This window comes from Pseudoalteromonas sp. KS88 (genome assembly GCF_004766475.1).
In the GTDB taxonomy this organism is placed as follows: domain Bacteria; phylum Pseudomonadota; class Gammaproteobacteria; order Enterobacterales; family Alteromonadaceae; genus Pseudoalteromonas.
In genome coordinates, this window is record NZ_PYHV01000005.1 from 1 (window position 1) to 57,671 (window position 57,671).

Genomic DNA, 57,671 nt, shown 5'->3' on the forward strand with positions numbered 1-57,671 from the left:
CATATACAAAGCATGACCAAGAATAAAATCGATAGTGTTTTCTTTGCAAAAATCAGCGACCCAATACCAACAGTGCATGCACTCTACGCCAAGAAAATAAATAAGACACCCATCTTAAATTTTAGACTTTTTGTATCAATGCGTAGCTTTAATAAAATTAGAGTGGGTGTCTTTTTAATATTGAGTGGGTGTCTTTTTAATATTCACTACTTCGCGTGCACGAGATAAATCGCGTACAGCTTCATCTTCAGGCTCAGGAACATAAATAGGTGTTAAATCTTCAGATTTAAGTAATTTAGCGAGCTTAAGGGCATCACGTTTATCGGTTTTAACTTTCTCACCTGTTTTTAGGAATAAGAGAGGGTGCGACCACATAACAGCAATGGCCGAGGCTGGTAATTAATCTGTAAATCCACAATTTATAGGAAATAAATTTGAACCGCGAAGCAGCCCTGAAAGGTGAGTATCAGGACGATACGAATAATAACTAAAAGGGACGGCTTCTTAGACCAAGTGTAGCGTTGCGCCAAGGTATTTAGATTCAAACTGACTAATAAGCTTTTGAGCGGCCAATTTGGAAGAAGAAAATCGACCAAGATGAACTAGTTATGCAACTCTATGCTCTTCAATATAGGCGACTTCATTGAATGTTTTATGTGTATCAAGACCGATAAAAAGTATGTTATGTTTATTCAAGTTAGCCTCTGCTGTTTAGTTAATTGACAAACTAATTATGGCTTTGAATAAAACTAACCCACGAAAAGCGGAGGCCAACACCGTGTGGGACTCATTATGTTTAAGTAATTTCTGAATTAAGGAGCATTTGTGAAATTTGAAGATGCACAAAAAGATATGAACTTGTCATATTTTGGTGGAGGAACAGGTGTTTTAGTTTCTGGTTTAGTTTGGTGTATCGCAGGTTCTATTGCATTACTATACTCAAATCAATCGAGTATGCTGGCTCTTTTTTTTGGTGGTATGTTTATACACCCATTAGCCATGTTACTTTCAAAAGTTCTCAAACGCCCAGGAAGTCATGATCCAAAAAACCCTTTAGGCAAACTAGCATTAGAAAGCACCATTATTTTATTTGTTGGTTTATTTTTAGCTTTCTATGTAGCAAAGCTTCAAGTTGAATGGTTTTATCCAATAATGCTTATGATAATTGGCGTACGCTATTTGGTTTTTCATACTTTATATGGCATTAAAACTTATTGGGTTTTAGGTATTTTGCTTATGCTTTCTGGCATGTTGTGTATTTTATTAAATGCAAACTTTGTAATCGGTGCATTTATTGGTGGAGTAACAGAAGTCATATTTGCACTAGTAATTTTTAGTCAGACGAGAGGTTTGGTTGTAAAAACCACATAATAAGCAATTAACAGCACAAAAACAGTTGGCTGTTGGAGTTATTCTACAGCCTCGTTAGGTATTCGTGGACAGTTCAGGCATATTCTTAAATATTGCCAAAAGTATTCTAATTCTCGTTGTAGCTCTTTTCGTTATTTTTTGGTTCCCAAGTCCTGCTTTTGATGCCTGTTTTCTTAATAATACTTACGTATGTAGATAATGGACCAAGATATTTGCCGAGTGTGTTTATCTTAGTTTCTTACTTTTTAGGCCCTAAAAGTAAATATTACTATTTTTCTGTCTTCATGCTTTTTGCGAACATTGGTAGTGCAGAGTGCATCAGGTTTGGTGTGCAGCTATTAGATGTCCTATTTCAAATACCGTTCCAAACATTTTTTACAGCGGCATCATTGCTTTAGTGGTAATAATTGCGGTAAGGTTTATAAAGTGTAGCTGGGTTACAAAATGTAACTGGGTGCAAAATATCTCTAACAAGCTAATTAATAAGGACTTAAAACAGCTTGCTGTTTTCGTTTCTCAACATTTTAGCAAACTATTTGTAGCCCATTACTAGGGCGTGAGGCGAATAGTTGAATAATCTACTATAATTAAAATTTACTGAATAAAGGACTATAAAATGAAGAAAATGTCTGTTTTAATTTCAATGTGCTTTTTAGCTGCTTGTAGTAATACTAACGATGTATCAAGCAACAAAAGATATACCCTGACATACGATAATGGAGCTCCTGTTAGTGCTCACAAAAAAATAAATGACTGCAACGCTGCTGCTGTCGTTGCTAATATCAGAGAAGTTAATAACTGGAATAGTAAATACAGAAACTCAAAAACGGCTCCATTAAATAAATCATCAGCACCTAGAAAAGCCTCGTGTGAATAAGCCTATCTAGCCAATCAAGTGGGACTGCTAAAATATGGCTCAGTTCCGCTTCGTTTCACATTATACCTATACATTATCAGCCCATAATTAGGGCGCTATATTTTACGGAAAAAGAATTGAGTCTTGGAAGATGGGATGACGCAATACTCAAAAGCCTCCTATACGTGGGAATAGGTATTGCTGTCTGGGCTTTATTTGCTAATTTAGCACCATTATCAATAAGTGGCCTTTTTGGGTTGGTTGTTACACTTTTACTATATGCAGGTGTTTATCTGCTTGTTTCTATTGCTGGGTGGTTAATAATTGGGTTTCCACTTCATTTTTTAATAAGCAAATACACAAATCGCTCTTATTTATATTATGCAGCTTTACCAATGGCGTTTGTTCTACCTCCTCTGTATTATAAGGGATCATTATTGCTTGGTCTTGCCGCATTATTTCAAGCTCTAATATTTCGATTTTACGTATATAAAAAAGTATAACAAACGCATCAAAACTGACTCCGCAAACAGGCCTGTTTTTTGCGATACATACGGCACAAAAAGCGTCCAACTTGCTCGGCAGTTTAAGCGGGCGTTAACTGTTTAATTAATCTCACATGGAAGTATCATGTTTAAAGTATTATTACTCTCTATTTCATTGTTTTCTTTTGCTTCATTAGCGAAGGACAACATTCTAATAGAGAATGTCACTATCGTTTCATCTCACTTGCAAGCTCCAAAAACTCAAATGAATGTATTATTAAGTGATGGACGAATTAGTGAAATAACTCGCAAAAAGATTTCATCCTTCGATCTTAAAATAAATGGTTTAGGTAAATTTTTAACGCCAGGTCTTATGGATAGCCATGCGCATGTATCGTCAATCCCTGGTATGGGGTTTGGTGTCGAGCCAGTAGCTATTAAAAATCAGGTACTCGCACAGGCATACTTTGAGCAACAGCCAAGGAGCTTTTTATATTATGGGGTTACTCAAATACTTGATCCGAATCCGGGAGTAAGTTTTGATTATTTTACTTCAGCGCCTCAACACCCTGATTACTTTCGTTGTGAAGTCTTAACATCAAAAAACACTTTCCCATATGTAGAGAAAACAGACGATCTATCAAGATCAATGTTTACTTATTTAATTGATGAAAGTGCAGGCGCAACCACGGAAAACTCAGTAGAAAGATTAATTGGTAAAATTGCTGATTCAGGAGCTTCATGTATAAAGCTATATTTTGAAGACGGTTATGGTAATGCTAATCAGTGGGCGACACTTTCAACGAACACGTTAAAACGAATTAAACAAGCTGCTAAAAAGTCTAATTTACTGATAGTCGCTCATGCTAATGCTTTAGATATGCAGCAATTAGCACTTTTAGCAGGTGTTGATGTTATTGCCCATGGTATGTGGAACTGGGGGCAGTATAATCGCGAACAAAATATACCCAAAGAAATATCTAACACTTTGAATAAAATGATTAATGACGAAGTGGCTTATATGCCAACACAAAGAGTGATTGCTGGATTGGGTGAAGTAATGGACCCAACTATTGTTAATTCTCCTGAGTTTTCATCTGTCACACCTAAGCCACTTATTGATTGGTATAAAACGGCTGAAGCGCAATGGTTCAAAGAAGAGCTTAGAGTTGGCTTTGATGGAATGCCTGACCAATCAATTTCAGATGCATTTTTATATGGGCGAATAGGAAAAGGTAATAAAGTTATTCAATACCTAAAAAGTGCCGACCATCCTATTTTATTGGCATCGGATTTCCCAGGGAGCCCGAGTTTTGCCAATCAACCAGGACTGACAACCTACCAAGAAATGAAAGCTATGGTTACCGCAGGGCTATCGTTGAAAGAAGTGCTGGCGGCGGCCACCATTAATAATGCTAAACAATTCAAAATTGAAAATGATTACGGTACGGTAGAAGTTGGTAAAATTGCTAACCTTTTATTGCTTAAATCGAACCCTTTAGACTCTATAGAATCGTGGAATAGTATAGAAACGATTATCCTGCATGGAGAGCCTATAAAACGAGAAAGTTTAGCGGCCAAAAAATAGTGAACATTTTTAATAATAAAAAATACTACCTTTTTAGACAAAGGAAGTATTTACACGAAACCTAGTATTCTTATTTTTTAGTGCGTTTGTGCAAAGTCTGATAGGTAATATTCAGTTTAGATTTTTGATTATACAGATTTAACTAAAATAGATATGGTTGAGTGAATAAAACGTGATGTAAAAAAGTTGTGTGAATTAGAATATGTGCTGGATAGGTCATATAACATGATTACCTCTGGCAGGTATATACCGTTTGATTAGGAATACTCACCCATAGTCATGAAACTATTACCTGTAGCGTAAGATAATTGGGCAATATATCTAAAATATTTTCACTAACGAATGAGCATAAAAGCAGGTCGTGCTCATATATTGCTATTTGGTATTGTACGTCGTAATAGCGGCATTTTTTTAGCAAGGAGGTTGCTTTGAGATATTTAAGCATGTTGCTATTTGCACCTTTAATAATATTTCCGGCATTAGGCGTTGTATTTTTATTCGCTAGTATTTTCTCTATACAATTAGGTGTCACCCAAAGTGAACTCTGGAAAGCTTATAAGATGATCAGTTTTTTTGGTGTGGTAATGGCATATATGGGTAATACAGTAATTGGTATCCCTGTTATTTTCATTCTTGATAAACTTAAACGTTTAAATTATTTAAATGTCGTGATTTTTTTACTTTTTCTGGTTTTAGCCTTTTGTATAAAAGAAGGTCCTTTATATTCTTTTAATGTTCTTTCACTCGATAGTTTAAAATTCTTATTGTGGAAGTTCCTTTGCGCATTTTACTTTTCTATATGTGTTGCTACTACTGATTATCTTATATTTAAAAAGTGAACAGTGACGCAGGCAGGTTTTACCTCGCACGTAATAACTTTTTTTGATATGTAGGGTACTTTGCGAGTGAAAGTTTAGTTTTTAATGCACACATTTGTAGTTAGAAACTGTGTAGTGAAAGCTGGGAAGTCCAGTCATTAATTAATAAGGAAAGTTATGAATTATAAAAACGTTTACCTCCCAATTAAAGCATTAGCTTTATTATCTTTTATTTCTATTGCTTTGAAGTATTGGGGCCCTAGTGAGGTGGGCTTTTATTTGCTGCTATCGCCTTATGTCGTGTTGTTTTATTTGTCGAATGCTAACAATTATCGAAACACCAAGCTTTCAATTATAAGAGGTATTCCAGCAGGGCTAACGCTGCTGTTAGTTCCTGCTTTGTTGTTTGGAATCGAGCCAGATGCGCAAGCAGGTATAGGATTAATGTTTGGGCTGTTGTTGCAGCTTGCATCAATTAGTGCAGCGGAATTAATCATTCTATTTTTTCTCAATGACGAACAGAGAATTTAATCTGCTGTAAAAACACGTTTTTTAAACAATAACTACGTTATATGGCAATAACCATGTTATTAAAAGAGTGAGTGAAAGTCAGTTAATGTGTTATTTTCAATAACCGTGATTGCGCTCAATATAGCGTTTAAGGTAAAGGAGATACATTATGTTTGGTAAAAAGTCGACAATCCGAAAGTATAAATACAAACTCCGCCCGATATTAACTAAAAGGTATGGCGCAAGTGCAACATACACAAAAGGGCAAGTTGATAAAACGGTAGATGAAATGGGTTTTAATAGGCGTCATATTCATTACGCCTATTTAATGTATTGCGAACCGGCTACCTATAAGGCTAATACGCCTGAGAACGAATCAATCGATTCAATGAACAGCACAATTTCTTCAGTATCTGGAGTGGGTATTTTAGGGGCACTTTTGGGAGCCTCATATTACAGTGACGGAGGCGATGGCGGAGGAGGTTTTGGAGGGGGAGACGGCGGAGGTGGCGGTGGTGATTAATGAGCGCAGCAGTGATGATTTAAAAGATTCAATGCGTTTTTTGATAATTCATCCACCGTATAAAGCTTAAATAAATCATAAAAAAACAGTTTAACCTATAAAAACAAAAAACGAGTGAAGCAACGGGCTTGTTCAATACCGCTGTATTTTATGTAAAGTTGAGGATGATAATGAGAAAAGCTATTTTAATATTAATGACATTGACGTTGTATGCATGTTCTTCGACGCCTAAACTTGATGCAAATGAAGAGTTTGAGCGGCTTTACATTGCGCTTGGAATGGAAGAAATATTAAGCTCATTCGGCGGTGAAATAAACATCAGTCCCGAGCAATTATTTTCAGAAACGCTGAGAGACTTACCTGAAAGTCAAAAACGAGTTTTTATTGAATCTATTCCATCAAAAGTAATGACCGATCCTATTAATGTAAATGCAGCTAAGGTTGTTTTTAAAGTTAGGGTCTGTTGACCTTTACGGATTAAAATTTGTTCAAACTAGGAGCGATTTAATCGCGGCGCGAGGTTTGTAACCTAGTGGGCTAAGTAAAAACCGAGCAACAAAGAGTAAATTGCCCCTAGGCAGAACCCGAAGGGCAGCGCCTGTTTGGCATTGATGCTGCGTTATCACCTATTTATGGGGAACAACCACACCACATAGGTGCTGCCTTGCCTAAATACCAAACAGGCTGCTGCAAATTTAACCTTTAAAGGTCAGCAGACCCTCATTACTCTCACTATTAACAGCAGAAGAGTTAAAGGTTGCAGCAGATTTTTACTCTAGTGATTTAGGTTTAAAGGCCCATCGAGCTATTATTGATGCTGAGGTGGCTGTTTCAGAGTCTTTAGATTGATTTAATATCGTATAACCCATAGAAGGTTTCACTTTATCAATGTGGCGCTTTGGGTAAAAAGCGCCGTCATTATGGCGCTTTTGTTTGCGAGTATTTAAAATAATCAGTTTATTAGATCCAGCGCTTCTAGCCTTTCTTTTGCTAAAGTATAACGCGTGTGCACATCATTAATTTGCTGTTGCGTTAACTTTTTACCAAAAGTACGAAGCCCGCCGGTTACATCATTATGATGAATGCCAAACGCAAACTTAAGGTATTCCAACAGCAGCGGTTGTGCATCAAGGTAAGATAGAGAATTCATAGCCTGTGATATTTTATTTGCCTCGTCCCATTCGCCTTTGTTTACGTGTTCCTGCATAGTGACACTCGCTTTGGGGAATATACAGCCCACGCCAGTAATTCCACCGCATGCACCAGCAAGCCCTGCATGAACAGTAACAGTGTCGACTCCTGCTAGCACTTTTAACTCTTTGTTTTCTATCATCATTGTTTCAATAACTGATACATCAATTGTCGATATTTTAAGTGCCGTGACTTCAGGTAGAGCTGCAAGCCGAGTGAGAAGGTCAGTTGAAAGCGCATGATAGCCTGCTGCGTCAGGATTGTTATAAGGCATTATTGTAATACCTGCTTCTTTTGCAGCTGATGCACTAAGCGCGTAATACGCATACATTTGTTCATCAGAAGGGGTTTCTTTAGTTTTTGGCGGCATTACCATAACGGTATCTACACCAACCGTTGCGAGTTCTTTAACTATTATGGCAAGCTCTTCTTTGGTTTCTGCCGCCGCACCACTGATTAATGGCACGTTGTATTCTTTAGCCACACTTGAAAGGGCGTTTAGTAAAAAAAGGCGTTGCTCATTGCTTAGGTAGCTGTTCTCACCCAATGTACCAGAGCCGACAAGTCCACCCATGCGAGTGCCACCCTTTCCTTGCACTTTTAAAATATTTGCAGCGTATTTTTTTGTTACATCAAGGTCTATTTCAAGGGTACCGGACTCTGATTCTTTTAACCATGTAAATACAGCAGGCATTACGGTATATCGCCAATCTTTACTGTTCGTTTGCATTCTATTTCCTCTCATAAATACATATTGTATACATTATACAAAGTGATTGTATCAGTTAAAATACTTTCGGCAAGGCTGGATTGAAAATAAACTAGCCGTCATGATCAACGTTTATAAAAGCTAAAGCAGCTAAGCGAGAAGAAGGGCTTACTAATGGCCACAAACATTTCTTTCAAATTTAAGCATACTAAGGCGTGAAAAAGGGATGAATAAGTTGAACTTACGAGCTCACACTAAAGCGCATGTTTGGCATTTATACTGCGTTATCGCCTATTTATGGGGAACAACCACACTGCATAGGCGCTGCCTTGCCTAAATACCAAACATACTGCTGCAAAATTAATCACGAAAGGTCAACACGCCCTAGTACGTGTTCTGTCATTTTTATTGTAAACCGTTACATACGCTGCAATGCACTGAGTAAAATAACTCCGCACCACAAAAGCCCACTTAATCAGGAGTTAAAACAACATTAAAAGTAGAGTCATACTTTGCATAGCAAGACCTTAATTATTGAACCTAAATAGGAAGTCAGTTATGGTTTAATGTCAAAATCACTGAATTAAAACGCGCTGCATAATTGCTTTGTTATAAAGGAGAAGTGAGTGAATATTGAGGTTATTTTGGTTAACTCATTTACACTAAACGGACAAGGTGGCAATCCTGCGGGTGTGGTTTTAAATGCTGATAAACTGACGGATAAGCAAAAGTTAAAAATTGCACACGCTGTGGGCTACTCGGAAACGGCTTTTGTATCGAGTGATGACGAGGCTGATTTTGCAGTTTCTTTTTTTACAACGACCGATGAAGTTGATTTTTGCGGCCATGCAACGTTAGCCACTTTTTCTACCTTGTACCAAAAGGGCTTACTTGCTGCTGGCACTTATACTCAACGTACTAAAGTGGGTATATTACCTGTGACTATAGAACCTAGTGGTAAGGTAATCATGGCGCAGCAATTACCGCAAACACTAGCGTGTTTTTCATACCATGAAATCGCACCGGTTATTGGTATCGAAAGCAGCATATTGCAAAGCACTCAGTTACCAATTGAGGTCATTTCAACAGGTCTCCCCGATGTGATCATCCCTGTGCCTTATGGGTATTTAGATCTTATAAATCCAAATGACGAGCTTATCGCTGCATTTTGTAAAAAATATGAAGTGGTTGGTTTTCATGTTTTTGAGCTTTGCAGTGCTGGCGCTAAACTAACGGCGAGTTGTCGTAATTTTGCACCGTTATTTGGCATTTCTGAAGAGTCAGCTACGGGTAGCTCAAGTGGGGCACTAGCATGTTATTTGACAGAACATTTAGCTTTGGGTAGTGAATATGTATTTGAGCAAGGTAGAGCAATGGGGTGTACGTCAATAATCACAGCATCTATAGAATCAGATAATGCCTCTGTAACCCGCGTTCAAGTAGGTGGCTTTGCAAGTATCATTGATTCCCTCATGCTTCCTTTAATGTAAGGTGTCAATTTGTATGAATATAGTCTTTTTACTGTTGTCTTTATTGACCTTTATTGCAATGGGGGCGAATGCCAATTTACTTGTGATATGGAATATTTTACCCATTGCATTTATTGCGGTTGCTTATAATAAAACGGATTTTAAAGGTGTTCTAAAATCGAGTGTTTTTCATATGATTTTGGGCACGACCTTATTGCATGTTTTTTTTCACACTGTGATGTACTTTGATATTGGTAAAGCAGCTACAGGGTCTTCAACAGCGGCTTTAGGCTATATTTTCTTTCCTATTCATTCAATGCTGTTTGGTGGCCTAATTTACTTACTTTCTAAAGCCATAAAGTTGATTTGGGCAAAACTAATACGGCGTGCATGATGTGATCAAGCAGATGATTCACACTATCTCTACTAATTTAATGCTGCTGGTGTAAATCTTACGCCTTGTTCAACGTGTGCTTCGCTATTAAACAGACTTTAGCATTTTTTTCCCTTATTTTATTGCCTAAATAATAACGGCATTCATTTGACCTTACGCTCCCTGCTTTAATTTTCTAGACCTACTCACTGATAATTATAGATAATTTTAATTTCACTCAATTTGAATACTGTTAAATAAGCTAGCAATTTCATTACAAAAGGCTAGGTGATTTTTAAATGGATGTGAAATAAATGTATATTTAATATTGTATACAATATGTAATGGGTGTATATTTTTTGCGTCGAGGTTAGCTGGACGATAAAAAATCAACAGGATCTAAGGAACATTCAATGTTTACATATAATAAAAAACAGACACGGGGACTTGGCGTTAAAACGCTATTGGCATCAGCCGTTACTGCTGCATTAATGATGGCACCAGCCGCGCAGGCGGTTGACGGTAGCAGTGTGGTAAAAGGGCACGTTGTTGCTCAATCTGGCACTGATTTAATCGGCGCAACCATAACACTCAAGCATAAAAGCAAAGGGTTGGTTTATACCATTACCAGTAATGCTGATGGTGACTATTTGTTACGTAATGTACCTGTTGGTACCTACGACGTTACTATCGTAAAAGATGGTTACCAAACAATGGTTGAAGAAAATGTAGCGGTAACAATTGGTCAATCAATTATTCTTGATGTTCAGCTTTATAAAGCTGGCGCAGACATGGAGCGTATTGCTGTTACTGGCGCTGCAATTCGTCGTGTTGATATGGCGTCATCTACATCAGGGTTAACTTTTAGTGATGCAGAGCTTAAAGCAATGCCTGTAAACACTGGGTTTGAAAGTATCGCATTACTTGCTCCGGGTACGGCAGCACCGGGTGGTTCAAGCTTTAAAGGCGCTTCGAGCTTTGGTGGTTCTTCTGCGGCTGAAAATGGCTATTATTTTAATGGGTTGAACGTAACCAGTATTCGTACAGGCCTTGGTTCTATTCGCCTTCCATGGGAAGCGATTTCTCAAACTCAAGTTAAAACCGGTGGTGTGAGCCCTGAATTTGGTGGTGCACTGGGTGGTATTGTCAATGCTGTGTCTAAATCAGGTGATAATGATTTTAGATTTGGCGCAGAAGTGCGCTGGGATCCTGATAGTTTACGTAGCCAGCATGATTCTATTTTTCAAGAAAATGGCACTATTAGCACTAATACACAGCAAAGTAGCTACGATTTTAAAGAGTTACAATTATGGGCCAGTGGGGCGCTGATTGAAGATACGTTATTTTTCTATGGTTTATTTGCGCCGCGTCGTGAAGAATCAACAGGCGCAGGTCAAACCACGCATTCAGATTTTTCTCGTGATGAAGACCGTTGGTTCACTAAAGTAGATTGGTTTATCAACGAAGATCACTCGGTTGGTTTTTCAGCAATGAACAATAAGCGCACATGGACTGACAAAACGTACGCATACAGCTGGCAAGATAATGTTATAGGTGCACAGCAAGGTGTTGATGCGCCGGGCGAAGATGGCGGCAATGTATTTAGCATTAACTATAACGGTTATTTGACTGATACATTCTCAGTGTCTGCGGTAGTTGGTCGTGTAACAGAAAATGTAGAAAACGTTGTCGCATCGCCTAATCCAGGTGTGTGGGATGAGCGTGACGGTTTTACTACATTGAGCCAACATACTAATTCATCCGTCAGTGAAGAGGAATATACCCGTGACCAAGCGCGTATTGATTTTAGCTGGGATCTAGATATGCACTCTATTCAATTTGGTGTTGATTACACTAATGTTGAGGTGGCATTTCATTCAGGTCAAAACGGTTTAGGGGATGCAGAAGGTTGGTGGACAGCTAAAACAGCTGGCGAAAACGATATTTCTGGGGCAGCACTGGGCACGGACTTTATTGAGCGACGCATTCGTACTCGCGATGTTAACTCTGACGTTTCATCGTTAGCTTTTTACATCAATGATTCGTGGCAAGCAACTGATAACCTAGTACTTAACATGGGCCTGCGTTACAGTGAATTTGAAAACACAGTGACAGATGGTCGCGCGTTTGTTGATATTGATAATCAAATTGCGCCACGTTTACAAGCAATTTACGATATCAGTGGTGATGGTAGTGCGAAGGTGTTTGCAACCTACGGCCGTTATTTTCAGCCTGTATCGGCCAACATGAATATCACACAAGGTTCTGCCTCGGTTGAGTGGTTTGAGTACTTTGAGTTAGACCAATTGGATAGCAATGGCGCACCAAGTTTACTTGCTGATGGATCACCGAGCCGTGGTGATATGTTGCGTGATAGACGCTGGCGTCAACGTGGTATTACAGAGCCGGGTCTCATTGCATCATCATCACTTAAACCTATGTACAGCGATGAGTTTACCCTTGGTTATCAACAAGAAGTTTTCGATACGATGTCAGCGGGTGTACGAGCAATTTACCGTGATTTAGGCCGCAGTGTTGAAGATACCGATGTAGGCCCTGTTTTAGCTAAAAAGTTAGCAGAGATGGGTATTACTGACAACGTAGGGCAAGGCTCTTACTATGTATTGAATAACCCGGGCGAAGCGATTCAAATGTCGTACGACTTTGATGGCGATGGTCAAGTAGACAATGTGAATTTAAGTGCAGCTGAGCTTGCTTTACCCGAAGCTAAACGTAAGTATCTTGCGCTTGAATTTACTCTTGATGGCAACGTGACTGATGATTTACGCATTAATAGCTCATACACATGGTCACACAGTTACGGCAATACAGAAGGTTTGGTTAAAACAGATAATGACCAAGCAGATCCGGGTTGGACTACTTCTTATGATTACGGCGACTTAATGGATCATGGTTACGGAAACCTGCCAAATGATCACCGCCATGCGATTAAATTTAGTGGCGCATACAACATCACTGATTCACTAACACTAGGCTTAGTTGCGCGAACAACATCAGGTCGTCCGAAGAGTTATTTTTCTGTTCACCCAGAAGGGGTTGATAGTTGCCAAGCGGGCAGCCCATGGGATGCATGTATTAGTAAATACTACGGCCAAGCATCGCACTATGATGAAAATGGTGATCCTGCACCACGCGGTAGCAAAGGAAACTTACCTTGGTTGACCAATATTGATATGTCGTTGACGTATTACACTGACTTTTTTGGCGCTGATATGACATTAAAAGGCACTGTTTATAATTTGCTTGATGGCGATAGTGCACTTTCAATTAACGAAGAACGTGCTCAGTACGGTGATAATGGCTTAGAGCTTAATCCTGATTATGGATTAGTAACAAGTCGCCAAGGCGCACGCTATGTTTCGTTGACAGCGCGTATAGAGTTTTAATTTTCCCTGGTAAAACGCTGTAAGAACTCAGCGTTAGCATCTCATTACCGTGTAGGCGAGTGCTAAAGTTGAGTTAATGTTTAAGCACATTCTCATTAAGAGCAACACAGCCTTGATGCCGGGCAGGTAACTGTTCGGCATTTTTTGTAGTGAGTTATTGGCATTTGTCCTACAAAAATAAAGGTACATTGCATACAAAAATAACAAAGGACAATTATGACCCCAACTTTGTTTTCTTATTGGCAGCAGCCGCACTCAGATTGGTTATCTATCCACACCCTTGATATGCATACGGGGGGTGAGCCATTGCGCATTATTTTAGATGGCTTTGAACAGTTAAAGGGGCACACCATGTTAGAAAAACGCGCTGATTGTTTGGCGCGTTTTGATGACTTACGAAAAGCCTTAATGTTTGAACCCAGAGGTCATGCAGATATGTATGGCGCCGTTATTACTTCTGCCGAGCGATCGACGAGTCACTTTGGCGTACTGTTTTTACACAATGAAGGCTACAGTACCATGTGTGGGCATGCCATTATTGCATTGGCAACAGCCGCTAAAGACTGCGCTGATTTTGATTTTAAGCAAGGCATAAACGAACTCAGAATAGACACCCCAGCAGGACTTATTAAAGCCTATGTAGCGTTAAATGGTGAGCAATTAGAACAGGTGTATTTTGATAACGTAGCCAGCTACGTTGAAAAATTAGGCTTATCAATTGAGTTACCCATGTTCGGCGCTTTAGAGTGTGATATCGCATTTGGTGGCGCTTATTATGCATTTGTAGATGCAGACACCATCGGCTTAAATTTAACCCCCAGTAATCATGAACAAATTATTAGTTTTGGCAAAGCAATAAAGCAGCAAGTTAATAGCTATTATCAACCTAATCATCCAGTTGATAGTGAACTGAGTTTTTTATACGGAGTTATTTTTTACTCCAACTCGCAAACTACGCAGGGTGTATTTAGTCGGCATGTGTGTATTTTTGCACAAGGTGAACTAGACCGCAGCCCAACGGGCACTGGCGTAAGTGCTCGTGCTGCGCTTGAGCATACAAAAGGACGTTTATCGGTGCATCAGCGCATTGGCATTGAGAGTATTTTAGGTTCTGTATTTACGGTTGAAGTAAGTCAATTATGCCAGTTTGAGTCCATTCCCGCGGTTATTCCGCGCGTTAGTGGCAGCGCGCATGTGACCGGTAAACATACATTTTTAATTGATCCCCGCGATCCCTTAAAGCAAGGATTTATATTTCGATGAACGATCACTTTTTACAACGTCAGCAATTAATTAAACAAAAAATGGCGCGACAGGACCTGAATGCTTTTTTGGTATTAGGGCACGAAAACATTCGTTATTTAACAGGGTTTAGTGGTAACGCGGCCTACGCTTTAATTACACAGGATTCGCAAGTTTTAATAACTGACTATCGCTACTTTGAGCGTGCTCAAAATGAGTGCCAAGGCTTTGAGGTGATCAGCAGAGATCGTGATAACGAAAGCTTAGGCCAGTGCATTGCACGGTTTTTAACTGTTAATAGCCAGCTTGGCTTTGATGCCGCTTTTATTAATGTGGCGCTTTGGCAGCAAGTCGCGGCAGATTTACATACGCATACACTTTTGCCGATTCAAGGACTTGTTGAGTCGCTCAGAATGATTAAAAACGACTGGGAGGTTGGCCAAATAAAAGCAGCGGCGGCCATTGCAGATGAGGCATTGGCTCAGACGCTGCCTTATTTTAAAGAAGGTGTGACTGAGCGTGATTTAGCTCTCGAGCTTGAGTTTAGAATGCAGCGACTCGGTTCAGAAGGTATGTCGTTTGCGACTATTTTAATGTTTGCAGAGCGCACATCGCTTCCGCATGGCAGCCCAAGTAGTCGCGCACTCAAAATTGGTGACGCAATTACGTTGGATTTTGGTGCTGTGATTAATGGTTATCGTTCTGATATGACCAGAAGTTATGTATTAGGCGAGGCATCAACTAAACAACGCACACTATACAATACGGTGCTCAATGCACAGCAAGCTGCGATTGACTTACTTAAACCGGGTGTTCATTGCATTGAATTACAACACGCTGCACAACAGGTACTAGACGACTCCGGTTATGGGGCGTTTTCAGGTCAGGGTCTAGGCCATGGGTTAGGCCTGTTTTTGCATGAGCAGCCATTCATTAATAGCCATTGTGCCCATGTACTTGAGCCGGGCAACGTAATCACTATTGAACCGGGTATTTACATTCCAGACTTTGGCGGTGTGCGTTTAGAAGAAGATATTTTAATAACAGCTAACGGGTTTGAAGTGTTAACTCATGCGCCAAAACCCTTTGAGTTGGCACCTTAATATGCACATTATCGATAAAACACAAATAGATAATGCACTCAATTTCGAGACGCTATTAAGTGCGATGCAAACTGGGTTTGCACACGATTTTGGTATGCCAAAGCGTAACGTGTACCCGTTAGATGAGAGTAATGATAACCACGATGCGTTTGCGGTTTTACCAGCCTGGAATGAGCAAGTAATTGGGGTAAAAGCGTTTACGTATTTTCCGAATAATGCTCAATCAGGGTATGAATCTTTGTACTCTAAAATTATGCTGTTTTCACGTCAGCATGGAGAGCCGTTAGCATTAGTTGATGGCACGCGTATAACGTTATGGCGAACCGCGGCTGTATCAGCTTTGGCGAGTCGCTATCTTTCGCGAGAAGACAGTGGCCATTTAGTGTTTTACGGTAGCGGTAATTTAGCTGAGTATATGATACGCGCTCACCTTACGGTTAGAAGTATTAAGCGTGTAACTTTAATTGCGCGTAACCTGCAAAAAGTGACGGCTTTGCAAGCACGTCTACAAAACATATTTGAAGATGTTGAGTTTGTTATTGGTCAAAGCAATGAGGCAACAATTTACAGTGCCGACATCATAAGTTGTGCAACGGGCGCATCAGCGCCTTTGTTTGATGGAAATTGGCTAAGGGAAGGAACGCATGTTGATTTAATTGGCAATCACAACTGTGACGCTCGCGAATGCGATAGCTTAACGATAAGTCGCAGTAAAGTGTATGTCGACAGCCTCGCTAATGTGCTAGCTGAAGCCGGAGAGCTTTTAATTCCGATTAAAGAAGGGGTGTTTAGCGAACAAGAAGTGTGTGCTGAGCTTGCTCAGCTAGCACAAGAAAACAACTATGCACGCGTTAACGAAATGGATATCACGTTATTTAAATCAGTAGGCACAGCGTTGAGTGATTTAATAGCCGCTAACCATGTATATCAATCTCTACAAGGTTAGAAAAGAATGAGCAGTGTGTTATTAATTTTAGGTATATGTTTTATGTGTGCCGGCCTTTTACCCTTGTTACGTTGGTTCAAGAGCAAAGTGAGTAAGCATCATTGGCGAGTATGTGAGATTGATAATATCACTGTCGCGGTTAATAACCGCATTGCGTCATTAGAGCTGGCACAGCAACAAACCATGATGGTGAGTTTTTGGTTTGAAGGTCATATTTATAGCGTGATGGTGGATTACAGTGAATCGCTTTTCTTACGATTTAAGCAAGAAAAACCGTGCACCATATTAGTCGATACCAATAACCCACTCAATGTGTATAGCAATATCTATATGTGGCATGGTTTTGCTCTATCATGGTTGTTAGCGGGTTGTGTGTTAATTTTAGCTAGTTACTTAATCTAAAAGGGGGGCTGGAATACATCTCCAGACACCCCGCTAGGGAAGCTTGAGTTACTCGTTTACTGGCTTTTTAGCGTATGGCAAACGCATTAAATGACGGGTTTTGTGGTAACTATCTAGTCCACTTATTGCAACTGTATTGATGGTTTCAAGGTCTAGAAAACCATCATCCATCACAGCAACGTCGTCAACGTGTATATCCATAATTTCACCGATCACTAATTCGGTACCATTTACTTTCAGGTGCTGGTTTTCTACAAATTTAACTGCGTATTTTAGTCGACTTTGCTCTACAAATGGCGCCTTAAAATCAGCCAAATACTGGGGAGTAAGCCCAGTCGCGATAAACTCAGATTCATCTTTGTCATACCGTGCTGATGTTTGATGGGCTTGCTCTACAATATTGCTGTTTACTTGATTGATAGTAAACACACCCGTTTCAAGTATATTTTCAAACGTATGGCGAGGGACACTGTGCGGGCGCATGATCATACCTACCAGTGGAGGGTGTGCACCTAAGTGGATCACTGAGCTTACAATGGCAAGATTAGTGTTGCCATTACTATCTTGTGTACCAATAAGGTTAGCGCTTTTGTAACCCGATAAAGAATTAATCAAATGAGTGCGGTAATGTTTTTCAAAGTTATTAATCTCGGCTTTAGTTATATGCATAGTGGATCCTTACCAGTTAATAGGTTGACCTTGCCAGTCAATGTAAGCAGGTTTGCCAATCTCGGTGAGTGTTTCAGGGTGCTGTAATAGCATAAAGAGTTGAGAAGCAACAAACTCTGGTGTAAATAGCTTTCCTTCAGGAACGTTTCTTTGAAATGGTTTTGATAAATGTGTATCTGTTGTACCAGGATGAAACAAAATTAAACGTGTTTGTTTCGCCCGGCGTTTAAGTTCTATAGCAGCAGTGCTAAATAACATATTTAAGGCCGCTTTAGAGGCTCGGTAGCTATACCAACCACCCAGTCCGTTGTCAGAAATACTGCCTACTCTTGCGCTTAATGCGGTAATTGTACACGGCGTTTTGTGAGTTAGTAAGGGCGCAATGGCCTGCAGGCAAAGTATGGGTGTTAATGTGTTGGAATCAATAAGTGAATTGAAATACGACGCGTCTAGTTCCTCTAGTTTTTTTTCAGGCATGACATCGCCATAATGCAATTGGCCGTTAAAAATAACCACTTGATGAGGCGCCATTCCTCTGCTTTTAAGACTATTTGTTAATTCGGATAAGCTTTGTTTTGAGTAGTCCGTGATAAAATGTTCTGTCTTTTGGCTATCGTCACTTTTAATTGAGCTTCGGCTAACGCAAATGATCTTTGCATCTGGATTGCTGCGATAAATTTCGCTGATGTACGCCTTAGCAATACTACTACTTGAGCCAAATAATATATACACTGGGTTCATTATTTTATCCTGCAACTTGTTCTACACACTAAAGACGATATTTGTACCCGGTACTTTGCAAATACCCAGTAACCGGCATCAGCGAAAGAGCGAATAACGGGTAGCTGTAATATTTTTAACCAAGAATGTTTTCCGACAGCCTGCCAAGCTGCGAACGTCACATCTAAACCATAAATCATTTCACCGTTTTCACGTTGACCATGAAGATAACCCATTGCATCTGAGCGTTTTATATTTGCAAAGCGTTGTTCAAAATCATCTTTATTAATATCTTCGAGCGTAATTTTATTCTCTTTATCAGCGCGTTTGAGTGATTGCATCTCTTTGGCGCATAAAGGGCAATTGCCATCGTAAAATATGATCATAAGCAACAAAAAAATTGACGGTACGTTATTTTATGTTACGAAATAGAATATGCTTTGGATCTATTCAATTGCTCGTTTGAATGATATTAATAGAGGCACAGAATAAAAATATAAGCTTATACCGACTTTTGTTTCTACTCTCACTCCACGGTTTAAAGTCCGGTTAAGTTTATAATTAGTACCCTCAGGGTCGAATCATCAACAATGGAGTATTTGGAATGAGTGAACAATATGCCGCCTTGCGTGGGAACGTCAACTTACTAGGTCAGTTACTGGGCCAAACAATTAAAGACACCCAAGGACAAGCGATTTTAGACAAGGTAGAAGAAATTCGTGCTTTGGCTAAATCATCACGCACAGGTAACGAGCAAGATCGCCAAGCCTTAATTGATGTATTGCATGCGTTAACAGATGAAGAACTTTTACCTGTCGCACGTGCATTTAATCACTTTTTAAATTTGGCTAACGTTGCGGAACAATTTCACACTATTTCACGTTTTAATGATGTTGGTTTTTGCCAGCTTAGCCCCCTTACGCAAACCCTAAAAGCGTTATCGAGCCAGGCTGTGCAAGGTAAATTGAACCCGAATGAAATTGCCGAAAGCTTATCTAAGCTGCACATTAATTTAGTTTTAACGGCGCACCCCACTGAGGTGACCCGCCGGACAATTATCAATAAACATGTTGAGTTGAGCGAGTGCCTTGCTTCACTTGAACGCACCGATAACCTGCCTTACGAGCGCGAAAACATTTTAAATCGCATTGCGCAGTTGATAAGCCAAGCATGGCATACCGATGATATTCGCCGCTCAAGGCCTACGCCAATTGATGAAGCTAAATGGGGCTTCGCGGTAATTGAAAATAGCCTATGGCATGCGGTACCGCGTTTTTTAAGAGATTTTAGCAAAGAGGTTAAAGAACACCTTGATTTAGAATTACCGAATGATTACAGCCCGCTTGAGTTTACTTCGTGGATGGGCGGGGACAGAGATGGAAACCCGTTTGTAACGTCACAAGTGACACAACAAGTACTTGATCATGGTCGATGGATGGCGCTTGATTTGTACAGCCGAGATATTGATACGCTCAGTACGGAACTTTCGATGTCACAAGCCAGTGATGAGCTAGTCAAACTAGCAGGGCAAGACTTCGAACCGTACCGCGCTGTGTTAAAAACGCTAAAAGCACAAGTAAGCGAAACTGTCGCGCACCTTGGCGCTAAAATAATGAATAAGCGCTCTGATGCACAAGACATTGTCACGCATATTAATCAAATCAAGCAGCCGCTTGAGGTCTGCTATCGCTCATTATTAAAAACAAATATGAGTGTTGTAGCAGATGGCCTTTTGCTTGATGTGCTTCATCGTATCAATAGTTTTGGTATTCGTTTAGCTAAACTTGATGTTCGTCAAGATTCTTCGCGTCATGCTGATGTGTTTTCAGAGTTGACTCGTTATCTAGGGCTAGGGGATTACAACCAATGGCAAGAAGAAGATAAGCAAGCGTTTTTACTTGCAGAGCTTAACTCTCGCCGTCCACTTATACCAAAGCATTGGCAGCCGAGCGCCGATGTGCAGGAAGTGCTCGACACATTTGATGTGATCGCGAAACAGGATGCGTCAACGTTCGGTTTGTACGTTATTTCAATGGCACGCACAGCATCTGATGTTCTGGCTGTACAGTTGTTACTAAAAGAAAGCGGTTGTCGCTTTAAGCTCCCAGTTGCACCGTTATTTGAAACCCTCGATGATTTAAATGCAGGGCATAATGTCATCACCCAATTACTTGATAATACTTGGTATCGTGGTCAAGCAGACGGTGTACAAAATGTCATGATTGGTTATTCAGACTCTGCAAAAGATGCAGGAATGATGGCCGCTGGTTGGGCGCAATATGAGGCAATGGACAAGCTTGTACACTTAGCTAAAGAACGCGACATAGAATTAGTCTTATTTCATGGCCGCGGCGGTACTGTGGGTCGTGGTGGGGCACCCGCTGCACAAGCACTGCGCTCACAGCCACCAGGGTCGTTGAAAGGGGGGTTACGGGTTACGGAACAGGGAGAAATGATCCGCTTTAAATTTGGCTTACCTAATGTTGCGCTTGAAAGTCTCAATATTTATGCAGGCGCTGTGCTTGAAAGTAACTTATTACCGCCTCCAGAGCCAAAAGATATATGGCGTGATGTGATGGCGCTGATCAGTGAAAAATCATGTGAGCATTATCGTAATGTGGTGCGCTTTGATGAAAACTTTGTTCCTTACTTTAGAATGGCAACACCAGAGCAAGAATTGGGTAAGCTACCTCTTGGCTCGCGCCCTGCTAAACGTAATCCAAACGGTGGTGTTGAAAGCTTACGCGCCATTCCATGGATTTTTGCATGGAGCCAAAATCGTTTAATGTTGCCTGCATGGCTTGGTGCATTAACAGGTTTGCAAGCGGCACTTGAAAAGTATGGTGTTGATACACTCAATGAAATGAGTCAGCAGTGGCCGTTTTTTAGAGCACGCTTAGAGATGCTCGAAATGGTGTTTAGTAAAGCTGATAGTTGGCTCAGTGCTCATTACGACGATGCGCTTGTTGAAGCTCAATATAAGCCGTTAGGCACGCAGTTACGTAACGAACTTAAAGAGGCGATAGTGCTGGTTCAATCGCTCAGTCCTCAGCACACTCTGCTTGCAGGGCAGCCTTGGATTAAAGAATCAATTGGCCTTCGTAACCCTTACACGGACCCACTTAATGTTCTGCAAGTTGAACTTTTAAAGCGTTCTCGTGAAGCCGAAGAAGGAGGCTCTAAAGACATTGATAATGCTTTAATGATTACCATGACGGGCATTGCCGCAGGCATGCGTAATACTGGCTAATTAGTACAGACTTTGATGAGCTTTTGTGTGCTCTTTTGCAGACAATTGGGCATCAATAGGTAGGTCTATTCTAAAACATGCGCCGTACTGACAGGGGACGGCGCTTATATTTCCAAATAATTGATATTTAACTGCATTAAATACGACATTCAAGCCAAGACCTAGGTGGTTTCCCCCTAAGTTAGAGGAATAAAATGGCGTGAAAATGTCATGTATTATTGAATTATCAATCCCACTGCCATTGTCTGTAAACGTGATAATAACGCTATAGCGCTCCTGCTTAATATGTACTGCAATAAGTGCGTTGTCGACGTTTTTGAAACCGTGTTCATATGCGTTAATGAGTAATGTTTTAAGCACGTCACCAATAACTGAAGGTGATGACGTGACTGTTACCTCGTCTCCCGTAACTTGGTAACCAATTTCAATAATGAAGTAGTCTTTCAATGTTTCAAGCCGCTTATTTATGAACTGCTTGAGCTCAAATGACTTCATTGGTTTATCAGTTGAATTAGCAACATTAAGCGCTTTAAATTGTTCAATCATATCTGCAACCCGGCTAATATTGTTGATGACTAATTGTTGGGCTTCAACAGCATTTACTATGAATTGATGAAAGTCGGTGGCGCTCAAAGTTTTACTTTTAAATTTATGCTCGAGTTGTTGTAGATTTTCTGCAATGTAGGTAATTGCGGTGGTGGCTGTACCAATTGGTGTATTAAGTTGATGCGCCATGCCTGACACAAGCACCGTTAGCGAAGCTATTTTTTGTGCTTCAATTAAATTTGTTTGCGTTTTTTCTAATTTAATTAAGGTATTGCTTAAGTGCTGTTTACGTTTGAGGATGTTGGAGATCGCAAAAATAGACCCAATACAAATAATCAATAGTGATATTGCCACACTCAGAGCTAAATTTTTGAAGGCAGTTGCTCTTTGTGTTTTTAATTGTTTTTCGCGCGTGAGTTCGGCTATTTGCATTTCTTTTTCATTTGTTTCTGCTTCGGCGAGTGCTTTGGCAAGATTTACATCTGCTTGGCGTTTGATTAGTTCTTTTTCAGCGGCACTATGTTTTTTAAATGACGCGATAGCAAGCTTATTCAGCCCTGATGCCTCAAAGAGTTGCGACTCAAATTCGTATACGTTTGCAATAAACAATAAGTCGTCGTTACGCGTATCATCATTGGTGATCTGTGACAGCGCGAGTGAAGCGCGTTCATTATCACCCATAGCCGCATAAATTTTTGCTAATTCAAAGCGTGCTTTATGTTGATCAATAATCAAGTTTTGCTCAGTAAAAATTGCTAAGGATTGATTAATCAAAGTTAAGGCAAGGGAATAGTGTTGTTCAGCATGTTGGATCTGAGCCATAAGTAAGTAATATTCAGCTAATAAATAATGAAACTGATGCAGCTCTATCACTTTAACAATATCGGTGAGCAATGTATTTGCTTCACTGTATTGCTGTTTAGCAATTAAGGTTTTGGCTAAGTTCACAGTTGCAATAACCGTGTCCAGCGGCTTGTTTGCTTTATCTAAATAATCAATATAGCGTCTAAAAGTTTGCTCGGCTTCATCTAGCATGTTTAGTGCAAAGTAAACTTCTCCAATATTACTCAGTGTTTGATTTTTAATATCGTCGTTTAAAAGCGCGGAATATTTTAATGCTTCTGCAAGGTGCTCAAGAGCAAGTGCATGAAGGTCAAGCTTAATATATACGCCCGCTAAAATATTGTAGTAACCATACATCAAGCCTTGTTTAGTCGATTTCTCTGCCAAATGCTTGTAGGTAACAAGTGTTTTCATTGCGTTTGAGAACTGTTTGGCCTCGAGTTGAAACCAGGCTTTGTAATTAAGTAAAACTAACCGCTGATCAGGCGTAAAATCGTCACTGGATAATTGATCTTTTAAGCTCGCCAGTGCGGTATGAGGGCTCTGTGCATAGTTGTCACGAATTTCATTACGTAATTTCTCAAACTCGTTTTTATCTAGTGGGGTGGCAATTGCGGGGAAAAGGCAAAGCAACAGGGTAAACAAAAACACAATTTTTCGCATAAAATAGTACCGTTTACACCAATCCTTAATAAAGTTGGGTTCATTATAAAGTGTATAGGACGTGGTAAACCTCAGAATATTCTCAATTTCGCTTAAGAAAATTAGTACTTTTTTATGTTTTAAAGCCCTGGTCTGACCTGTTGGTATGATATCTCTTGACTAAAACTAATAAAAAACTACAATACCACGCCTTTTGTTGAATAAGAGTTTTTCTTATTTAGCTTAACCTGTTTTAATTCGACCGAGCCGTAAATGTCAAATATCTCAACATGCATCACATTTGATGCATCAACATCATTAATTATGATGACATTGCGAGGGACTGCGTCAGCACAGGATGTGATTAATTTTTATCAAATAGCGCAACAACATGTTGCTATGTACGGGAGCAACAAGTTACTTGTTGATGTATCTGAGGTAACGCATAATTTTCCTGCGAGCGATTTATTAAATATTATGCCTGTTATTTCCAATTGGTTAAAACATTGCACTGTGGCAAGAGTTGTTAGCTTTGATGGATTTATGCACGATTTGTTTTTACAAAAAGCGAAACGGTTTGAAATCACTGCTGAAAACTTTGAATGTTTTAGAAGTGCGAAGACATGGCTTGAAAATCAATCTGGTAATTAGCGACTGAACATTTTACACTGTGAAGCCATTAGATAAGTAAAATGTGTGTATGATTCCATCAACATCTTCTTCGCCTATAAATTCAATAACAGGGCAAACGCATCTATTTGATGAACCAAAGCGCGATGCGTTGTTCAATCAAGTAAAATTACAAAGAGGTAGGCTGACTACCGACGATATAAATAATCTATGTAATGAGTATTCACTTACCCAAGAGCAGTTGCTAAAAGCGTGTTTGCCAATAGCATCTTTGTTTGCAGTAGCACCTGTGTCACACTTTTTTGTCGGGGCAGTTGTACTTGGCCTTGATGAGAATAAGCAGGTAAACTTTTATTTTGGCGCCAATGTAGAGTTTACAAATCAACCATTGAGTTTAGTGGTGCATGCTGAGCAATCAGCGATTAATAATGCATGGCTTAATGGGGCTAAATCGATTGTGAAAATAGCAATCAGTGATGCGCCTTGCGGTTATTGTCGTCAGTTTATGAATGAACTTGCAGATGCGAGTACCTTTGATATTTTGCTACCAAACCAAGATTATAAACTTAATGAGCTATTACCAGCTGCGTTTGGGCCCACTGATCTGGGCAATGAGTACAGCTTATTTAACCCCGCTCCAATTACACAAAGTGTAGTCGGTCAAGATGGGGTATGTGGCACCTTAATCGATGCTGCATTAAATGCGTATGTGCCTTATACAAAAAATTTCAGCGCAGTAAAAATTACCACGTTTGAGCAGGGCAGTTTTTATGGTCGTTACGCTGAAAATGCCGCTTATAGTCCAAGCCTTGCGCCACTGCAAAGCGCAATTAGTCAGTTGTATTTAGCTGGTTTACACATGGATGCCCAAACAATACAAAAGATAGAGTTATTACAGACCAAAGGTGTTGAAAATCAGCAGCAAGTCAGTGAGGCTGTGCTGGCAAGCTATGCTAACTTACCAGCAATGAATGCGTATAGTATTGAGTTAGTCGACTAATTAATTTAGTAGTACTTTCGCAGCTTCAAGTACCACGGCAACCGATTTTCTCTCAATCTCGCCGTGGTCTACGTTTGGTATTTCTTGACGAGTACGGTTTACTAACACACCCGCAACGCACGCCGCTTTAAGCCCTAATGCTGCACACATTGTAAATAATGTGGCAGATTCCATCTCATAATTCATTACGCCGAGCTTCTGCCATTCTTCACAACTGCCTTGGAATGCTTTTGGTACGTAGCCTGAATAGGTGTCGTAACGCTCTTGACCTGGGTAGAACGTATCGCTTGATGCGGTGATACCAATGTGAAAATCAATGCCCAAATTATTACATGCCGTTACCATAGCTTGCGTAGCAAAAAAATCAGATACAGCAGGGTAGTTAAGTGGAGCAAAGTGCTGGCTAGCGCCATCTAGACGAACAGATGCTTGGCTTATTAAAATATCGCCTTCATTAATATGAGGCTGAATTGCACCTGTAGTACCAATTCTTAAAAATGTCGTTATACCAAGTTGAGCAAGCTCTTCTACAGCGATAGAGGTAGATGGCCCACCAATACCTGTTGAACAAATAACCACTGATTGACCACTGAGTGTGCCTAAATACGCATGGAACTCTCGGGTGCGAACAAGGCAATGAGGGTTTTCTAAATGTTCAGAAATACGAGCTGAGCGATCGGGATCGCCTGGTACAATTGCCAAAGTTGCGCCTTGCAAATCATCGCGAGTGAGTCCTAGGTGAAATACCTTTTCCATAGTGGTGCTGCCTTATCATTACTTTTTATAATTAACGCTTAACAACGCTAAATTTATAAGGAATTGTTGTCAATCTATCATCATTACGATTAAGAGTAGCGAAGTACAGGACGGATGTCCGTTTATATTCAAACAATACCTAGGTTTAAGTTTCAGTTAGCATTAAAAGCGTTTTAAGCAAGGCATTGATTGCAAGTAATAATGATTCTAATGTTAAAATCAATAACGCAGCATCAATGCAAAACAGGCGCTGCCCTTTGGGTTCTGCCTAGGGGCGGTTTACTCTTTGTTGCCTACATGGACAGTTGTAAGGGGCGTGAGCAGGACGCGCAAGCTTTGCTCGGTTTTGACTTAGCCCACTAGGCTACAAACCTCGCGCCGCGATTAAATCGCCGCTAGCTTGAACAAATGTTAATCCTCAAAGATAAACAGGCCCTAGACGCCTTTAACACTTTTTACACGTGAAATCTTTTTTAAAATCAGCCTATATCTACTTTTATTCATTCTCTATGAATATTCAATCACCTAGAAATATGACTGCGATAGTACAAAGGTTGACTTGTCTAAACAGACACTATATCACTCACCTAATGTACTTTATTTGAATTTATGCGTTGCATGGTAATAATGTTTAAGTGATTGGTATTAAATATAATTTTGATATTTCACGGTATGATAATGCGATTAGTTTAACAACATTAAACAGCAGAAATCCGTGATATTAAAATTTTATTAAACTTATTTGCAACAACGCTTTTTTGCATAACTAAGCAAAATTACACAATTAAGGAATCGAAATGAGCACACAATGGCAAACATTCAAAAGTAAAGTTGAACACTGTTTATGCCCTCCTGGCGATGGTGTTTTTACGGTTAATACAGCCAAAGAACGTAAAGCTGCGTTACGTAATAAGCTTTACGGTCAAGAAGATAACGTTGAGCCATTATGGCGTGACTCTTTAGATACACTTGCTGATAGCCCACACAAAGCAGTTATGCTTGGCATTAGCTCTGACTGTGGTGGTGGTATTTTACGCGGCGCAAATTGGGGACCATTGTTTTTACGTTCAACCTTGATTGACCAACAACCACAGGCTAAATCATTTGATTTAGGTGATGTACGCGTAATTCCTCATTTACTACACGATAAATATTTAAATGAAGCGACCATCAGTAATTGCCAAAAGGCGTTGTATGATAATCCTAACAGTGATTACTATGTTAGCCCTTTATCTATAACAGAAGATGTGTGTGATAGCTTTTATGCCACGTTTACAGATAAAGGTATTTTTGGCATTGGTGGCGATCACTCAATTAGTTATCCTTTAACTAAAGCGTACTTAAAGGCAAAACGTGAGCAAGGTAAACGTACTGCTATCATTCATTTTGATGCGCATACGGACTTACTTGTTGAGCGTTTAGGCATTGATTTGTGTTTTGGTTCGTGGTGTACGCATATTTTAGAGTTTTTACCTGCGCCAAAGAACTTGGTTCAGTTTGGTATTCGCTCAAGCGGTAAACCTAAAGAGCACTGGGAGTCAACGTTTGGAATTAAGCAACACTGGGCCCACGAAATTATTGAGCGTGGAGCACACGATGTTGCTCAGGAAGTAATAGCACAACTCAAAGCAGATAATGTTGATGAGCTTTATGTAAGCTTTGATATTGATGCATTGGATGAAGAGTTTGCATCTGCTACTGGCACACCAGAAGGTAATGGGTTAACGCCACAACATGCACTTGATATATTGTCTGCGCTTGCAGACGAGTTCCCAATTACAGGCGCTGATATGATGGAAATTGCACCATTCACTGACAGTTCTTTAGTGGGTCAATCAAGCTCAGAAACAACGCTGAGAGAAGGTGCTAAAATCTCAGCATTTTTAATTAATGCAATGAACCGCTAATTTATATAGATCAAAACAGGCTTTATAGCCTGTTTTCTATTCACTTATCAGTTAATAGACGCTATATTTAATTAATCATCTACAAATAACGATGAAATAATTAAGCATAGTGGGGTAGTAGTGAATAAATGGATCTATTTATTATGTGTTTTTTTTAGTTCACTGTGTTTTGCTAAGCTAACGGTAGTAACTGAAAATTTCCCACCAGCGCAATACCTCGACCACAATAACCAGTTAACCGGGCATGTGTACGAAAGAGTTCGTAAAGTGCTCGATAACTCCTCGCTTGACTACAACATTACAGTTCACAGCTGGAGTACCGCTTATAATACTGCGATTCGCGATCCGCAAACCTGCATATTTTCTATTTCACGCTCCAAACGCCGAGAAGACAAGCTCGTTTGGATTGCTAAACTGTCAGACTTAAACACTTATCTTTATTCATTAAACTCTAAAGCTATTACGCTAGATAATTTAGAACAAGCAAAGCAATACCGTATTGCTGTTCTCAAAGACAATTACAGTCATCATTACTTGTTATCACAGGGCTTTGAAGTGGGCAAAAACCTCTTGTTGATCGATAGTTTTGACAATATTTTTAACATTATCCGTAGCCGAAAGAACAGCATTGACTTAGTTATCCTGCCAGAACAACGTGTAGAATACGAGCACAGTAGAAGCGGCATAAAAGATGACTTAAAAGCGGTGCTAAAGCTTCAAGTTACGCAACCTGCACTTTATTTCGCTTGCCACAAACAGCTCGATGCTGCCACTAAAGAAGAATTAACCCGCGTCTTTTCAGAATCTAATTAAATAACTGTTTTTTAGTGATTTTTTATAATATGAAATTGTATTGCTCTGTGCTCAAAAGAGCCTATAATTCAGCTGCTTTTATTAATGAAAGTATATTTTATTGAGGTAATAAATGGGTGATTTAATCGGGATTGGTTTGTTGATCTTGATCAGTGCGTTGTTTGCTATGTCAGAAATTGCAATAGCAGCGTCACGCAAAATAAAATTAAGGGTTATGGCCGATGAAGGAAATGCTAACGCAGCAGCGGTATTAAAACTGCAAGAGCAACCAGGTGCCTTTTTTGCCATGATTCAAATTGCACTCAATGCGATTGCAATTCTTGGCGGAATAGTAGGTGAACAAGCGTTATCTCCTTATGTTGAACGTGTTTTAGTCATGGTTTACCAAGGCCCATTGTTAGCTCAAATTAGCTTTATTATTTCGTTTTTTACGATCACTTCTTTGTTCATTTTATTTGCGGACTTAATGCCAAAACGCCTCGCGATGATAATGCCAGAGGCCGTAGCAGTTAGGCTTGTTACACTCATGCGCTGGGTTACATTTGCGTTGACACCGCTGGTGATGTTTTTCAATGGACTGACAAACGTTATTTTAAAGCTGTTTAAGGTGCCTGCAGAGCGTGAAGATATTGTTACCACTGAAGATATAGTAGCAATGATGGATGCCGGTGCTGAATATGGCAGTTTACAACAACAAGAATATAACTTAATTGGTAATGTGTTTGATCTTGAAGCGCGTTTTTTATCCAGTGTAATGACACCACGCGATCAAATAGTTTATTTTGATATTGAAGAGGCCAGTGCAGACATTGCCAGCAAGATTATTGATCACCCGCATAATCACTTTTTAGTGTGCAACGGTAATTTAGATAAATTAATAGGGTCTGTAGAGTCTAAAGATATACTGCGCCAAGTACTCAAAGGCGAAGCGGCGCATATCAACGACGAACTATTAGAAAAAGAGACTTTTTATTTGCCAGAAACACTGAGCCTGTCTGAAGCATTAAACGCATTTAAAGGTGCTGCAAAACCATTTGCAGTTGTAGTGAATGAGTATGCACTGGTGGTTGGTATTGTGACCGTTAAAGACTTAATGAAAGGGTTTATGGGCGATTTAATAACTCACACAGGTGATGAGTTAATTATTGCGCGTGACGAAAGCTCGTGGTTGGTAGATGGCTTAACTCCTGTGGTTGAGTTGGCTAAAGTACTTGAAATTGATGAGTTTCCAGAACAAATGCACTATGAAACCGTTGCTGGTTTTCTAATTTACTCAATGAAGCGCATTCCAAAACGAGCAGAGTTTATTAACTTCGCTGGCTTTAAATTTGAAGTCGTGGACGTAGAGGGTATAAGAGTAGAGCAATTACTGGTCTCAAAAACACCTTCAGTGATATAAATTAAGGTGTAGTAGATTACACCTGTCTTACAGTTTGGATGAAAGGGTTAGGGTCTCATTTGGCAGGCAGCTTTGAGTGATACCGGACACTGAAAAAGTTAAATTTATTCTTACTTTTTTGAGTCGGAGCCTAACTTTGTCCGATAACATTATTAACCGCCACTTTGGAGCATAATAACGAACTTTGAATTCATGCTATTTTAATTACTTGTTTACAAAAGTAATTATTGGTGAAATTATCAGGCTATGTAATATACGCCGTTTTGGTGTTATAAACCACCAAAATGGTGTCCAATAAGTTGTTATGTGCCCATGAGATAATTGATGAACCTGCTTGTAAAAATAACTGCTGCTATTTTGTTTCTTGTAATAGCTTCTTATTATCTTTATTTCTATATTACACCTAGTGTTACTGTAATAAATAAATCTGATTACGTTATAACAAGGGTAAATGTTACCTTGCCTGAGAGTAATTTAAATTTTGGTTCTATTGAACTTGAGCAAGCAAATACCATTCACTATTCACTCTCACAACATGATGGTAGTTATAAGTATTCATTTAATATAGGCGGTAAATTAATAGCAGGGGCTTGTGGTTATTTAACAAACAATGAACTTAACAAACGGTTTGTAATTACTGTTAATAATAAAAGTCTGGTAGATTGTAGCCAATAGGCACATAACAAGGGTTTTCAAGTCGGACTCGTAACAGTTTGCTCGGTTCCACTTCGTTTCACATTTTAGCAAACTATGACTCGCCGCTTAAAACGGCGTTATGTGGTTTTTGGAGAATTATGGATAGTTGTGAAATTAACGTAGAAAGAGATAGTGTTTGTATGGGAGATGATTTCGATGCGCCACACTCTTACAATTTTAAACTCTCGTTAAATGCTTCTATTGATGATGTCTTTGCTCACTTAAAAAGTGAGCATTACTTACCAAGTGTGGCTGGTAATAATCATTCTTGGGATGCAATAATTGACGGGAAGTCTATTGCTATTTTTAATGGTAACAAACAAAGCTCGGAAGCATCTATATATCTATCTTCAAAGGTCTCTGAGTTTACAGTAAACGGTATTGTGAGAATGTCTTTCCAATACAATAGTGCCACCACATAACAAGGCGTTTAAACAGAACAAAAACAGTGGTTTACGTTTCGCTACACATTATAACCCACAATTTTTGTCCGCTTAACGCGGCGTTATATTGCAAGGAAGAGTATGAAGCTAGCATCTAGATTTATGCCAGAATATAAACCGCAAAAAGGAAGTAATATAGCGCTCTTCATTGCTGCATGTTTATTTCTTGCTGTACTTTATTACTCCCCAACTTCCCTTGCTGTACTTGGCGGTATTGGCATTTTAGCTTTTGTCTGGAGTTATTTTGAACAACCCAAAATAGATGCTTATTTTGCTAAATTACTGGAAGAACGCAAGGGGTTGTCAATTTGCAATTTTGCTAGAGAATTTAACGCTCGCGAAGTAGATACTTGGATTATTCGCGCTACATATGAAGAAGTTCAAAAAGCTATGTGTACCGAACAGCCAATACCTTTGAAAAGTGAGGATCACTTATTCGAAACACTGAAACTACACGAAGATGACTTAGATTTAGACTTGATTGAAATAATATCTCAACGTACAGGGCGTAGCCTAGAGCAATATGAGAATAATCCATATTGTGGCAAAGTAACAACGGTTCGTAATTTAGTTCTCTTTTTTAATTGCCAACCTGAGTCAAATGCAATATAACAAGCTAATAAATAAGGATAAAAAACAGTTTGATGTTTTCGTTCCTCACATTTTAGCAAACAATTTTTTGCCCATTCTTAGGGCGTTATGCATTATTCAGAGGTTGTACATTATATGGCAAGATTAATTTTAGTTTGTGGGCCTACAGGAGTTGGCAAAACAACTTACTCTCTATCACTCGCTAAAAAAATAGAGGCAATAAAATTCTCTATTGACCCTTGGATGCAAACACTATTTTCAAAAGATATGACAAGTCTCGATTTCGAATGGATGATGGAAAGAGTTAATCGATGCTCAGAACAAATTTGGCAGGTTAGTGAACAGATTTTGGCAATTAATGGAAACGTGATATTGGATCTTGGGTTCACTACCAAAGAGCAAAGGGATATCTTTGTTAATCGAGCAAAACTGGTTGGACTAGATCCTGAAATACATTATTTGGACGCTTCTACAGATATTCGAAAACAGCGTGTTGAGAAACGAAATACCGAAAAAGATCCGGCAGTTTATGCTTTTGAAGTAACTGACATGATGTTTAACTTTATGGAACCAAGATTTGAGGTTCCAGATGAAAATGAGCTCAAAAATGGGCGTAAAATTAATGCATAACAAGGACAATAACAAATAACAAATAACAAAAATAACAAATAACAAAGACACCCATCATAAAGTTTGTAATTTATTTGCTCAATTAAAGTGACTGTCTACTTTATTTGGTCTAGTTTTTTTGGTTCCAAAAAGCAGAAGTTGCCGAGAAGACCCAAACCATCACTCTAATGCTATTGATTTCGCACAGGCTGTTTGGCAGTCACATTTGACCTTGCACAAAACATTGTCGACACTTTCAACCTATTACACCTAAGATAACACTTATAAAGTAGGTATAACTACATATTGTCGACAATATGTGATTTAATAGCCTCACTTAAATATTGGAGGTGACTATGAGTGTTTATGATTTTTTTGGAACTGTTAATACTGTTTTTATTTTTGTCAGTTTGTATGGTGTTTTGTCGCAAGTAAGAACTATTTGGCGTAGGAAGAAAGAAGAGGTAGGCACTGGTTCTACAGAGTTGTTATCTATTAATCAATTTATTGTCAGTTACTTAGCGTACTTCTCGTTTTTTATTTATGGTTACTCTATAGAGCCTTTTAATCATTACATAGTGTGGCCTCGTTTGATCGCAACAATACTGGTAGGCGTTATTTTGTATGAAATATGGCTTGATAGAAAAACAAATGCGTCTACTTACGCTGTTTTAATTGCTTTAGTTTCTTTAACGTTAGGAATGGCGGGGCTGTTTTATGGTGATACATTTGTTGACGAAGGACGTTATGTGTCGACAACTATCATTCTCGTCATATCGCTTTTAATAGCGCAAGGTTATTATCATCAAATAAAGTTAATTATCAAATCTGGTGCTACAGGTGCAGTCGATTTAAAAATGAGTCAATTTATTTTTATGATGGATATTTCAACTATCGCCTTTGCTTTGAGTATGGGAATTGAAAACGGTTGGCCATTAATGGTTCTTGCTATAACGAGTGGAATAACAAAAATAATCATAATGTATTTGTTCAAATGGGTTAAGTTAAGCCCTGTGGCTATAGAGCGTAGAAAAGAATACAACAGTTAATATGATAAATAATATGATTTATTTTCCACCTGCAATGTCAATGAACTAAAGACGAATTTCGCCAATGAGCGAGAAGCAGGCTTACTTTACTCATTAAGCCTGCTTTAAAATACACTTGTTGTTTACCCAGACGGAAAGCCTATATGGGGTTCAATCTTTCACTAAGTTTAAGCTTGCGTCCTTTCTATCAAGCATTCCGCTATAACGTGTTAATACAAGCGCAACTAAAACAACCACTGCGCCTGCCCAAGGTGTATTCATCAAGCCATGCTCAGCAACAATATTACCCCCTCCCCATGCACCTATTGCAATACCAATATTAAAAGCTGCGATATTTAAACCTGATGCAACATCTACGGCGTGTGGTGTGTGTTTTTCGGCTAACTTAACTACGTATACTTGTAAACCGGGTACATTTCCAAAGGCAAAGGCTCCCCAAACCAAAATAGTAAGCACGGCGGTAGTCGGGTTGTAAGCTGTATAGCCCAACATAAATAATATGCCTGCAAGACCTGCGAAAATAATTGTTAAAGCTTTAATAGGGCCATAGTTATCGGCCATTTTACCGCCCCAGATATTGCCCAAAGCAACTGACACACCATAAACTAAAAGTATCAAGGCTACAGAGCTTGAATCAAAACCACTTACTTCATTGAGGATAGGCGCTAAGTAAGTAAATGCGATAAAAGTTCCACCGTAACCAATAGCCGTAATTGCATAAACTAATAGTAATCGAGGGTGAGTTAAGACTTTTAACTGAGCTGTAATATTTGTTGGCTCAGCTTGTTTTAAATTACTCGGTACTAAAATGGCACTGCCAATCATAGCCAGTAAACCTAAAATTGATACGGTTAAAAAAGTTGCTTCCCAGCCAAAAACTTGACCAATATAAGTGCCCAGAGGAACCCCTGTAATTAAAGCGACAGTTAATCCTGTAAACATAATGGCTATAGCGCTTGCGCCTTTTTCTTTAGATACTAAACCTGTCGCAATGGTCGATCCTATTGAAAAGAATACACCATGTGCTAATCCAGTTAAAATTCTGGCTATTATCAATGCCTCAAAACTCGGTGCTTGCCATGCCACTAAATTGCCAATAACAAATAAGCCCATAACAGATAGCAATACATGTTTTCTGTTCCACCTACTGGTTAGCGCTGTTATCACCGGTGCGCCAATGGCCACACCTAAAGCATATAGACTGACCAGTAAGCCTGCTGAAGGTATTGATACATTAAGGTCTTGTGCCATTGTTGGAAGTAGTCCAACAATCACGAATTCTGTTGTTCCTATGGCAAAAGCGCTTAGCGCTAATGCTATCAATGCAAGTGGCATCATGATCTCCAAATAAGTATATGTAATAGATATAAAGTAATGCGCGAAATTAAATCGCTTACTTTATTTGTTGACGGCATTATTAACTGATAAACTTTTGTGATAAATAGTGCTATTTACAAAATACTTTTGTAATAAATGAGGTTAATTTGAGTTTAAAAACAAGATCTGACGACTTAGAACTTTTATTAGCCGTTATTGAATTTGGTGGTTTCTCTGCTGCCGCAGATGCACTTAATATTCAGGTGGCGCGTATTTCTCGCTCAGTGACCAAAATTGAAAAAGCCCTTAACACAGCCATTTTAATTAGAACGACTAGGCGAGTGATGCTAACTGATGAAGGTAAAAAGTTTATCGATGCGGTTACTTTAGGCTTAAAACAAATTCAAAATGCGGAATCTTCCCTTATTGTTAAAGGAAAAGTGCTTCAAGGTAAATTACGTGTCGACGCTGTGAGTCCTTTTATATTTCACCAATTAACACCTCATATTAATGCATTCACTAAGGCTTATCCTGAAATAGAGATTGAACTGAACTCTAACGAGGGAATTGTTGATTTAATTGAAAAACGAACTGATGTTGCGATAAGAATTGGAAAATTAGAAGATTCAACTTTACATGCTAGGGCATTAGGAAAAAGCCCGCTTTTTGTAGTCGCATCACCTAAATATATTGCACAAAATGGTTTACCAAAAACGCCCGATGAACTTAAAAACCATAAGTTAATTGGTTTTTCAAACATTAAGTCACTCAATCAATGGCCTGTAAAAGGCTTAAATAACGTAAACCCTGACATGACAGCGAGCAATGGAGAAACCATTCGGCAACTAGCTTTATCTGGAAGCGGTATCACTTGTTTATCTGGTTTTATGGTTAATTCAGATATTGCAGAAGGTCGACTAATATCACTTCTTGAGCCATATAGGTTAATGGGTTCTGATCGTGAATTGGTAAATGCTGTTTACTATAAATCCTCACCGGTTGCTGAGAGAGTTAAAGCATTTATTGATTTTATTAGACCGAGATTAACATTGTAATGATTGATATTTGTGACGGCTATTGGCGCTTTTCGAAGTTCAGCTATGTGCTTGTACTAATAACAGAGACTTTACTTCAAATCAAACCTATAAAATAAAGCTTTAAATTTTCAGGTCTTTTAGTTTCAAACTAACTCGTTTCGCTAATTTTCTTGTGCGTTGTTGATGCTCCTGCAATACAGTATTGAATTCAGCTTGATGCTGTATAGGCTTCAATAAATGATCGTCTTGCAAAGTCCACCATTCTCGATCAAAGGTTTCAAGCCAGCCATGATTTAACGCTTTACGCAAATGCTTTATAGTTTTAGCAGGGTTATGCAACTGAGCGTTTACTTGAGCTAACGCCATATCTGCCTGTGCTTTGTCATGAACCTTATTTAAAAGAAGAAATTGCTCCACATTATTTAATACAACATTGGCGTACTCTTGTTCATTTAACTTCAATAAGGTTGCGCCATAGAGCAGCAACGCTAAATAATTGTCACTTGTCACTTCAATTACGCCGGCATTACGCCAATCAGCATAAAGGTTTAACAATGAAGTTTGGGCTTGCTCATACATAGCAGCTCTATATTGCGCAATAGCTAAACTGTATTTGTACTTATAGCTATTTGGTTGAGTGTCACTTAGTTGTTCTAATAGAGAAACTGCGTTAATTGGCTCACCTTTGAGGCCGTAATCTATTAGCTTGAGAGAGTTTTTAAAATGTTCGTGTTTTGATGTCATGCGAGCCAATATTTTATTGGCTTCTTCATCCTGCCCAATACTTAAGTACGAAAATATAACCTGCTCACAATATTCGTCACTAGAGCAATATTCAAGCTGCTCGCTATTGCTTAAGTGCCATTGAGCGATGGCATTAATTGCGCTTGGCGTATTGCGAAATATATGGGTGGATTCAACAATGTTTGGATCTCGCTCCGGTTCCAAAATTATAGCTCTACGATACAGATTTTGCGCTGTATCTAACTTTCCTCTAATTGCTAAATATCGGCTATATATACTTTTTAATGATGCTGAAAGAGGGTTTAAATCAATGGCATGCTCCATATGTTTTATGACTAACGCTTCTTTTCCCATCTGGTTTAGTAGTGAGCTATACCAATGGTGTGTTGTTGCATTGTCTTCAAGCGCTAAGGAACGTTCGAACTTTTTTTGTGCTTCATTTAAGATAGTTAAAGGGGCTTCGGAGTAACTTGCATTAAGAGTCAATAGCACCCCTTTAGCTGCAAGCGCCGTCGGTGAGTTTGGCTCTAAAGCTAATGCTTGCTCTATATGAGGAAGTCCTTTATTAACCGATTTTTTCGCACTCCAATTCGCGTAATAATGAAATTGGCTGTAAGTGATGGCCAATCCAACGTGTGCGTTCACGTAATCAGGCTCTAATTCGAGACTATGTTTAAAATAAGTCTCTGCTTTTGTTAGTGAGGTTGGCGTTCTTTGCCGCCAGTGATATTGACCCATTAAAAACCATTCGTATGCTTGGCTGTCTACTTTCTTTTTGGTCACGATTTGGGCTTGTGAACTTGGTTGAATAGTCAGCCTAATTTCACGGCTTATTTTATCCTGCAAACTGAATAAATTTGATTTTTTACTGTCAAAACTCTTTGCCCAAAGCAATCGTCCATCAAACGTGCTAATTATTTGTACATTTACTCTTACTTGATCCGCTGATTTTTGGACGCTACCGTCTAATAAAGCTTCTACCTTAAGGGCGCTACCAATTATGGATGGATCCTTATTTCCTCTGAAGTTGAAAGAAGATTCACGAGAAATTACCTTTAAAGGTTTTGATTGAGAAAGCTGGTTAATGATTGCGTCAGAAAGTCCCTCTGTAAAATGTACATTGTCTTCATTATCATTTAGGTCATCAAAGGGTAATACAGCAATTGAGCTAATAGCTACATAATCATCATTCTCAGGTTCTTGATATACTCGAAAGAAAATAACGATAATGATGACGGCAATTAACAGCAATAAGAGCGAACTTTCTATAAAATTAGGTTTACGATAGTTCGTTTGTAAATTAAGCGTATTTGAGGGCGCTTCTGATGGTTGCGTGTTTTCTACTAGCGGTTTTACGGCTGCAACTAAACAATAGCCAACATTAGGTATCGTTTTGATAAATGTTGGTTGGCGGGCATTGTCTCCTAATGCTTTTCTAATTTTACTGATCGCTACAGATAATATCTCTTCATTGACAATACTCTCTTGCCAAACATGCTCAATAATTTGTCCTTTGGTTACAGTTTTCCCATCATTATGAATGAGAAATAAAAGCACTTGCATACTCTTATTATCAATTGACTTTTGTTCGTTATTGTCTTGAAACGTATTGGTGATTGGACAGACAAACCATCGTCCTAATTGATATTTTTGACTGTTTTGCAAAGACATATCCGAAAAGTAATTTTTCTGAAGTGTATTATAACTGAACAATGCTGATTAACCTTTACTTTTTATCGTATGCAAACAACGCCTTATCTTATTTTGCTATAAAAACATAAAGCCTAATAAATTCATGTGCTTAACGATTTATTTTAGAACATTTAATATGATTTAAGTTGGGTAAGGTGCAGTTCAAATGTACTTTGTGTGTACTTTATTTGCGTTTTGGTAACGAGTTTTGTGAAATTAAACATCAGTTTTAAAACGCAAACATATTTTCGATATTATAATTATAGGAATTAACATGTTCGCAAATTATCGATTCAAATTACTCATTGCATTACTTCTACTTATTTCGTTTGCGGGCTTTTCAAAAGCCACTGAGCTTAAAGCACCAAGAGCCTCAGCCGAAGAGGTTAAAATAGACTTTTGGGACATGGCTCCACTAGAAAAGGCCTTTATCAATATTGCACCAGAAAAGTTAGCAGACAATATAAAAGTAGGAAAACTGGGTATTGATGGAGGTAACAAAACTCCTATATTAAAGTTAGCTAAAGCGTTAGCTGAAAGTAAGTATGGGAAATATGACAGTTTACTTATTAGCTACAAAGATAAACTATTGTTTGAGTCTTATTATAAGCGTGGACGAATCGATTTACCTCATTTCCAGTTCTCTGCCACTAAAGGGCATACTAGTTTAGTTTTAGCTAGAGCCATTCAATTAGGTTATATCACAATGGCTGACTTGAATAAGCCTTTGATGAGTTTTTTTAAAGAACTAGATACCAATAAGTTGGCAGAGGGTGCAGAAAAAGTCACTTTACATCACGTGCTTTCAATGAATTCTGGCCTTAGGTTCACTGATGAACAACTTAAAGACTTTAGAGAAAACCGTGATAAATATTCCGGCGTTGCTGAAGTGCAAGCTTTCTTGGAGTTCACCAAGCCAATAACTAAAGAGTCTCAGGTTTACAAATACCAAGCACCCGATCCCATTTTAGTAATGCACGTTTTGAACGCGGTTGTGCCAAGAACAGCTAAAGACTTTATTGAGAAAGAGTTCTTAAACAAAATGGGGATATTTAACTATGAGTGGAAGCTAGGCCCTAAAGCACTTCCAAAGGCAGAAAGTGGCCTGAGTTTAACCCCTCGTGACATGCTCAAAATAGGAAAAATGATTATCAATAAAGGGCGGTGGAAAAATGAGCAGCTTATATCAGAAAACTATTTAATGGCTGCATTTAAAGCAGTTACCAAGCCAACTCAAAGTTGGGTCCCAGCGAGTTTTAATTATGGCTATTTATGGTACCAGACCGACATCGCTTTAAATAATAAAAACTACAACGTTAATTTTGCTTGGGGAGCGGGTGGAAACCGAATCATTGTAGTTAATGAGCTTGATTTAGTGATAACCGTAACCGGTCATGACGAAGAAGATGTCGTTTTTGAGCCGCTAGTTAAAGCAATATTGCCTGCATTTATTAAAAGCTAATACTAAATGGCAGACAACTAAGTAGATGTGTAGTTGCCTGCTATCAATTGTCAGATAGAAACCAGATCAATATCAGGCTTTACTTTTGATTCATATTTCCTTTCTTTGTAAAAGTGATAATAGATAGCTTTTAAGTTGGGTAAACCTGACAGTTCAAGTAAAGGTTTACTCAATTAAGGGGCAATTAAACGCCCCTTTTGTTACTCAAATGGCCCTTTTATCACTGCAAATCCATTGTCTACCATTAGACTGCCTTGGCTCCAAACATGCGTAGGCTTGAGGCTTTGGCTATCCATCAACACTAAATCAGCATCAGTGTTTATGGCTATATTGCCCTTTTTAAGGCCTAATACGTTGGCAGGGTTACTAGTTATAGCCATTAATGCGTGTTCAATACTTACACCATGCACATTGACAGCCTCTACAAAAGAGTCGTGTAAGGACGCTTCTTTACCCACCTCTAGGCCAATTAAATTAAAATCAGCATCAAAAATAGGCAGGCTGGCATGGCCGTCTGAACTCATTGTTAGCTTTGTTTTATCAACACCTTGGTCTAAACAATAAGCAAGGGCTCTTGCAGCTGCGTATTCACCGTTCGCTAAATCGTATTCAGTGGTGCTGGTGGTAAAGTCAATCGTGCCACCGCCTTTACAAAACTCAATACCGGCATCTAACAGGGCTTTATTACGGTTCATATGAGTAGGGTAAAACTGCGCTAACGAGATATCTGTCTGTTGCTCAATATCATGCAAAATGCTGAGATGGGTATCAACAGGGCCCACATGAATACTCACCGTGCCTTTTTTACCGCTGAGCATTCCTGCCACTTTAGCTTGTGCGGCAAGTTCTGCTAGTTGCTGAACCGTAGGTTGACTACTGCGGTGATCTGAAATGGCCACTTCACCGACACCAATAAACTCGTCAATATACATCAAATCATCAGTAATAGAGCCCGTGAGGGTTTTTGCCGGAAGGTGATACGAACCCGTGTGACAAAATACATTTAAGCCCAACTCTTTTAATCCTTTCGCTTTTGCGACTAAATTAGTGAGCGTTCGGCTGCTTGAATCTGTACCAAGTGCTGCAACAACGGTGGTTATGCCATGTAAGGTGGCATCGGTTAAGTTCATTTCAGGTGTACGGCTGGCAAAGCCTGCTTCGCCACCGCCGCCCGTAATATGTACCAGTGAATCAACAAAGCCGGGTGTGAGTATACAGCCTGTACCGTCAATTACTTTTATATTTGTATTGCTGTCTATATTTATCTTTTTTTGAAGATCAACGATTTTACTTCCAGCTATTAGTACATCCATTTTCCCATGAGGGGTGGGGGTGTAAAGGTGTGCCCCACAAATAAGTGTTAACATATAAACGTCTTTTTATTGATAATTAATAAAATAAGCAAGAAAGATAAAGCCGCTTGCTAATGCAAAAAGTGCTGCGGTAAAACGCCAAATAAAGGCCGCCCATTCGCTCCAATCTAATTTAACAATTCCTAAGCAGCCAATGAGGCTGGCAGAGGTAGGTATGAGTATATTAGTGAGTCCATCGCCCAACTGAAAAGCCAGTACCACGATTTGACGAGATACGTTGAGTAAATCGCCTAAAGGAGCCATTAAAGGCATGGTGATAGCAGCTTGCCCCGATCCTGATGAAACAAAGAAGTTAAATACACTTTGAAATAACAACATTCCCCATGCCGCAACGTAGTCAGGCACGGCAGCGATACTACTTGCACTGTAATACAAAAGCGTATTGAGTGTAGAGGGCGCGCTCAAATCGCTGCCGCCTAAAAGCAGTACAACGCCTTTTGCCAATGCGACTAATAGGGCGGCGGGTAATAACTCTTGCGCACCATGTTTAAAGGCATCGGCACTTTCATTGGCGCTTTGTTTGTTAAACACACTGGCAATAAAAGCACTGACTAAACCTATACAGAAAAACTGTGCTGCCAGCTCAGGAATGTAGTACTGGCGAGCCATGACGCCCCAGATAACCCAGGCAATACCAGCAACAAAGGTCACTAGAATTAGTTTGTCGGCAATATCTAGCGTTGGTTGGTTACTTGGCTGTGTTTGTTCAGTTTTGGTCTGCCTTATTGAATTGGCGTAGCGCACAGTAAATACCAAGCCAAACAGCGTGAATACACACCAAGCCGCCATTCTAAAACCTGCGCCAGAAAATACCGGGATCTCTGCAATAGATTGGGCAATAGCAATGCTAAATGGGTTCATCCATGAGGTGGCAAAACCAATTTGAGTTGCTACGTAGGTCGTTAAGACCGTGACTTTTGCGTCATAGCCTAGTTGCTTCATGATAGGCAGTAGCACAATGCAAAAAGCAATGGCTTCTTCGCCCATGCCAAATACGGCGCCACCCAACGAAAATAATAAAAATATGAGTGGGATAAACAGCCATTCAACACGTTGTGTTTTATGAATGAGGGCCATAATACCGTTATTAATAGCACCCGTTTTCATAATAATGCCAAATGCACCACCGGTAATGAGTATAAACGCCATTACACCTATGGTTGCGCCATATTTATCGCCCGATACAAGCCCTTCAAATAGCACATTTGCAAGGCCTATTTCACCGCCTTCGGCAAAAATAGGTGCTGTTGTGCTCTGTGTGACAGGTTGGTATTGAGCAAGTTCAACTCGGTTGCTGCCCTGCTCAGCATTAAAAAAACCGGGTGTAATAAATAAGGTGGCCAGGTAGGCAATAACAGCCACTGATAACAAGATGATACTTGCATCAGGCATGGTAAATTGTTTGTTTTTCATAATTTCACTTTTAACCAAGGAAGGTTATTGCTTAAAAAGATCAGCATCCAATAAGTCTAACACTCATAATAAGTGGCACAACAATTTAACTGTTGCGCCACTGAGTGCAATTTGGATGGTGTAGCGGATAGCACGGCTATCCGCAAGTAACTTTAAAAGCGATAGCTGGCACTAAGCGTGTAGCGTGTGCCGAAGGCATTGTGATTTATTGAGTCAAAACCACGGCTTGAACCATATAGTTTAGGCGGCTCTTTATCAAAAATGTTATCTATACGCACTCTTATCGCGAGTGCATCGTTAACAAAATAACCTGCTGATAAATCCCACACTAGCCAATCATCCACTTGGTGGTTACCTTGTGAATCAAGTTCACCGAGCTCATCAAGCTCGTCAATTTGACGGCCTCTAAGTCCTTCAATATCATCTTCATAACTGCTGGTGTAGTTTGCGCCAAGGTTTAGGTAGTAGCTTTGTGCTTCCCAATCGATTGATACACGGCCGATGTTTTCAGGGTAGCGATAGGTACCAATGAGTTTTTCAATTGCATCAGAGCCCGGTTTATTACGCTCAAACTCAAGGTAGTGAGTACCGTCAAATGCAAATGTTAAGTCACCACCAGATAGTGTAAAGCGGTGATCAAACTTAATATCAATCCCTGCTAATGTCTGTGTGCCGGTGTTTTCAAGTGGGATAACATGATCACGGAATAATGGCAGAAATAGTTCATCATCTCGCGGGTTAAACTCAGTTATGTAATTTTCCAAAATTTCGCCTAAATTAGCGCCATCTTGTTCTATGTTTAATCCACTGTTGTCACTGATTTCACACAACTCACTATCATAAGAGATGCCTTGTTGGCCTTGTGGCACAATACCACAATGACGCAGTGAAGCATCTGTGCTGGCACGATCAAGTACCGCAGTCATGTTAGTATCAATCACTTCTTCGTGATCAAACTGCCAATAATCAACCGTTAAGTTAGTATCAACACTTGGGCTCCACGCAAAACCAATACTGATTGCTTCAGACTCTTCGGCTTTCAGGTTTTTATTTCCCAGTTCAAGAGAGTTAACGCTAACTTCGGTACCATCTCCCATACAGTATAGGTCAGACACGGATTGGTTCGCACCGCAATCAAAGGTTGATTGAGTGGTTCTTAATTTAACACCCGCTTGGGTCAATGAAGGTGCACGGAACGACGTTGACCACGAACCACGAACAACTAACGAGTCAGTAGGGCGATAGCTTAGGCCTATTTTCGGGTTAAATGTACCGCCAAAGTCATCATAATGATCGTAACGACCCGCTGCTTGTAATTCTACCTGGTCGGTCAATGACACATTCAGCTCAGCAAATGCAGCGTATTGAGTACGATCAGCCTCTGATAAGCTTGAACCAAAACCAAATACATCCACTAGGTAGCCGTTTTCAGGGCGTGCTTGCGAATCAAGTGATGGTATGTCGCTTAACTCTTCACGGCGAGCTTCAACACCAAATGAGGCATAAGCGGGTAAGTCATTAAAGGTAAATAGCTCACCGTTAAAGTTTGCATCCCAGCCGTATACGGTGCTTTCGCCACTACGGGTTGGGCGTGCCTGTGCCGTTGCTAAAACCGCATCATTAGCAGCATCGCCTTGCACAAATGGATTATAAAATGGCAGTAAGTCGCCTGATGCACAGTTAAGGTTTTCGCCATCATAACTTGCCAGTGTACCGTCTGAACATAACTCACCTGTAATTGCACCGTGGAATTGATAACGGTTATACACACCATCAATGGCTTCTTGTTCTGAACTTGAGCGAGAGAACGTTACGCCAGACTCCCAGCCCCAATCACCAATATCGCCAGCAAGGCTACTTACTAAGCGAAAGTTTTTGGTTTCTACTTCTACTGTACGTGGGGCATTAAAGCGTGCATCAAAACCAAAACCATAAACTTCGCGACCCGCTTGGGTATCAAATGGGTCAATGTAGAGCTTATCCATTAAATCATTACTGCCGTCTGCATTATCATAAATAAATAGTGCATCTTCTAAGATAAACGGGCCATCATCATCATTGATTTGATTAATAGGTGAAGGAGACGAATAGGCTCTAGACTTTGTTTGACTGTAGAAAAAGTCAGTGTGCCAATCAAGTTCACCCACATTGCTGTTAAACATGAATCCAGTTGATAGACTTTCAAATGGCGTGTCTAGGTAATCATCTTGATTTGGGTAGTAGGCACAAATTTGTTCACCAAATTCAGTAGTGACTAGCTCAGTTTTGCAGTTTGGAGCCGGTAACTCATTACCATCACGGCTACTGAAATAATAAATATTTGGTGAGTTTTCGAGTTTTGGTAAATACGAATAGCCATTAACCAATGAAGGCGATGCAGTGTAATCGCGATCGGTTGCTTTGAATGCGTTTCGGTCATAAATGTCGGCAAATACCGTTAAGTTACTGTCGCCAATTTTAGTACCATAAACCAAGTTTAATTGTTTTTTACCTTCATCGTGACTGTTAAAGCTGTTGCCTAAAGAGGCATTTATTTCAGCGCCTTCAAAGTCATCTTTTAAAATATAGTTGATTACACCAGCTACGGCATCAGCACCATAAACAGCTGAGGCACCCGTGGCTAAAATATCAATACGCTCGATGGCAGCCAGTGGAATAGAGTTTACATCGACGAAGTTTTCAGTGCCTGCAGCAAAAGAGCTGGGGGCAACACGACGACCATTAATAAGAGTTAATGTTGCTGAAGGGCCCATACCACGAAGGCTTGCAGCAGATTGGCCAGCCGGTGTTGAGGTTGAGGTGCCGCCACTTTCTGAAGTTGAAAAGGTGCCGCTGCCGCCTTTAAATACTGATAAGTCTTTTAATAACTCATGAATAGTATTCGCCCCTGAGCGCTTTATTGCGTCTTGGTCTAATACCGTTAATGGGATTGTACCTTCAAGGTCGACGCCTTTTAAGCGTGATCCAGTAATTTCTACTCGCTCAATGTTTGTTGATTCATCATTTTCTTGTGCATACACAGTGGTGACAGGGCAAAGCGATGCGCTTATTGCCGCTGCAATAGTTAGTTGACGAAACATATTAATTTACCTTTTGTCTTATTCTAGAGTCAAAACATGCTTTAAATACAGCAGCTTGCTCATTTTTATTATGATTTTTCCAATCGAATTGAGGCAAAATTAATAGCAGCGGCAAAGCGCAGCTAAAACTAATGTTATTTTAGTTTTTATTTGCTTTAAATTTGATTGGTTTCAGACAGGGCAGTGATGTTTAGACACAGTTAGCCCCTCACGAGAATGTGAGGTGTGGCTACTCGTCAAACCACTCCGAAAGGTAGTGAGGAGAGTAGAAATATGTACAAAGCGATGTTGCGTTTTTAAACATAATTCCAATCCAAAAGGTTTTTGACAAAGCTAGTTATTGAGTGCTAGCTTACTCGCGATTTAAAAGTTCCTTTTTTTTATAGCAAGCATAAAGAGACACTGCAAGCTATTTATCATTATATTTTACATGCGAGTAACATTATGGAAATCTTTCAGGAACAACTTAAGCTTAGGCGGTTTGATGGTTTTTTGGCAGCATCTTTGCTGATTTTAGCTTCATATTCTTCCACGATATCTGCAAATGAAAAAAATCAGACCTTGGTTCTAGTGGGAGGCGCTTTAACAACATGTTCAAGCATGAGCGCCAAAAACTGCCAAGATAAACAACAGTTAAGTGGTAAAAGCGCAAACCAATATCAATTAAACCGCGACACATTAAATCAAGTAAAATTAAATTGGCCCAATGATAATGCAGGACATCGCAATAAAACATTGCAAGTTTTAGCTACAATGGCACGCCAACATCCTTCACCTTATACCAAGAGCGATCTGCTGTGGGCATGGCGAGATTTAAACAACGCATTACTTAATCAATTAACCGATGTAGAGTACAACTTTGTTATCGATAGTATAGAAATACCAGTTGTTGATGCTAAGCAAGCGCGACTTAAAGAGGTCGTCAATACCACACTAAATAGTGAAACTGCGGCTAACGATATTTTAGATTTTATTTCGGCTACTGCGAAAGTAAGTGCAACTAAGCCTAGCCTTTTAGCTATTACAGCTTCTAGTCGCGATCCTTATGAATCAGCAGACTTTTATGAAGGATTACTTGATTTCAATGGTATTGCATCTAAGTGGCTGGCGTTGACACCCGCACTTGCAAGGGCGATCACCAGCGGGGAATGTGCTCAATTGACCAGTATCCGCGAAAAAACCATGAATGTGTATAATCGTGATGCTATCTACCCCGATCGTATTAAGGCAGAGTTGGCGCTGTGCGAGCAAGGTGTTGAAAATTTGGTTAAGGTAATTGAATCGGCAACAGGTGTCATGCTTAATGGCGGCGACCAAAGCTTAACACGCAAAGTATTATTCGATGATGCAGGTAAACCTTACCCGTGGACAGAAGCATTACGCTCACGTCCGTTGTTGGTAGGAACAAGCGCCGGTACTGCGATTCAAAGTGGTGGTAAAAATCAATATGGACAGGTGGCGATGATCACTAACGGCACAAGCCTTAGCGCTTTGCGTGATGGTGCTTTCGCTCAATCAGCACCTAGTGAACGCTGCACGACTGACTGTGATAAAGGTCTATCAGGTGACTCATTAACCTACCAAGGTGAGGGTGGACTAGGCAGCTTTAACTTCGGTATATTGGATACCCACTTTAGTGAGCGTGATCGTACGGCACGTTTGGCAACATTGTTAGATGCGACAAAGCAACCTTATGGATTTGGTGTTGATGAGACAACCGCATTGGTGGTTATAAACTCTGGTAGTTCTAAACTGATGACTGTGATTGGTAAAAATGGTGTTGTCTATTTACACAAGTCACACAGCGCAGAGGGTTTTAATTATTCGTATTGGCCTGTGGGCACACGCGTAAATATAACGAAGGATGGCTTTAGTATTAATGACAAAACAATCGCAAATGCATTGCCAAAAATGAAAATACCTCCTTTGCCTATGCAGCGTTTTACCAATATTTTTACTGATACTAAACTACGTTCGTTAACGCAAGCCATGTGCTTAACCAATGATACGCAAGCGACAGCACAACAAGATGAGTTTTCTGTTGCTATTTCAGGCAATGAAGACAGCCAATTTTACCGTGTTAACAGCTCAAAACATGGGTGTTTAGTTGACAATTTAGCTATTAAAATTAAACAGATTCAGTGAGTTTTTATAAAGGTCAACAGAACCTAAGCTAGGCAATATTAAAGCGATGGGCTTATCCCATCGCTTTATGTTATTTAAATTCGTTCTATCGACCATTGTACTGCTATCAATGCAATAATAAGAGAGCCTGCTGGCATCACCCATTTTTGATATACAGCATATCTTCTGCAGCTTATCAGTAAAGGTAAGGTAACGGCTAAAATAGCTAATTGACCTATTTCTACTCCTAAATTAAATGCTAACACACTGAGCAATTGATAGTCGTTTGATAAACCGAGCTCACCCAAAACACCCGCAAACCCCATACCGTGTAGTAGGCCAAATGCAAAGGTTATCCAGCCTAAACGCAATACCAATGGCCAAATATTATTTAGTGCAGCAAATAATACTGAAATGGCTATGCCAAATTCAACCCATCGGCTATTAGGTGAAAGCAGCTCCATTGCAGTTGCTGTCAACGTAATAGAGTGAGCCAAGGTAAACGCTGTTACTATCCAGGCGGTATGCTTAAAAATAGCAATTTTTGATGTGACTCCTTGCCATTTACTATCTTTTCTTACCAATACGCAGGTAAGTAATAACGCAATTAAAAATAGAATATGATCAAGACCTAGCCAAATATGCAATATCCCTTGATAGACATATTGTTTAAATGTTGCGAGGTAACTGGTGCTTGTAAAGTCGAACGCCTGGGTTGCTTGATCAGCGCTCATAACACGCGTTTGCGAGTTCACAGTGGTGATGACCTTGTGATTAGCGTCGATATCAAAAAATGCGCTGTATGTAAGTATTATCGCGCTTTTTTCAGCACAGTTTACGCTTATGGGCAATACAACATACGGTTGATTAAAGTGATTATCGAGCTTCAAATCGTTGTCGCTTTGTACAAGGCAGGCTTGTTCGTCAGGTGATGATATCTTGATTGATGCATACATAAACTCATTTAAGGCAGCACGCTTGGCGGTGATTTCATGCCAAGCAATATTGCCATCTTGATTAAGATCGAATGCAATTTTATGTTCTAAATCAATCAGCGGGATCTGCCAAGTACCGCTAAACTCATTAAGTGTTTCAGATGATTCAACTTTATTTAAACTGAGATAGCTGGTACTAAGTTGATGAGCAAAAGCGGTGCTGCTGAGTAATAGGCACACACTATACAATAAACTGTGAATGTAATATTTCATAACTTTGCCCCTTTTGCGCGTGCCAATAGCTGCTGGTCTGCTTGTAGCTTTGCCTGCTGCCAATTAATTTTTGCCCAATAAAGTGCTTTATCAGGCTGTTGATCAAGGTCTAAATAATAACGAGCAAGATCGCTGGCATGAAATACATCTTGGCGCAGTTCTCTTAATTGCACGCGTTTTGACATAAGAGTTTGCCATTGAGTTTGTGGGTTTTTTGTGTTGTTTCGCTCGGCAATCGCTAAACGAAGTAATAATGCATCTTCTAAATTTTCATTATCGTGAGTTAGTGAAGGTAAAGAGTTCAGTATTTTTTGATAAGACCCTAAAGCTAAATGAATATCAGCCCACAATACAACCAAACTGACAGGGGCTGTATTTAACTCAATTGAGCGAATATGATCCAATGCTGCTTTTGGTTTATTAAGCCTAAGCGCCATCTCACCAAGCACATGACGGGTGGTTTCATTTTGCTTATTAATAACAATACTATTTTTTAAACTTTGATAGCTTTGTGTTAATTGGCCATCTTGACTTAATGCATCTAATGCACATGTGTTTACTACATCCATAGGTGCTAAGCCTACAAGATTTAAGCATTGTTGTTTTGCTGCGGTGAATTTGCCTTGTACCATCAACATATTTGCTTGAAGTAGATGGCTATTAACGTGTTGGGGGTCTTTTTGTAAAACTTCTTGAGTAATACTTAATGCTTGTTCAAATTGATGTTCACGTTGTAAAACACGAGCGTACATGTAACCAATATCGGGTGTTTTAGATTGTTTGTAGCGCAATTCTAATTGTGATTTTAACAGCCCTTGGCGTAATTCTGTTTGACCTACTTGCTGTGTTGTAATGAGTAATGCCATTAACTCATTATTATTCAATACCGCCGTACTAACAGAGCGTGCCTTGGCTATTATAGTGTTATCGGCAGGTATAATGGGTTCAGCGAATAAACAAGGTGAAAGTACTAGAGCAAAGTAAGTAAAGGCACGAATCAACATAGTGTCTCCTAAAAAGGCCTTCCATGGCCTGCAAGTTGGTATTAAAAAGCTTAATTATCCGTTAGCAAGTCGTCATAATTGACTTTTGCATCGGCATTAGTAAAGGTACGTCCGTTAACACTTAGCGGCTTGTCTGTAGGCGCTTGATTAAACGCAGCACGACTAAACTGGGCAAAGTCAACTTCCAGTACTTCAATTGTAATATCAACCATGGCAGTTACTTGTTCATTGACACCATCGCTTACAGCAAAAGTAAAACTGTCTGTGCCAGTTGCTTCTGCATTTGGTGTGTAAACATAGCTACCATCAGTATTAACTACAACCATGCCTAGCATAGGTTCAGTGACTAAACTAAATGTCAGCGTATCACCCTCAGGATCAGTGCCTTGTAGCATATCTTCAATGGTTACTTCGGTTTGTGTTGTAACCATTTCTGCAGATGCGGTAGGTGCTTTATTCACCACTGGTGGTGGCTCTACGCTATTTTTGTCATCATCGTTATTACAGCCACTAAGCACCAAAACTGTGAGTAGGGTCGCAATGTGTGATAATTTTAACTGTTGCATGAGTTTCTCCTTATTTAGACCCTGCAAGCGGTGTTGCAAGGTACGGGAAAGTTGAATCCATCATCGTTGCGTCAAGTGGAGCACCATCAGTAAACGGCACGTTACCGACACTTGCATCATCACTGGTACACAGGCCTAAATCAGTATCGGTGCCATTTACAGGCACTGGGTAACATAGGCGGCCCATAACAACACGCAGGGCAATATCGACTACATCATCACCAGGGCGACGACCATTTGGGAAACCCGCTAAATCATCACCAGCAACACCAAAAGCAGATTGATCGGCTTGCGCTTTTGCGGCAATAGCCGTATTTAGGCGTAGCATTTCGGCGCCCGTGACCGTTGCTAATTGGTTAACACCAGGGAAGCCAGTTAAAAATGCTGTAACTAGGTCATTTCTAGGAAAGTTAGTTGGAGCAAGTGTTTCTAGGTTAGCGCCAAGCGTTGTATTTACTGCATCTTTAAAGAGAATATTCAGTAGCTCAGGTAATGAAGGGTGTGTCACATAGTCAATAAACTGTGCGTCGTCTTTTGGTTGAGATGTTGAGAATGTATCTTTATCTTTTAAACCAATAACAAGTTCGTTGACCAGTGGGTTACCTAATCGCGATACTTGTGTTAACGCTCCGCCGTTAGCCGCATTGTTAGCAAATTTTGCATTTGGATTTAAAATACGTGCTTGCGGTAAGCTTGCAGTAGTCCATGAGCCAATAGTGCCATTACCTTCGCCAGTTACGCATGCCTTAGGAACTTCAACAGCAATGGCGGTTACATTCTTATCCTTAAGGTCATCATTATCCATACTTTGTGTTATGCCGCCTGGGAAGCCTTCGCCATCACCTGCACCTGGTGCACTATCACCTTCTACTGGAACGTAGTTAACCAAATCAAATGTTTTACCTAGGTTTACAACAAATGGGTCTTTACGTTGTCCAACAAATACTTTTGCCATAGCGTCGCAGCCAGGAACAGCTACATTATAAACAAATTGATCGGCGTACGTTTTGTAGCCGTCCATTGAGCTAAATGTTTTATTACCAATATAATCAAGTGGTTTACCAAACTCGTTTGTATTCGTGTTGCTGTTAGTGAGCATCGTTTTTGTGCCAGTGCGCATAGGGCCTGATATCATGCTCATGGTGTATGATTCGCTAAAATTAACCGCTGAATTATCACCAGAGGCAACACCACCTACATTTTTTAAAGGCACAGCGACAGTGCGCTGGTTATCAGCAGGGCCAACTGTTAACGCTACGCCATTATTATCATTTGGCAGCATGCTTTTAAAGTTGAAGGCAAAAGTAATGTCTTCAACAGCATCACCATCGTTATCAATATGAATACTGTAAGTGGCATCAGGATCCATAGCGAAATAATTTGGCCCGCCATAACCATCTTGCAATGGAATATAGTTGGCAATAAATGTCACGTAGTCGCCTCGGCCTTGCTCATAACTATTAAATGCATAAAAGTCGGTTGAGTCTAACGTTGGAAAGCGACTAATGTTTGGCGCCTCACGGTGGCTAGATGCCTCAATTGGGACGCTTACTAAGGTGCTGCATACTACTACTGCTAAAATGGACGGAGTTAATACTTTCATGATTGCTTCCTTTAGTTTTAGATTATATTCATAGCTAATAACGGGGGAGCGGTTTGATTGGATGCAGGAAATGTAAGATTAATTTAAATAAATGTGAAATTTACTCTTATGTCACTGATTATATTGCTTTTTTATTTTTTATTATTTTGCATTATTGTTATGGATTACAGTGCGCTAATTAACAAAAGCCAAAAAGCCAGCTAATGCTGGCTTTGTATTATTTCACTGAATAGTGGGAATGCATTTTAATTACTTAAGGTGCATTTGTTAAAGCAATATAAGCTCTGTTGTATACAATACTTCTGTAGGCAGACCCGTAGGTGAGCCACCAATTGGCTCTAAACTAATCGCCAGTAGTGCAATATCTTGGGCACTAAAACGGCTATCTTTGAGCAATGATTTGACGCCATCTTTTGGTAAAATACCTAAAGAAATGGGGGTATCTTGGCCTTTGAGAATCATCCATAATTGGTAGTCTTTATCGTTTCTTGCAACTAATTTGTCACTGGCTTTAATAGATAAGTTTTGCTCATCTATATCAATAAACCACAATGGTTGCTCTGTTGCATCTTTAAACAAAGCAATTTGTTGTGTGGGTTGCACCGGCGCTTGTGGCTGCCAAATAATCACTGCAAGTATAATACTGGCCGCTGTCGCAATTAAAGACCATGCCTTCCAAATATGTGCTTTGGGCTTGATGACATTTGAGTCAGTGGATGATTGTATTGGCTTAGAAGCATCGATACGCTGAGATATAATTTGCCAAACTTTATCACTTGGTTGCTCTGATTGTATTGAGCTCGCTAAGTTATTTAAGTGTTGTTCCCATATCCACGTTGCTTCTCTAATACGTGTAGAAGTGAGCATTAAGCGTTGAAAACGCTTACGAGCTGAGCCTGTAAGTGTGCCTAAAACATACTCTGCTGCAAGCATATCTATCAGCTTTTGATTGTCATAATTCATAGCGTTAAGCACCTCTGCAGCTGTTGTAAGCCCCGTCTGATCCAGCTTTTAACTGTGCCAAGTGGAGTGTCTACGTGATCCACCAATTCGCTGTGAGTTAACCCTTTATAATAGGCTAAATGGATCGCTTGTTTTTGCTGCTCATCCAATTGTTCCATACAATCAACGAGTTTAGTTTTATCTTCGTAATCGACAGTTATTGCAGTATCTGCAACAGGTTCAAAGTGATCGTTGTCATCATCTAGGCTTTGTTCTTTACGAACCTTATGATAACGCAGTGAATCTAAGCTTCGATACCGTACAATACTGATCATCCAGCTAATAACAGTTCCTTTGCTGGCTTGGTATTCAGATGCGTTATGCCATATTTTAACGAACGCATCTTGCAATGCTTCTTCCGCATGAGCGCGATTTGTTAACATTTTTAAGCTGATGGCAAATAGTTTTGGGCTGGTTGCATTATATAGTTTTGCAAAAGCCTGTTTATTTCCTTGCGCTGTTTGACTCAGCAGCGGTAATAGTTCATCGATTTCCATAGAGTTCCTGTTGTTATTATTAGTAAACGTTTGAGGTTGATAATTGGATGCAAAATAAATTGTAGGGTTAAGTGCAGAGTATAATGCTTTAAATCTAGCAGTGATTTACGGCTTGGCAAGCATAGTCGATCAGTTTTTAAGCATACTAAACGTATTAAATTAATACAATTAAAGCAAAAATAGGCTAAAAGGTTAAAAAAATGTGTTTTTCCATAATAAAAGCACCCTTTTAGATATGGTTAAACAGTGGGTGAATGTAATACACTGTGGGAAAAGCACACAACACAAGAGAGATTAAAATGGCAGCATTTGGTACGGTATTTATGCCACAAATGATCCAAGCGAGATTTACTGATAATGCTTGGAGTGAGAGTGAAATTGTTCCATCAGATAAAATAGAACTACACGCTGGAGCACACGTTCTTCACTATTCGAGTACATGTTTTGAAGGTTTAAAAGCATTTCGCCATGATGATGGCTCAGTATACATTTTCAGAATGGATGCAAATATTGCGCGTATGCAGCAAAGCTCGAAGTTATTAAGTTTGCCAAGCTTTGAAGGGCCAAAGCTTAAAACAATGATCACAGATATAGTAAAAGAATACGCCGACGAAACACCTTTACCACCGGGATCAATGTACATTCGTCCAACGCACATTGGCACTGAAGCTGCAATTGGCAAAGCGGCGGTTCCCTCTGCAAGTTCACTTATGTATGTATTGCTTTCACCAGTAGGGGATTACTTCGCTGGTGGCTCAACCGCACTGCGCGTATTACTAGAAGAAGATGGTATGCGCTGTGCGCCGCACATGGGAATGGTTAAAAGTGGTGGTAATTATGCCAGTGCATTGGCACCAATTTCAGCAGCCCGTGAAAAATACCAAGCAGATCAAATTTTATTTTGCCCAGGTGGTGACGTACAAGAAACCGGTGCTGCTAACTTTATTTTAATTGATGGTAACGAGATCATCACCAAAGCGCTCGACAGCACATTTTTACACGGTGTAACACGCCACAGTATTTTGACTATTGCCAAAGATTTAGGCATGACAGTGTCAGAACGTAACTTTACAGTTACTGAATTATTAGAGCGTGCAGCTAAGCCAGGCACTGAGGCTGCGCTTTCTGGTACAGCTGCTGTGCTCACTGCGGTGGGGACTTTTATTCATAATGATAAAGAATATAAAGTAGGTACTGGCGAGCCGGGTCCAACGACAACCCGTTTACGTCAAGCATTGAATGATATTCAGTGGGGTAAAGCACCAGATACACATGGTTGGTTAACCAAAGTAGACGTTTAATTTCTGTGTAATTCATTATGCCTAAGAGAAAGCTAGCCATAATACTGGTATGCTGAAACTTGGGCTTTTTCATTTCAATATCCTACCCTTAAACTGTAAGTAACTCACACCTGTGTGTAAAATCAACGCAAAGCTTTCAAAATGAAAATTTTAGTTATTGAAATATAACAACTTTTATTTTAATTATCTCGGCGTAATTATTGCAAACTAACCTACAAAGTGGTTTGTTCATTCAGTACTAACCACATAAAATTAATAACAAAGGAGAATCTATGTGGGCCGCAATTAGTTATATTGTATTGGCAGTGGTTTTTATTGTGATGGGCTGGCAAGTTGATGCTGTTTATTTTTCCATTATGTTTTATTGGACTGCACTGTCATTGCTACTTGTAGGTGGTGCGTATGTGTTTAACGTAGCCAAAATTTTTCGTAAGCGTGAAAACGGAGTCATTCCCTTTTATATCCGCTGGGCTTTTGTGCCTTTTTTATTGGGTGCACAAGTGTACAACGCTTGGAGCCGAAAAAGAGATAAAGTACCGCCATTACAACAGATAAATGATCACTTATTTTTAGCGTGTCGCTTATTTCCTTCAGACATAGACACCATGAAAGAGAATAATATTACAGCTATCTTGGATGTAACTTGCGAGTTCGATGGACTAGAATGGTCATCCACTCAAGAGAATATCAAATACCTGAATATCCCTGTACTTGATCATCGCGTGCCTACGCGATCACAGCTTAATCAAGCTTTAAACTGGATTGACCATCATATTAAAGCTAATCGCCGTGTGGTGGTGCATTGTGCACTGGGTCGTGGACGGTCAGTATTTGTTATGGCAGCTTATTTATTGAGTCAAAATAAGGACGCTGATGTTCATCAAGTATTAGCACAAATTAAAGAGACCCGTGAAACAGCTAACCTCAATAAACACCAATTACGTCATTTAGTTAAACGCCATCGTAGTGGGGAGTTACTTATAAAAAATAAAGCAGTGTTAATTGCAAACCCAGTATCTGGTACAAAACTGTGGCAACAAAAAAAGGACATGATTATTAATCGCTTGTCTGCCTATTACGATTTGACAGTGTTAACAACCTCAAAAGAAGAAAATGGTATTGTATTAGCAAAGCAAGCTATGAGTGACAGCCCAAATTTGATTATTGCCTGTGGCGGCGATGGAACAGTTACAGAGGTTGCCAGTGTACTTGTTAATACCGATTGTAAACTCGGCATAATTCCGTTGGGTACAGCTAATGCCCTTGCTCATGTTTTGATGGGGATAAAATCTAAATTAATCCCTGTTGAAACGGCATGTGACCTTATCATAGATGGTCAAACTCAACGTATGGATACAGCTTACTGTAATGGCGAGCTTATGCTGCTATTGGCTGGAATTGGCTTTGAGCAAACGATGATCGAAAAAGCTGATCGCGAAAGTAAGAACGCGGTTGGCCAAGTTGCATACTTACAAGGTTTTTGGCAGGCATTAGGTCAGCAAAAAGCGCAAAAGTTGAGTGTAAAGTTAGATGACAATGCGCCTCAAGAATTATTTACAAACAGTCTGATTGTTGCCAATGCTGCGCCGTTTACTACATTGTTGGCCCAAGCTAACGGTCAGCCGGATCACAATGATGGCTTACTAGATGTTAATTGGCTAACGCCCAATGTAGATAATTCGACCAATGTGCTTAGCATTGCAGAGCTTGTTTTAAGCAGTGTAACGCAGGCTCACTTAGCGATAAACTCGCACCACACCAATGCTCGTCGGGTGGTGGTAAGCGCTGATGATGAGGTTAAATATGTCATAGATGGTGAAGTTAAAACAGCAAATGAATTAGTGATCGAAATTGAACCTAGCTCACTCGCTGTAGTGTGTGCAGAGCAGCCAGTTTAATTACTTTTTAATACTTGGCCAGACGAAGCCGCCTGCTTGCGGCTTTGTTTCAACACAGTTATCAAGATAAAGCTGTTCTACCTTAGTGCGTGCCCAAGGGGTTTTGCGTAAAAATTTAAGGCTCGATTTAACGCTAGGATCAGACTTAAAGCAGCGAATGTCCACTTGTTCGCCCATGGCTTTCCAGCCGATTGTTTGTTCAAGTTTTACGACGATTTGTTCAAGTGTTATACCGTGCAATGGATTGTTAGCTTGCTGATTCATAATTCACTATAGCGTTAAAAAATTCGGGGCTATTGTAGCCTAAGTGGCCGGTGATACCAACGCGATATCTTTGTGCAGTATTAAATAACCCCAGTTTTGGCTAATTAACCCGAATTGTTTTAGGTGCTTTTGGATAAATAATCTCGTTTTCATCACTGAGCATTAACCACATCAATGAACTATTATTATGTTGCGGTTTTTTTGCAGTACATATGACTTTTAAATTAGCCATGATAACGACAGCACCTTCACTGTAGCGTTTATCATCAAACCAACAGACAGATTGCTGGTTAATAACATCTTGTGGATTTAATAATAATGTTGTTTTTAGATTGTCTCCAAAGCTATTTACAGAGTAAATAAAACAAACAAAACATAGACCTATAGTAGTTAAAATTCTCATATTCAGCCTTTGCATTAAAAAATAACTCCACTAAGCTTATACCCAAGTTACCAAGAATTACCAGTAGCAATTTTTCAATTGGTTGCTAAATAAGTGTTTTAGAGTGACTTGGGTATAAAATGTGTTA

50 protein-coding genes and 1 pseudogene are annotated in these 57,671 nt (G+C 39.6%); 31 read left to right on the forward strand and 20 right to left on the reverse strand.

Annotation, left to right across the window (positions count from 1 at the left end):
* Window positions 1-210: 210 nt before the first annotated feature.
* Window positions 211-573 (reverse strand): annotated as a pseudogene (locus C7Y70_RS02375) (hypothetical protein); the annotation flags it as partial.
* 252 nt (window positions 574-825) lie between these two features.
* Here C7Y70_RS02375 and C7Y70_RS02380 point away from each other — a divergent pair.
* The 8 genes from C7Y70_RS02380 (at window position 826) to C7Y70_RS02415 (ending at window position 6,618) form a co-directional block, all read left to right on the forward strand.
* A complete protein-coding gene (locus tag C7Y70_RS02380; RefSeq protein WP_135473238.1) occupies window positions 826-1,371 on the forward strand; it encodes a hypothetical protein in 546 nt (181 codons plus the stop codon).
* 616 nt (window positions 1,372-1,987) lie between these two features.
* Window positions 1,988-2,248 (forward strand): hypothetical protein, encoded by a 261-nt coding sequence (locus C7Y70_RS02385; RefSeq protein ID WP_099292751.1) that lies wholly within the window; start codon window positions 1,988-1,990, stop codon window positions 2,246-2,248.
* Between the two features lie 116 nt (window positions 2,249-2,364).
* The gene (locus C7Y70_RS02390) at window positions 2,365-2,730 is read left to right on the forward strand and encodes a hypothetical protein (protein ID WP_135473239.1); all 366 of its coding nucleotides are present in this window, start codon (window positions 2,365-2,367) and stop codon (window positions 2,728-2,730) included.
* Between the two features lie 127 nt (window positions 2,731-2,857).
* Window positions 2,858-4,300 (forward strand): amidohydrolase family protein, encoded by a 1,443-nt coding sequence (locus C7Y70_RS02395; RefSeq protein WP_245321328.1) that lies wholly within the window; start codon window positions 2,858-2,860, stop codon window positions 4,298-4,300.
* A gap of 428 nt (window positions 4,301-4,728) precedes the next feature.
* Window positions 4,729-5,139 carry a hypothetical protein gene (locus C7Y70_RS02400; protein WP_135473240.1) on the forward strand — a complete coding sequence of 137 codons (411 nt, stop codon included), beginning with the start codon at window positions 4,729-4,731 and terminating at the stop codon, window positions 5,137-5,139.
* Window positions 5,140-5,295: 156 nt separating this feature from the next.
* Window positions 5,296-5,649 (forward strand): hypothetical protein, encoded by a 354-nt coding sequence (locus C7Y70_RS02405; RefSeq protein ID WP_135473241.1) that lies wholly within the window; start codon window positions 5,296-5,298, stop codon window positions 5,647-5,649.
* 148 nt (window positions 5,650-5,797) lie between these two features.
* Entirely contained in the window at window positions 5,798-6,151 is a 354-nt protein-coding gene (locus tag C7Y70_RS20565; RefSeq protein WP_180270361.1) for a DUF6559 family protein, read from the forward strand.
* Window positions 6,152-6,321: 170 nt separating this feature from the next.
* Window positions 6,322-6,618: a hypothetical protein gene (locus tag C7Y70_RS02415; protein WP_099292743.1), complete on the forward strand. Its 297-nt coding sequence runs from the start codon at window positions 6,322-6,324 to the stop codon at window positions 6,616-6,618.
* A 485-nt stretch (window positions 6,619-7,103) separates the two neighbouring features.
* Here C7Y70_RS02415 and C7Y70_RS02420 read toward each other — a convergent pair whose 3' ends face one another.
* Window positions 7,104-8,072, reverse strand: a complete 969-nt coding sequence (locus tag C7Y70_RS02420; RefSeq protein ID WP_135473242.1) for a dihydrodipicolinate synthase family protein — start codon at window positions 8,070-8,072, stop codon at window positions 7,104-7,106.
* A gap of 605 nt (window positions 8,073-8,677) precedes the next feature.
* Here C7Y70_RS02420 and C7Y70_RS02425 point away from each other — a divergent pair.
* The 7 genes from C7Y70_RS02425 (at window position 8,678) to C7Y70_RS02455 (ending at window position 16,993) form a co-directional block, all read left to right on the forward strand.
* Window positions 8,678-9,541, forward strand: coding sequence for a PhzF family phenazine biosynthesis protein (locus C7Y70_RS02425; protein WP_135473243.1), 864 nt, complete (start codon window positions 8,678-8,680; stop codon window positions 9,539-9,541).
* A 13-nt stretch (window positions 9,542-9,554) separates the two neighbouring features.
* Window positions 9,555-9,914 (forward strand): hypothetical protein, encoded by a 360-nt coding sequence (locus C7Y70_RS02430; RefSeq protein ID WP_135473244.1) that lies wholly within the window; start codon window positions 9,555-9,557, stop codon window positions 9,912-9,914.
* 392 nt (window positions 9,915-10,306) lie between these two features.
* A complete protein-coding gene (locus tag C7Y70_RS02435) occupies window positions 10,307-13,300 on the forward strand; it encodes a TonB-dependent receptor (protein WP_135473245.1) in 2,994 nt (997 codons plus the stop codon).
* Window positions 13,301-13,516: 216 nt separating this feature from the next.
* Entirely contained in the window at window positions 13,517-14,563 is a 1,047-nt protein-coding gene (locus C7Y70_RS02440) for a proline racemase family protein (protein ID WP_135473246.1), read from the forward strand.
* A complete protein-coding gene (locus C7Y70_RS02445; RefSeq protein WP_135473247.1) occupies window positions 14,560-15,645 on the forward strand; it encodes a Xaa-Pro peptidase family protein in 1,086 nt (361 codons plus the stop codon). The genes C7Y70_RS02440 and C7Y70_RS02445 overlap by 4 nt, the downstream gene beginning before the upstream one ends.
* A 1-nt stretch (window position 15,646) precedes the next feature.
* A complete protein-coding gene (locus C7Y70_RS02450; RefSeq protein WP_135473304.1) occupies window positions 15,647-16,591 on the forward strand; it encodes an ornithine cyclodeaminase family protein in 945 nt (314 codons plus the stop codon).
* 87 nt (window positions 16,592-16,678) lie between these two features.
* Window positions 16,679-16,993 (forward strand): hypothetical protein, encoded by a 315-nt coding sequence (locus tag C7Y70_RS02455; RefSeq protein WP_237113925.1) that lies wholly within the window; start codon window positions 16,679-16,681, stop codon window positions 16,991-16,993.
* A 48-nt stretch (window positions 16,994-17,041) separates the two neighbouring features.
* Here C7Y70_RS02455 and C7Y70_RS02460 read toward each other — a convergent pair whose 3' ends face one another.
* Genes C7Y70_RS02460 through C7Y70_RS02470 form a run of 3 tightly spaced genes read right to left on the reverse strand, consistent with a single transcriptional unit; the run spans window position 17,042 to window position 18,768 of the window.
* Window positions 17,042-17,662: a flavin reductase gene (locus C7Y70_RS02460; RefSeq protein ID WP_135473248.1), complete on the reverse strand. Its 621-nt coding sequence runs from the start codon at window positions 17,660-17,662 to the stop codon at window positions 17,042-17,044.
* A 9-nt stretch (window positions 17,663-17,671) separates the two neighbouring features.
* Complete coding sequence (locus tag C7Y70_RS02465) at window positions 17,672-18,403, reverse strand: SDR family NAD(P)-dependent oxidoreductase (RefSeq protein ID WP_135473249.1); 732 nt, start codon at window positions 18,401-18,403, stop codon at window positions 17,672-17,674.
* A complete protein-coding gene (locus tag C7Y70_RS02470) occupies window positions 18,403-18,768 on the reverse strand; it encodes a DUF393 domain-containing protein (RefSeq protein ID WP_135473250.1) in 366 nt (121 codons plus the stop codon). Before C7Y70_RS02470 ends, C7Y70_RS02465 begins: the two co-directional genes overlap by 1 nt.
* A 218-nt stretch (window positions 18,769-18,986) precedes the next feature.
* Between C7Y70_RS02470 and ppc the strand changes: the two genes are divergently transcribed.
* Window positions 18,987-21,632 carry a phosphoenolpyruvate carboxylase gene (gene ppc, locus C7Y70_RS02475; protein WP_135473251.1) on the forward strand — a complete coding sequence of 882 codons (2,646 nt, stop codon included), beginning with the start codon at window positions 18,987-18,989 and terminating at the stop codon, window positions 21,630-21,632.
* Here the strand turns inward: ppc and C7Y70_RS02480 are convergent, their stop codons facing one another.
* Window positions 21,633-23,684: an ATP-binding protein gene (locus tag C7Y70_RS02480; protein ID WP_135473252.1), complete on the reverse strand. Its 2,052-nt coding sequence runs from the start codon at window positions 23,682-23,684 to the stop codon at window positions 21,633-21,635. It lies immediately after the preceding gene.
* A 252-nt stretch (window positions 23,685-23,936) separates the two neighbouring features.
* Between C7Y70_RS02480 and C7Y70_RS02485 the strand changes: the two genes are divergently transcribed.
* A complete protein-coding gene (locus C7Y70_RS02485; RefSeq protein WP_099292715.1) occupies window positions 23,937-24,314 on the forward strand; it encodes a hypothetical protein in 378 nt (125 codons plus the stop codon).
* A 49-nt stretch (window positions 24,315-24,363) separates the two neighbouring features.
* Entirely contained in the window at window positions 24,364-25,293 is a 930-nt protein-coding gene (gene cdd / locus C7Y70_RS02490) for a cytidine deaminase (protein WP_135473253.1), read from the forward strand.
* Here the strand turns inward: cdd and udp are convergent, their stop codons facing one another.
* On the reverse strand, window positions 25,294-26,049 hold the full coding sequence (udp, locus tag C7Y70_RS02495) for a uridine phosphorylase (protein ID WP_135473254.1): 756 nt from the start codon (window positions 26,047-26,049) through the stop codon (window positions 25,294-25,296).
* Between the two features lie 797 nt (window positions 26,050-26,846).
* Between udp and C7Y70_RS02500 the strand changes: the two genes are divergently transcribed.
* The 8 genes from C7Y70_RS02500 (at window position 26,847) to C7Y70_RS02535 (ending at window position 33,556) form a co-directional block, all read left to right on the forward strand.
* Window positions 26,847-27,956 carry an arginase family protein gene (locus tag C7Y70_RS02500; RefSeq protein WP_099292709.1) on the forward strand — a complete coding sequence of 370 codons (1,110 nt, stop codon included), beginning with the start codon at window positions 26,847-26,849 and terminating at the stop codon, window positions 27,954-27,956.
* A 120-nt stretch (window positions 27,957-28,076) separates the two neighbouring features.
* On the forward strand, window positions 28,077-28,769 hold the full coding sequence (locus tag C7Y70_RS02505; RefSeq protein ID WP_099292707.1) for a transporter substrate-binding domain-containing protein: 693 nt from the start codon (window positions 28,077-28,079) through the stop codon (window positions 28,767-28,769).
* Window positions 28,770-28,881: 112 nt separating this feature from the next.
* Window positions 28,882-30,168, forward strand: a complete 1,287-nt coding sequence (locus tag C7Y70_RS02510) for a hemolysin family protein (protein WP_099292705.1) — start codon at window positions 28,882-28,884, stop codon at window positions 30,166-30,168.
* 324 nt (window positions 30,169-30,492) lie between these two features.
* On the forward strand, window positions 30,493-30,843 hold the full coding sequence (locus C7Y70_RS02515; protein ID WP_135473255.1) for a hypothetical protein: 351 nt from the start codon (window positions 30,493-30,495) through the stop codon (window positions 30,841-30,843).
* Window positions 30,844-30,962: 119 nt separating this feature from the next.
* The gene (locus tag C7Y70_RS02520; RefSeq protein WP_135473256.1) at window positions 30,963-31,286 is read left to right on the forward strand and encodes a hypothetical protein; all 324 of its coding nucleotides are present in this window, start codon (window positions 30,963-30,965) and stop codon (window positions 31,284-31,286) included.
* Between the two features lie 102 nt (window positions 31,287-31,388).
* Window positions 31,389-31,919, forward strand: coding sequence for a hypothetical protein (locus C7Y70_RS02525; protein ID WP_135473257.1), 531 nt, complete (start codon window positions 31,389-31,391; stop codon window positions 31,917-31,919).
* 114 nt (window positions 31,920-32,033) lie between these two features.
* Window positions 32,034-32,528, forward strand: a complete 495-nt coding sequence (locus C7Y70_RS02530) for an ATP-binding protein (protein ID WP_135473258.1) — start codon at window positions 32,034-32,036, stop codon at window positions 32,526-32,528.
* 335 nt (window positions 32,529-32,863) lie between these two features.
* Window positions 32,864-33,556 (forward strand): hypothetical protein, encoded by a 693-nt coding sequence (locus C7Y70_RS02535; protein WP_099296635.1) that lies wholly within the window; start codon window positions 32,864-32,866, stop codon window positions 33,554-33,556.
* 150 nt (window positions 33,557-33,706) lie between these two features.
* Here C7Y70_RS02535 and C7Y70_RS02540 read toward each other — a convergent pair whose 3' ends face one another.
* On the reverse strand, window positions 33,707-34,891 hold the full coding sequence (locus C7Y70_RS02540; RefSeq protein ID WP_135473305.1) for an MFS transporter: 1,185 nt from the start codon (window positions 34,889-34,891) through the stop codon (window positions 33,707-33,709).
* Window positions 34,892-35,040: 149 nt separating this feature from the next.
* Between C7Y70_RS02540 and C7Y70_RS02545 the strand changes: the two genes are divergently transcribed.
* Window positions 35,041-35,928 carry a LysR family transcriptional regulator gene (locus C7Y70_RS02545; RefSeq protein WP_210114651.1) on the forward strand — a complete coding sequence of 296 codons (888 nt, stop codon included), beginning with the start codon at window positions 35,041-35,043 and terminating at the stop codon, window positions 35,926-35,928.
* A 102-nt stretch (window positions 35,929-36,030) separates the two neighbouring features.
* Here C7Y70_RS02545 and C7Y70_RS02550 read toward each other — a convergent pair whose 3' ends face one another.
* A complete protein-coding gene (locus tag C7Y70_RS02550; RefSeq protein WP_167850783.1) occupies window positions 36,031-38,319 on the reverse strand; it encodes a winged helix-turn-helix domain-containing protein in 2,289 nt (762 codons plus the stop codon).
* A gap of 301 nt (window positions 38,320-38,620) precedes the next feature.
* Here C7Y70_RS02550 and C7Y70_RS02555 point away from each other — a divergent pair, with 301 nt between their 5' ends.
* Window positions 38,621-39,808 (forward strand): serine hydrolase, encoded by a 1,188-nt coding sequence (locus C7Y70_RS02555; protein ID WP_135473261.1) that lies wholly within the window; start codon window positions 38,621-38,623, stop codon window positions 39,806-39,808.
* A 200-nt stretch (window positions 39,809-40,008) separates the two neighbouring features.
* Here C7Y70_RS02555 and iadA read toward each other — a convergent pair whose 3' ends face one another.
* The 3 genes from iadA to C7Y70_RS02570 form a co-directional block, all read right to left on the reverse strand.
* Window positions 40,009-41,175: a beta-aspartyl-peptidase gene (gene iadA / locus C7Y70_RS02560; RefSeq protein ID WP_135473262.1), complete on the reverse strand. Its 1,167-nt coding sequence runs from the start codon at window positions 41,173-41,175 to the stop codon at window positions 40,009-40,011.
* Window positions 41,176-41,187: 12 nt separating this feature from the next.
* Window positions 41,188-42,594 (reverse strand): putative basic amino acid antiporter YfcC, encoded by a 1,407-nt coding sequence (gene yfcC / locus C7Y70_RS02565; protein ID WP_135473263.1) that lies wholly within the window; start codon window positions 42,592-42,594, stop codon window positions 41,188-41,190.
* A 152-nt stretch (window positions 42,595-42,746) separates the two neighbouring features.
* Window positions 42,747-45,674 (reverse strand): TonB-dependent receptor, encoded by a 2,928-nt coding sequence (locus C7Y70_RS02570; protein WP_135473264.1) that lies wholly within the window; start codon window positions 45,672-45,674, stop codon window positions 42,747-42,749.
* A 444-nt stretch (window positions 45,675-46,118) separates the two neighbouring features.
* Here C7Y70_RS02570 and C7Y70_RS02575 point away from each other — a divergent pair, with 444 nt between their 5' ends.
* Window positions 46,119-47,819, forward strand: coding sequence for a cyanophycinase (locus C7Y70_RS02575; protein ID WP_135473265.1), 1,701 nt, complete (start codon window positions 46,119-46,121; stop codon window positions 47,817-47,819).
* A 74-nt stretch (window positions 47,820-47,893) separates the two neighbouring features.
* Here the strand turns inward: C7Y70_RS02575 and C7Y70_RS02580 are convergent, their stop codons facing one another.
* The 6 genes from C7Y70_RS02580 to C7Y70_RS02605 form a co-directional block, all read right to left on the reverse strand.
* Entirely contained in the window at window positions 47,894-49,006 is a 1,113-nt protein-coding gene (locus tag C7Y70_RS02580) for a HupE/UreJ family protein (RefSeq protein WP_099296644.1), read from the reverse strand.
* Window positions 49,003-50,010 (reverse strand): hypothetical protein, encoded by a 1,008-nt coding sequence (locus C7Y70_RS02585; RefSeq protein WP_135473266.1) that lies wholly within the window; start codon window positions 50,008-50,010, stop codon window positions 49,003-49,005. The genes C7Y70_RS02580 and C7Y70_RS02585 overlap by 4 nt, the downstream gene beginning before the upstream one ends.
* Before the next feature lie 50 nt (window positions 50,011-50,060).
* The gene (locus tag C7Y70_RS02590; protein WP_135473267.1) at window positions 50,061-50,576 is read right to left on the reverse strand and encodes an Ig-like domain-containing protein; all 516 of its coding nucleotides are present in this window, start codon (window positions 50,574-50,576) and stop codon (window positions 50,061-50,063) included.
* Window positions 50,577-50,586: 10 nt separating this feature from the next.
* The gene (locus C7Y70_RS02595) at window positions 50,587-52,179 is read right to left on the reverse strand and encodes a DUF4331 domain-containing protein (protein ID WP_099296647.1); all 1,593 of its coding nucleotides are present in this window, start codon (window positions 52,177-52,179) and stop codon (window positions 50,587-50,589) included.
* A gap of 267 nt (window positions 52,180-52,446) precedes the next feature.
* On the reverse strand, window positions 52,447-53,142 hold the full coding sequence (locus C7Y70_RS02600) for an anti-sigma factor (protein WP_135473268.1): 696 nt from the start codon (window positions 53,140-53,142) through the stop codon (window positions 52,447-52,449).
* Window positions 53,139-53,678 carry a sigma-70 family RNA polymerase sigma factor gene (locus C7Y70_RS02605; protein ID WP_135473269.1) on the reverse strand — a complete coding sequence of 180 codons (540 nt, stop codon included), beginning with the start codon at window positions 53,676-53,678 and terminating at the stop codon, window positions 53,139-53,141. Before C7Y70_RS02605 ends, C7Y70_RS02600 begins: the two co-directional genes overlap by 4 nt.
* 266 nt (window positions 53,679-53,944) lie before the next feature.
* On the opposite strand from C7Y70_RS02605, the gene C7Y70_RS02610 reads away from it, so the two are divergent.
* Both C7Y70_RS02610 and C7Y70_RS02615 read left to right on the forward strand, forming a co-directional pair.
* Window positions 53,945-54,979: a branched-chain amino acid aminotransferase gene (locus C7Y70_RS02610; protein ID WP_272897228.1), complete on the forward strand. Its 1,035-nt coding sequence runs from the start codon at window positions 53,945-53,947 to the stop codon at window positions 54,977-54,979.
* Between the two features lie 272 nt (window positions 54,980-55,251).
* On the forward strand, window positions 55,252-56,877 hold the full coding sequence (locus C7Y70_RS02615; RefSeq protein ID WP_135473270.1) for a diacylglycerol kinase family protein: 1,626 nt from the start codon (window positions 55,252-55,254) through the stop codon (window positions 56,875-56,877).
* Here the strand turns inward: C7Y70_RS02615 and C7Y70_RS02620 are convergent, their stop codons facing one another.
* Both C7Y70_RS02620 and C7Y70_RS02625 read right to left on the reverse strand, forming a co-directional pair.
* Complete coding sequence (locus C7Y70_RS02620) at window positions 56,878-57,141, reverse strand: VF530 family protein (RefSeq protein ID WP_135473271.1); 264 nt, start codon at window positions 57,139-57,141, stop codon at window positions 56,878-56,880.
* Window positions 57,142-57,241: 100 nt separating this feature from the next.
* Window positions 57,242-57,544: a DUF1496 domain-containing protein gene (locus C7Y70_RS02625; RefSeq protein ID WP_135473272.1), complete on the reverse strand. Its 303-nt coding sequence runs from the start codon at window positions 57,542-57,544 to the stop codon at window positions 57,242-57,244.
* Window positions 57,545-57,671: the final 127 nt, after the last annotated feature.

What these genes read in the sequence shown, in the direction of transcription:
- udp (WP_135473254.1), bottom strand. Translation starts at nt 26,049, where the DNA reads ATGGAAAAGGTATTTCACCTAGGACTCACTCGCGATGATTTGCAAGGC.
- C7Y70_RS02620 (WP_135473271.1), bottom strand. Translation starts at nt 57,141, where the DNA reads ATGAATCAGCAAGCTAACAATCCATTGCACGGTATAACACTTGAACAA.
- C7Y70_RS02580 (WP_099296644.1), bottom strand. Translation starts at nt 49,006, where the DNA reads ATGAAATATTACATTCACAGTTTATTGTATAGTGTGTGCCTATTACTC.
- cdd (WP_135473253.1), top strand. Translation starts at nt 24,364, where the DNA reads ATGATTCCATCAACATCTTCTTCGCCTATAAATTCAATAACAGGGCAA.
- C7Y70_RS02385 (WP_099292751.1), top strand. Translation starts at nt 1,988, where the DNA reads ATGAAGAAAATGTCTGTTTTAATTTCAATGTGCTTTTTAGCTGCTTGT.
- C7Y70_RS02555 (WP_135473261.1), top strand. Translation starts at nt 38,621, where the DNA reads ATGTTCGCAAATTATCGATTCAAATTACTCATTGCATTACTTCTACTT.
- C7Y70_RS02570 (WP_135473264.1), bottom strand. Translation starts at nt 45,674, where the DNA reads ATGTTTCGTCAACTAACTATTGCAGCGGCAATAAGCGCATCGCTTTGC.
- C7Y70_RS02590 (WP_135473267.1), bottom strand. Translation starts at nt 50,576, where the DNA reads ATGCAACAGTTAAAATTATCACACATTGCGACCCTACTCACAGTTTTG.
- ppc (WP_135473251.1), top strand. Translation starts at nt 18,987, where the DNA reads ATGAGTGAACAATATGCCGCCTTGCGTGGGAACGTCAACTTACTAGGT.
- C7Y70_RS02595 (WP_099296647.1), bottom strand. Translation starts at nt 52,179, where the DNA reads ATGAAAGTATTAACTCCGTCCATTTTAGCAGTAGTAGTATGCAGCACC.
- C7Y70_RS02510 (WP_099292705.1), top strand. Translation starts at nt 28,882, where the DNA reads ATGGGTGATTTAATCGGGATTGGTTTGTTGATCTTGATCAGTGCGTTG.
- C7Y70_RS02395 (WP_245321328.1), top strand. Translation starts at nt 2,858, where the DNA reads ATGTTTAAAGTATTATTACTCTCTATTTCATTGTTTTCTTTTGCTTCA.
- C7Y70_RS02480 (WP_135473252.1), bottom strand. Translation starts at nt 23,684, where the DNA reads ATGCGAAAAATTGTGTTTTTGTTTACCCTGTTGCTTTGCCTTTTCCCC.
- C7Y70_RS02530 (WP_135473258.1), top strand. Translation starts at nt 32,034, where the DNA reads ATGGCAAGATTAATTTTAGTTTGTGGGCCTACAGGAGTTGGCAAAACA.
- C7Y70_RS02500 (WP_099292709.1), top strand. Translation starts at nt 26,847, where the DNA reads ATGAGCACACAATGGCAAACATTCAAAAGTAAAGTTGAACACTGTTTA.
- C7Y70_RS02465 (WP_135473249.1), bottom strand. Translation starts at nt 18,403, where the DNA reads ATGAACCCAGTGTATATATTATTTGGCTCAAGTAGTAGTATTGCTAAG.
- C7Y70_RS02600 (WP_135473268.1), bottom strand. Translation starts at nt 53,142, where the DNA reads ATGAATTATGACAATCAAAAGCTGATAGATATGCTTGCAGCAGAGTAT.
- C7Y70_RS02420 (WP_135473242.1), bottom strand. Translation starts at nt 8,072, where the DNA reads ATGCAAACGAACAGTAAAGATTGGCGATATACCGTAATGCCTGCTGTA.
- C7Y70_RS02435 (WP_135473245.1), top strand. Translation starts at nt 10,307, where the DNA reads ATGTTTACATATAATAAAAAACAGACACGGGGACTTGGCGTTAAAACG.
- C7Y70_RS02470 (WP_135473250.1), bottom strand. Translation starts at nt 18,768, where the DNA reads ATGATCATATTTTACGATGGCAATTGCCCTTTATGCGCCAAAGAGATG.
- C7Y70_RS02460 (WP_135473248.1), bottom strand. Translation starts at nt 17,662, where the DNA reads ATGCATATAACTAAAGCCGAGATTAATAACTTTGAAAAACATTACCGC.
- C7Y70_RS02440 (WP_135473246.1), top strand. Translation starts at nt 13,517, where the DNA reads ATGACCCCAACTTTGTTTTCTTATTGGCAGCAGCCGCACTCAGATTGG.
- C7Y70_RS02535 (WP_099296635.1), top strand. Translation starts at nt 32,864, where the DNA reads ATGAGTGTTTATGATTTTTTTGGAACTGTTAATACTGTTTTTATTTTT.
- C7Y70_RS02450 (WP_135473304.1), top strand. Translation starts at nt 15,647, where the DNA reads ATGCACATTATCGATAAAACACAAATAGATAATGCACTCAATTTCGAG.
- C7Y70_RS02605 (WP_135473269.1), bottom strand. Translation starts at nt 53,678, where the DNA reads ATGGAAATCGATGAACTATTACCGCTGCTGAGTCAAACAGCGCAAGGA.
- C7Y70_RS02585 (WP_135473266.1), bottom strand. Translation starts at nt 50,010, where the DNA reads ATGTTGATTCGTGCCTTTACTTACTTTGCTCTAGTACTTTCACCTTGT.
- C7Y70_RS02615 (WP_135473270.1), top strand. Translation starts at nt 55,252, where the DNA reads ATGTGGGCCGCAATTAGTTATATTGTATTGGCAGTGGTTTTTATTGTG.
- C7Y70_RS02520 (WP_135473256.1), top strand. Translation starts at nt 30,963, where the DNA reads ATGGATAGTTGTGAAATTAACGTAGAAAGAGATAGTGTTTGTATGGGA.
- C7Y70_RS02515 (WP_135473255.1), top strand. Translation starts at nt 30,493, where the DNA reads ATGAACCTGCTTGTAAAAATAACTGCTGCTATTTTGTTTCTTGTAATA.
- C7Y70_RS02415 (WP_099292743.1), top strand. Translation starts at nt 6,322, where the DNA reads ATGAGAAAAGCTATTTTAATATTAATGACATTGACGTTGTATGCATGT.
- C7Y70_RS20565 (WP_180270361.1), top strand. Translation starts at nt 5,798, where the DNA reads ATGTTTGGTAAAAAGTCGACAATCCGAAAGTATAAATACAAACTCCGC.
- yfcC (WP_135473263.1), bottom strand. Translation starts at nt 42,594, where the DNA reads ATGAAAAACAAACAATTTACCATGCCTGATGCAAGTATCATCTTGTTA.
- C7Y70_RS02405 (WP_135473241.1), top strand. Translation starts at nt 5,296, where the DNA reads ATGAATTATAAAAACGTTTACCTCCCAATTAAAGCATTAGCTTTATTA.
- iadA (WP_135473262.1), bottom strand. Translation starts at nt 41,175, where the DNA reads ATGTTAACACTTATTTGTGGGGCACACCTTTACACCCCCACCCCTCAT.
- C7Y70_RS02485 (WP_099292715.1), top strand. Translation starts at nt 23,937, where the DNA reads ATGTCAAATATCTCAACATGCATCACATTTGATGCATCAACATCATTA.
- C7Y70_RS02430 (WP_135473244.1), top strand. Translation starts at nt 9,555, where the DNA reads ATGAATATAGTCTTTTTACTGTTGTCTTTATTGACCTTTATTGCAATG.
- C7Y70_RS02525 (WP_135473257.1), top strand. Translation starts at nt 31,389, where the DNA reads ATGAAGCTAGCATCTAGATTTATGCCAGAATATAAACCGCAAAAAGGA.
- C7Y70_RS02540 (WP_135473305.1), bottom strand. Translation starts at nt 34,891, where the DNA reads ATGCCACTTGCATTGATAGCATTAGCGCTAAGCGCTTTTGCCATAGGA.
- C7Y70_RS02445 (WP_135473247.1), top strand. Translation starts at nt 14,560, where the DNA reads ATGAACGATCACTTTTTACAACGTCAGCAATTAATTAAACAAAAAATG.
- C7Y70_RS02575 (WP_135473265.1), top strand. Translation starts at nt 46,119, where the DNA reads ATGGAAATCTTTCAGGAACAACTTAAGCTTAGGCGGTTTGATGGTTTT.
- C7Y70_RS02625 (WP_135473272.1), bottom strand. Translation starts at nt 57,544, where the DNA reads ATGAGAATTTTAACTACTATAGGTCTATGTTTTGTTTGTTTTATTTAC.